This is a genomic window from Pelomicrobium sp. P1, assembly GCF_052805615.1.
Map to the genome: position 1 here is coordinate 166,198 of NZ_JBRBEM010000002.1, position 44,976 is coordinate 211,173.

Annotated in this window: 43 protein-coding genes and 1 other RNA gene (1 of these 44 only partly in view); 14 read left to right on the plus strand and 30 right to left on the minus strand. The window is 66.9% G+C overall.

What is annotated here, in order from left to right; all coding sequences use genetic code 11:
• The 6 genes from ACUVYZ_RS02965 to ACUVYZ_RS02990 form a co-directional block, all read left to right on the plus strand.
• Positions 1-303 carry the 3' portion of a cell division protein ZapA gene (locus ACUVYZ_RS02965; RefSeq protein ID WP_439932952.1) on the plus strand. 12 nt of this gene lie to the left of the window's left edge, so 303 of the gene's 315 nt are visible here — the last part of the coding sequence; the start codon falls outside the window, past its left edge; the stop codon is at positions 301-303.
• A gap of 36 nt (positions 304-339) precedes the next feature.
• Positions 340-521: non-coding RNA, 6S RNA (gene ssrS, locus ACUVYZ_RS02970), on the plus strand.
• Between the two features lie 208 nt (positions 522-729).
• Positions 730-1,200, plus strand: coding sequence for an EVE domain-containing protein (locus tag ACUVYZ_RS02975; RefSeq protein ID WP_439932953.1), 471 nt, complete (start codon positions 730-732; stop codon positions 1,198-1,200).
• A gap of 35 nt (positions 1,201-1,235) precedes the next feature.
• Positions 1,236-1,919, plus strand: coding sequence for a glutathione S-transferase (locus tag ACUVYZ_RS02980; protein WP_439932954.1), 684 nt, complete (start codon positions 1,236-1,238; stop codon positions 1,917-1,919).
• Positions 1,916-2,251 carry a hypothetical protein gene (locus ACUVYZ_RS02985; protein ID WP_439932955.1) on the plus strand — a complete coding sequence of 112 codons (336 nt, stop codon included), beginning with the start codon at positions 1,916-1,918 and terminating at the stop codon, positions 2,249-2,251. The genes ACUVYZ_RS02980 and ACUVYZ_RS02985 overlap by 4 nt, the downstream gene beginning before the upstream one ends.
• 166 nt (positions 2,252-2,417) lie before the next feature.
• On the plus strand, positions 2,418-3,212 hold the full coding sequence (locus ACUVYZ_RS02990; protein WP_439932956.1) for a sulfite exporter TauE/SafE family protein: 795 nt from the start codon (positions 2,418-2,420) through the stop codon (positions 3,210-3,212).
• Positions 3,213-3,295: 83 nt separating this feature from the next.
• Here ACUVYZ_RS02990 and ACUVYZ_RS02995 read toward each other — a convergent pair whose 3' ends face one another.
• The 15 genes from ACUVYZ_RS02995 to ACUVYZ_RS03065 form a co-directional block, all read right to left on the minus strand.
• The gene (locus ACUVYZ_RS02995; protein WP_439932957.1) at positions 3,296-3,466 is read right to left on the minus strand and encodes a hypothetical protein; all 171 of its coding nucleotides are present in this window, start codon (positions 3,464-3,466) and stop codon (positions 3,296-3,298) included.
• Positions 3,467-3,684: 218 nt separating this feature from the next.
• A complete protein-coding gene (locus tag ACUVYZ_RS03000; protein WP_439932958.1) occupies positions 3,685-5,199 on the minus strand; it encodes a malonate--CoA ligase in 1,515 nt (504 codons plus the stop codon).
• Positions 5,196-6,527: a carboxyl transferase domain-containing protein gene (locus tag ACUVYZ_RS03005; RefSeq protein ID WP_439932959.1), complete on the minus strand. Its 1,332-nt coding sequence runs from the start codon at positions 6,525-6,527 to the stop codon at positions 5,196-5,198. The genes ACUVYZ_RS03000 and ACUVYZ_RS03005 overlap by 4 nt, the downstream gene beginning before the upstream one ends.
• Positions 6,528-6,567: 40 nt before the next feature.
• On the minus strand, positions 6,568-6,915 hold the full coding sequence (locus ACUVYZ_RS03010; protein ID WP_439932960.1) for an AzlD domain-containing protein: 348 nt from the start codon (positions 6,913-6,915) through the stop codon (positions 6,568-6,570).
• A complete protein-coding gene (locus ACUVYZ_RS03015; protein WP_439932961.1) occupies positions 6,908-7,630 on the minus strand; it encodes an AzlC family ABC transporter permease in 723 nt (240 codons plus the stop codon). Before ACUVYZ_RS03015 ends, ACUVYZ_RS03010 begins: the two co-directional genes overlap by 8 nt.
• Before the next feature lie 17 nt (positions 7,631-7,647).
• Positions 7,648-8,541, minus strand: coding sequence for an ABC transporter permease (locus tag ACUVYZ_RS03020; protein WP_439932962.1), 894 nt, complete (start codon positions 8,539-8,541; stop codon positions 7,648-7,650).
• A gap of 4 nt (positions 8,542-8,545) precedes the next feature.
• On the minus strand, positions 8,546-9,499 hold the full coding sequence (locus ACUVYZ_RS03025; RefSeq protein WP_439932963.1) for an ABC transporter permease: 954 nt from the start codon (positions 9,497-9,499) through the stop codon (positions 8,546-8,548).
• 80 nt (positions 9,500-9,579) lie between these two features.
• On the minus strand, positions 9,580-11,157 hold the full coding sequence (locus ACUVYZ_RS03030) for an ABC transporter substrate-binding protein (protein WP_439932964.1): 1,578 nt from the start codon (positions 11,155-11,157) through the stop codon (positions 9,580-9,582).
• Between the two features lie 108 nt (positions 11,158-11,265).
• Entirely contained in the window at positions 11,266-13,344 is a 2,079-nt protein-coding gene (locus ACUVYZ_RS03035; protein WP_439932965.1) for an ABC transporter ATP-binding protein, read from the minus strand.
• A gap of 212 nt (positions 13,345-13,556) precedes the next feature.
• A complete protein-coding gene (locus tag ACUVYZ_RS03040) occupies positions 13,557-14,789 on the minus strand; it encodes a CaiB/BaiF CoA transferase family protein (RefSeq protein ID WP_439932966.1) in 1,233 nt (410 codons plus the stop codon).
• Between the two features lie 47 nt (positions 14,790-14,836).
• The gene (locus tag ACUVYZ_RS03045) at positions 14,837-15,616 is read right to left on the minus strand and encodes an enoyl-CoA hydratase/isomerase family protein (protein WP_439932967.1); all 780 of its coding nucleotides are present in this window, start codon (positions 15,614-15,616) and stop codon (positions 14,837-14,839) included.
• 12 nt (positions 15,617-15,628) lie between these two features.
• A complete protein-coding gene (locus tag ACUVYZ_RS03050) occupies positions 15,629-16,909 on the minus strand; it encodes a TRAP transporter large permease (RefSeq protein ID WP_439932968.1) in 1,281 nt (426 codons plus the stop codon).
• On the minus strand, positions 16,909-17,421 hold the full coding sequence (locus ACUVYZ_RS03055; protein ID WP_439932969.1) for a TRAP transporter small permease: 513 nt from the start codon (positions 17,419-17,421) through the stop codon (positions 16,909-16,911). Before ACUVYZ_RS03055 ends, ACUVYZ_RS03050 begins: the two co-directional genes overlap by 1 nt.
• Before the next feature lie 65 nt (positions 17,422-17,486).
• Positions 17,487-18,470: a TRAP transporter substrate-binding protein gene (locus ACUVYZ_RS03060; RefSeq protein ID WP_439932970.1), complete on the minus strand. Its 984-nt coding sequence runs from the start codon at positions 18,468-18,470 to the stop codon at positions 17,487-17,489.
• Between the two features lie 79 nt (positions 18,471-18,549).
• Positions 18,550-19,755 carry a pyridoxal-phosphate-dependent aminotransferase family protein gene (locus ACUVYZ_RS03065; RefSeq protein ID WP_439932971.1) on the minus strand — a complete coding sequence of 402 codons (1,206 nt, stop codon included), beginning with the start codon at positions 19,753-19,755 and terminating at the stop codon, positions 18,550-18,552.
• A 249-nt stretch (positions 19,756-20,004) separates the two neighbouring features.
• On the opposite strand from ACUVYZ_RS03065, the gene ACUVYZ_RS03070 reads away from it, so the two are divergent.
• The 7 genes from ACUVYZ_RS03070 to ACUVYZ_RS03100 all read left to right on the plus strand — a co-directional run bounded on the left by ACUVYZ_RS03070 (position 20,005) and on the right by ACUVYZ_RS03100 (position 27,764).
• Positions 20,005-20,718, plus strand: a complete 714-nt coding sequence (locus tag ACUVYZ_RS03070) for a GntR family transcriptional regulator (RefSeq protein ID WP_439932972.1) — start codon at positions 20,005-20,007, stop codon at positions 20,716-20,718.
• A complete protein-coding gene (locus tag ACUVYZ_RS03075) occupies positions 20,715-23,717 on the plus strand; it encodes an FAD-binding and (Fe-S)-binding domain-containing protein (RefSeq protein ID WP_439932973.1) in 3,003 nt (1,000 codons plus the stop codon). Before ACUVYZ_RS03070 ends, ACUVYZ_RS03075 begins: the two co-directional genes overlap by 4 nt.
• A 125-nt stretch (positions 23,718-23,842) precedes the next feature.
• A complete protein-coding gene (locus ACUVYZ_RS03080) occupies positions 23,843-24,064 on the plus strand; it encodes a type II toxin-antitoxin system HicB family antitoxin (protein WP_439932974.1) in 222 nt (73 codons plus the stop codon).
• A gap of 40 nt (positions 24,065-24,104) precedes the next feature.
• The gene (locus ACUVYZ_RS03085) at positions 24,105-24,275 is read left to right on the plus strand and encodes a type II toxin-antitoxin system HicA family toxin (RefSeq protein WP_439933094.1); all 171 of its coding nucleotides are present in this window, start codon (positions 24,105-24,107) and stop codon (positions 24,273-24,275) included.
• Positions 24,276-24,439: 164 nt separating this feature from the next.
• Complete coding sequence (locus ACUVYZ_RS03090; protein ID WP_439932975.1) at positions 24,440-25,315, plus strand: hypothetical protein; 876 nt, start codon at positions 24,440-24,442, stop codon at positions 25,313-25,315.
• Positions 25,279-26,040, plus strand: coding sequence for a DUF3530 family protein (locus tag ACUVYZ_RS03095; protein WP_439932976.1), 762 nt, complete (start codon positions 25,279-25,281; stop codon positions 26,038-26,040). Before ACUVYZ_RS03090 ends, ACUVYZ_RS03095 begins: the two co-directional genes overlap by 37 nt.
• A 47-nt stretch (positions 26,041-26,087) precedes the next feature.
• Complete coding sequence (locus ACUVYZ_RS03100) at positions 26,088-27,764, plus strand: diguanylate cyclase (RefSeq protein WP_439932977.1); 1,677 nt, start codon at positions 26,088-26,090, stop codon at positions 27,762-27,764.
• Between the two features lie 16 nt (positions 27,765-27,780).
• Here ACUVYZ_RS03100 and ACUVYZ_RS03105 read toward each other — a convergent pair whose 3' ends face one another.
• From ACUVYZ_RS03105 to ACUVYZ_RS03155, 11 genes are all read right to left on the minus strand, one after another.
• Positions 27,781-28,752 (minus strand): L-threonylcarbamoyladenylate synthase, encoded by a 972-nt coding sequence (locus ACUVYZ_RS03105; RefSeq protein ID WP_439932978.1) that lies wholly within the window; start codon positions 28,750-28,752, stop codon positions 27,781-27,783.
• A 56-nt stretch (positions 28,753-28,808) separates the two neighbouring features.
• The gene (locus ACUVYZ_RS03110) at positions 28,809-29,699 is read right to left on the minus strand and encodes a phosphoribosylaminoimidazolesuccinocarboxamide synthase (protein WP_439932979.1); all 891 of its coding nucleotides are present in this window, start codon (positions 29,697-29,699) and stop codon (positions 28,809-28,811) included.
• 21 nt (positions 29,700-29,720) lie between these two features.
• A complete protein-coding gene (locus ACUVYZ_RS03115; RefSeq protein ID WP_439932980.1) occupies positions 29,721-30,878 on the minus strand; it encodes a 5-(carboxyamino)imidazole ribonucleotide synthase in 1,158 nt (385 codons plus the stop codon).
• Complete coding sequence (gene purE, locus ACUVYZ_RS03120) at positions 30,875-31,366, minus strand: 5-(carboxyamino)imidazole ribonucleotide mutase (protein ID WP_439932981.1); 492 nt, start codon at positions 31,364-31,366, stop codon at positions 30,875-30,877. The genes ACUVYZ_RS03115 and purE overlap by 4 nt, the downstream gene beginning before the upstream one ends.
• A gap of 193 nt (positions 31,367-31,559) precedes the next feature.
• Positions 31,560-32,573, minus strand: a complete 1,014-nt coding sequence (locus tag ACUVYZ_RS03125) for a class 1 fructose-bisphosphatase (protein WP_439933095.1) — start codon at positions 32,571-32,573, stop codon at positions 31,560-31,562.
• A gap of 45 nt (positions 32,574-32,618) precedes the next feature.
• Positions 32,619-33,797 (minus strand): ketose-bisphosphate aldolase, encoded by a 1,179-nt coding sequence (locus ACUVYZ_RS03130; protein ID WP_439932982.1) that lies wholly within the window; start codon positions 33,795-33,797, stop codon positions 32,619-32,621.
• A gap of 260 nt (positions 33,798-34,057) precedes the next feature.
• Positions 34,058-34,849, minus strand: a complete 792-nt coding sequence (locus ACUVYZ_RS03135) for an HAD family hydrolase (protein ID WP_439932983.1) — start codon at positions 34,847-34,849, stop codon at positions 34,058-34,060.
• 37 nt (positions 34,850-34,886) lie between these two features.
• On the minus strand, positions 34,887-35,810 hold the full coding sequence (gene cbbX / locus ACUVYZ_RS03140) for a CbbX protein (RefSeq protein WP_439932984.1): 924 nt from the start codon (positions 35,808-35,810) through the stop codon (positions 34,887-34,889).
• A gap of 30 nt (positions 35,811-35,840) precedes the next feature.
• Positions 35,841-36,395, minus strand: coding sequence for a DJ-1 family glyoxalase III (locus ACUVYZ_RS03145; RefSeq protein WP_147798461.1), 555 nt, complete (start codon positions 36,393-36,395; stop codon positions 35,841-35,843).
• A 72-nt stretch (positions 36,396-36,467) separates the two neighbouring features.
• Entirely contained in the window at positions 36,468-36,887 is a 420-nt protein-coding gene (locus ACUVYZ_RS03150; RefSeq protein ID WP_439932985.1) for a ribulose bisphosphate carboxylase small subunit, read from the minus strand.
• Positions 36,888-36,901: 14 nt separating this feature from the next.
• On the minus strand, positions 36,902-38,353 hold the full coding sequence (locus ACUVYZ_RS03155) for a form I ribulose bisphosphate carboxylase large subunit (RefSeq protein WP_439932986.1): 1,452 nt from the start codon (positions 38,351-38,353) through the stop codon (positions 36,902-36,904).
• 129 nt (positions 38,354-38,482) lie between these two features.
• Between ACUVYZ_RS03155 and ACUVYZ_RS03160 the strand changes: the two genes are divergently transcribed.
• Entirely contained in the window at positions 38,483-39,412 is a 930-nt protein-coding gene (locus ACUVYZ_RS03160) for a LysR family transcriptional regulator (protein WP_439932987.1), read from the plus strand.
• 123 nt (positions 39,413-39,535) lie between these two features.
• Here ACUVYZ_RS03160 and fba read toward each other — a convergent pair whose 3' ends face one another.
• The 4 genes from fba to gap all read right to left on the minus strand — a co-directional run bounded on the left by fba (position 39,536) and on the right by gap (position 44,574).
• Complete coding sequence (gene fba, locus ACUVYZ_RS03165) at positions 39,536-40,600, minus strand: class II fructose-bisphosphate aldolase (protein ID WP_439932988.1); 1,065 nt, start codon at positions 40,598-40,600, stop codon at positions 39,536-39,538.
• 34 nt (positions 40,601-40,634) lie between these two features.
• On the minus strand, positions 40,635-42,113 hold the full coding sequence (gene pyk / locus ACUVYZ_RS03170; RefSeq protein ID WP_439932989.1) for a pyruvate kinase: 1,479 nt from the start codon (positions 42,111-42,113) through the stop codon (positions 40,635-40,637).
• Between the two features lie 72 nt (positions 42,114-42,185).
• Positions 42,186-43,367, minus strand: coding sequence for a phosphoglycerate kinase (locus tag ACUVYZ_RS03175; RefSeq protein WP_439932990.1), 1,182 nt, complete (start codon positions 43,365-43,367; stop codon positions 42,186-42,188).
• 196 nt (positions 43,368-43,563) lie between these two features.
• A complete protein-coding gene (gene gap / locus ACUVYZ_RS03180; protein WP_439932991.1) occupies positions 43,564-44,574 on the minus strand; it encodes a type I glyceraldehyde-3-phosphate dehydrogenase in 1,011 nt (336 codons plus the stop codon).
• Positions 44,575-44,976: the final 402 nt, after the last annotated feature.

Genomic DNA, 44,976 nt, shown 5'->3' on the forward strand with positions numbered 1-44,976 from the left:
GAGCTGAAACCCCTGGACGTGACCATCATGGGCCGGGAATTTCGCATCGCCTGCAAGGAGGAGGAGCGGCAACAACTGCTGGAGGCCGTCGCCTTTCTCGAAAAACGCATGCGGGAGGTGAAAGAGACCGGCAAGGTGGTGGGCACCGAACGCATCGCCCTCATCGCTGCGCTGCAAATCGCCCACGAATTCCTCTCCACCCGGGTCTCGGGCAAGTTTGACTTGGGGGAGATTCGTCGTAGAATAAACGCGATGCAGGAGACGCTCGACCGCGCGCTCTCCGAGCAGGATGAGTTGTTCTAGCCCTGAACCCTTTTGATGGGCTGGAACGCCGCCGAATGTCCCCTGCGGTGTTCGTCGATCGGGCCAATATTCTTGGAACCTACTTGTTGCGATCTGGTTGCGGACTCAAGTAGCGTTGGTGTGCGCGTCCCAAGCGGAAGCGCCTGAGACGCTCGGAAAGCGACCACCTTGAACCTCAGGGTTCAGGATGAAGGCCGGACGGCATTGGCGGGGGGCTCCTGTTTGATGCGGGCGAAAGCCCGCGGCGCGAAGGGGGTTGCGGGAAACCGGAACCCCCTTTGTTTTTCTACTGAGCGTTTGCAGTGGATGATCAGCCGGCAGAGGAGCGACGGCCTGACGATCGGGGCCGCGAATCTGATGGGTGATCTCCAGGCGGACCCGGCTTCTTCATCCTCCCGGGCCCATCGTGGAACATCCAGGCGAGCCATGCGCTACTGGCTCATGAAGTCCGAGCCGGACGAGTTCAGCATCGACGACCTCGCCTCGGCGCCGCGCCGCATCACCCCCTGGAGCGGGGTGCGCAACTACCAGGCGCGCAACTTCATGCGGGATCTCATGGAGGTGGGGGATCTCGCCTTTTTCTATCACTCGAGCTGCCCCGAGCCGGGGATCGCCGGAATCGTGGAGGTGGCCTCTGCCGCCTACCCCGACGCCACCCAGTTCGACCCCGCAAGCCCCTACTACGACCCGAAGGCGACGCCGCAAAAGCCCCGCTGGTTCAACGTGGACGTGAAATTCAAGCGCAAGACCCGCTTCCTGCCCCTCAAAGAGCTCAAGGGGCATCCCGAGCTCGCCTCCATGCTGGTCCTCAAACCCGGCAACCGGTTGTCCATTACGCCGGTCACCCCCCGGGAGTGGAGCTTCATCACCCGGCGCCTGCTCGGGATGGCAACGTAAAGGATATGTATTTGTCATAACATGTGGAGGCGGCGGTGATCGTGCTCTACCATGCCTGGTCATCGATGGACGCCCAGAGCGTGCGCCTCGCGCTGCGCTACAAAGACGCGGCGCATCAGGCGATACCCCTGGGCGACGAGCACGACGGCCTGTTCTTCGAGCTTGGCGTTGCAATCGGGCCGTTGCTGTTGAGGCTCGATGACCAGCGTGTATGCACCGACCCTACCGCCGCCCTGGAAGGGCTGGACGCCTGGGCCGGCGGCCCTCCCTTGTTCGACGGGCTGGTCAATCCGGAAGCCTGGAATGTGCTCCACGCTTGGCTCGAGCGCAGCGGACCGCTCCTCGCCCGGCTCACCGCGGCCGTGCTGCCGGCCTTCGCCGACATGGGCGCGAGCCCCGCACAGCTCGCCCGGGCGGCGGCCGAGGTGGAGCGGCGCTTCGGGATGGGCATGGAGGCTTTGGCGAGCGACCGCTACGAGGGCTACCGGCAGCTCGAACGGGTGGCCGACCTGCGCGGGCTGGCGCGCCATCTCGCCCGCCACCGCTACTTCACCGCGGGCACCCTCACCGCGGCCGACCTGGTCCTGGCGTGCCGGCTTTTTCCGCTACAATTGCTGGACGGGGTGACGCTGCCCATCGATCTCCTGTACTACATCGACCGGGTGGAGAAAGCCTGCGGCGCGAGCCCCCGGGAGGGACTCCTGTTCAAAACCCCATGACCTTCGCCGAGCTGCTGGCTTACCTGAACGCCCATACGCCCGACGGCCTCCTGGACGGAACGCCCGAGGAGACCATAGCCAAGGCCCGCGCCGGGTCCCATCGCGATCCGGTGGCAGGCGCCATCGTGGCGAGCCTCTTCGAGGGCAGCGGCCTGCAGGCCGCCGGCGACCCCATTGCCCGGGAGCGGGCGGTGGCCGCCTTGGGGCCGCTGCGTCTCGCCTACATGAAGGACGACGCGCCCGTGGAGGGCCTGCGCATGGTGGAGCGCGTTGTGCACGCCATCGACCAGGCGTTCGACGAAGAGGCGCTGCGCCTGAAAGGCAAGGCGTGAGTCGCGAATCCCCGCCCCGTAGGGTGTGTTGAGCGAAGCCTGCCTGCGCCGCGCGGGTCGCGGCAGGCAGGCGAAACGCACCGATCGACCGCGAGGGAAGCGAGGCGCCAACGCGTACCCGACTCGCTCCGTCAAATATCCGGTTTGATACGGAGCCGTCTCGACCATGGAATGGTGGCTCGCATACCTGGCTCTCGGCGGCTTCGTCGGTTTCTTCGCCGGCATGCTGGGCATCGGCGGGGGCATGACCATGGTGCCCTTCCTGGTATTCCTTTTCGAGGCCCAGGGTTTTCCGGCGGAGCACATCCTGCACCTGTCCTTGGGCACGGCCATCGCCAGCATCCTGTTCACCGCCGTCTCCAGCGTGCGCGCCCACCACGCGCGCAACGCGGTGCACTGGAACGTCGCGAAAGCCATGGCCCCCGGCATCCTCATCGGCACCTTCGGCGGTGCCCTAGTGGCCGGCGCCCTGTCCACGCGTCCCCTGGCGGTCTTTTTCGCCCTCTTCGTTTACGCGGCCGCCACCCAGCTCCTGCTGGGCATCAAGCCGAAGCCCACGCGCCAGTTGCCGGGACGGGCTGTGCTGTTCTTCCTCGGCGCGGCCATCGGAGCGATCTCGAGCTGGGTGGCGGCGGGCGGCGCGGTGATGACCGTCCCGCTGCTCACCTTCTGCAACGTGCCCCTGCTCACGGCCATCGGCACTTCGTCGGCCCTGGGCTTTCCCATCGCCGCGGCGGGAACGGCGGGCTACGTGCTCATCGGGCTGGGGAACGAGAATCTGCCATCCTTGACCGTGGGCTTCGTCTACCTGCCGGCGCTGGCGGGGCTGGTGATCGCCAGCATGGCGACCGCCCCTTTGGGTGCCCGGGCCGCCCACCGCATGCCGGTCACCCTGCTGCGGCGCATCTTCGCCCTGCTGCTCTACGCCTTGGCCACCCGCATGCTCATCAGCCTGCTCTGAGCGCCAGCGCACAAGGCACGTCTTGGCACACCCTTTACCCGCGCTGTCGGCGCGTTTCGGCTGCGCTTAACGCGTATATGACCTCAAGCGGTCTTGGAGAACCTCTCCCGCAACACGTTCTTCTGCGCTTTGCCCATGGTGTAGAGGGGCGCGGCCGCGACACGGAAGCCGCGGAGCGGTCGGGAGCGGGGGATCGGCCGGGCCACGGAAGAGCGCAGCTTGGGAGCGGGCACGGCCGAAGGCGCCCGGAACACCTTAACCTCCTGCCGCTCCTCGCGCCCCTCTCCGCTCCATGGCTTCGCCCTCCGAGAGCCGGGCGACGGGCCGCAAAGCTGCCCCGCCTCAGTCGGACTTAGAGAACATCTCTCGCAATACGCTTTTCTCCACTTTGCCCATGGTGTGGAGGGGCGCGGCCGCGACACGGAAGCCGCGGAGCGGTCGGGAGCGGGAGCGGGCGCGAGGCTGCCCCGCCTCAGTCGGACTTAGAGAACATCTCTCGCAATACGCTTTTTTGCACTTTGCCCATGGCATTGCGGGGCAGCCCCTCCACGAAGTACACCCGCTTGGGCACCTTGTAGCCGGCGAGCTTGCTTTTGACGTGCTGGATGATGGCTTCCTCAGTGAGCCCCGCGCCGTCCCGGTCCCGCACCACCACCGCGGTGACCGCTTCGCCGAAATCCGGGTGGGGAACGCCGATCACCGCGGATTCCAGCACGCCGGGAATCTCGTCGATCGCGAGCTCCACCTCCTTGGGATACACGTTGTAGCCGCCCGTGATCACCAGGTCCTTGGCGCGCCCCACGATGGAAAGGTAACCATCGTGGCTGAACACGCCCACGTCGCCGGTGCGGAAGAATCCGTCGGCGGTGAACTCCTCCCGGGTCTTGTCCGGCAGGCGCCAGTAGCCCAGGAACACGTTGGGCCCCTTGACCTGGATGCCGCCGATTTCCCCCGTCGGCAGGGGCCGGTCCTGCTCGTCGGCCACGCGCACGCTCACGCCCGGCAGGGGAAAGCCCACCGTGCCGGGTCGCCGCTCGCCGTCGTAAGGGTTGGAAGTGATCATGCCCGCCTCCGACATGCCGTAGCGCTCCAGGATCGCGTGGCCCGTGCGCTCGCCGAAGGCCCGGTGGGTTTCGGCGAGCAGGGGCGCGGAGCCGGAGACGAAGAGCCGCATGCCCCGGCAGGCCTCCCGCGTGAGCCCCGGTTCGTGGAGCAGCCGGGTGTAAAAGGTGGGCACACCCATGAGCACGGTGGCCCGGGAGAAATCCTCGAGCACCGCCTTGGGGTCGAATCGGCGGTGAAACCGCATGCAGGCGCCCGCCAGGAGCGCGCAGTGCACCGCCACGAACAGGCCGTGCACGTGGAACAGGGGCAGGGCATGGATGAGCACGTCGCTGCTCGAAAAGCGCCAGTAGTCGCGCAGGGTGAGCCCGTTGGAAGAAAGGTTGCGGTGGGAAAGCATGGCGCCCTTGGCCCGGCCCGTGGTGCCCGAGGTGTAGATGATGCAGGCGAGATCGTCCTCCATCGCCTCCACCGTATCGAAGTCCGCGGGCAGGCCCGCGGCGGCGTCCATGAGGGTGCCCCGGCCATGCTCGTCCAGGGTCAGCACGTGGCGCGTTCCTGCCCGGTCCGCCAGGGGTTCGATCCACGCCTTCGCCTGGGGCCGGCACACCACCAGGGCCGGCTCGGCGTCGCTCAGGAAATAGCCGATCTCGTGCGCCTGATAGGCGGTGTTGAGGGGCAGATACACCATGCCAGCACGCACCGCGGCGAGGTAGAGGAATAGCGCCTGGGGAGACTTTTCCACCTGGGCGGCCACCCGGTCGCCCGGCTTGAGCCCCAGGCTCGCGAGCAGGTTCGCCAGGCGAGCGGTTTCCCGCTCCAGGTCTTCGTAAGTGTAGGACGCGCCCTCCCGGTCGATGAGGGCCGGCATGGCGGCCGTCCGGGGAAAGCAGCCGGCGATCACGCTGTAAATGTTGGCGTTCATGGCAGGGATCGATCGAAAAGGGCCCGGCCCGCCCGGGCGAACTCGTCCGCCGGAAGCACCCGGTCCACCACGCCCAGCTCGAGCAGCCGCTCGGGGCCGCGGTCCTCCGCTTCCGCCGCGCCCAGCACCTGGGCCACCGCCTGGGGCGGCAGCTCCATGATGGACGCATGGGGCAGGGCCCACACCCGGTCGGCGGGGCAGGCAAGGCTCACGTAGATGCCCCCCGCCGCCGTCCCCGTCACCAGCAGCGTGAGGGGACAGAGCCCCTTGACATGATGCAGCACCTGGGCGAGGTGGGTAAGGTACGCGGACAGGATGACCCGCTCGTCGGCGCTGCGGGCTGCGTGCCCGGGCGCGTCCATAAGCAGCACCAGGGGAAGTTTCGGATGGGCGTGGCCGAAGGCGAGGGCCCCTTCCCCCAGGAGCCAGGCCCTGCGGGCGCCCACCGGCTCACCCCCCAGGAGCCCCAGGACGCCGACCGGACCCGCTTCCGTGGCGGCCGTGCCCCAGAGCACTCCCTCCCGGAATCCGGCTCGACAGCCCCGGGGAAACAGGGCGTCCAGGGTCCGGCCCAGCGCCCTCGGCACCGGGTCCGCCGGGGACGGGGGAACGGGCTCGAGCCCGAACGCCGAGAGTCGGGCCTTCAAGTCGGCGTGTCGCTGGGCGAGGGAAGGCGGTCCCCGTTCCTCGATCTCCCCCAGCCAGCGCAGGGCTGCCGCCCGGAAGGCGTCCGCCGAGTCGGCCACCAGGTGCTCTTCTTCCCTGTGGCGGCACCGGGATTTTCCGCCCATGAGGTCCCGGACCGCGTTTCGGTCCCGAGCATTCAACTGGTCCCGGCCTCCCAGGGCTTCGATGATGGCCGGACCCGACATGGCGAGCAGGGTGCGTTCGCTATAGATCCGCCGCTCGCAGGCGAAGGCGAGCATGCTGGCGCCGCCGAAGGCGTGGCGCGGCAGCAACGCCAGCAGCCGCCCGCCCCTCGCCGCAAACTCCAGCACCCGGCGGTACAGGCGGCGAAACGCGCCCAAGGCTTGCAGCCCTTCGGTGAGGCGGGCCCCGGCCGAGTCGATCACCAGCAGCAGGGGCCAACCCTCCCGCTGGCAAAGCTCGCAGGCTTCCATCAGCCGCTCGGCCTCCCGCCGGCCGATGGAGCCGCCGGCGTCGGCGGCGTCGAAGGCGGCCAGCACCGCCGGCTCGCCGCCCACACACGCGGGGCCCGCCAGCACCGCCGAGTCGATCCCGGGCAGAGGCGCGAAACTGCCCGGGTCCACCAGGGCGTCGATGCGCTCCCTGGGTCCCATCGCCGAGAACGTGGTCCTGCCTTCCATTCCCCTTGCCCCAAGTCCCGTGGGCGCGGCGGATGCCGGTTCAGGCCATGGCCTGCCTGGCCCAATGGAGGATCACCAGCGCCGTTCCGCCGGTCACGACGCCGTAGAAGAGGTTGCGCCCGCCGAAGAAGAAGACCGCCGAGGCGGCGGCGCAGGCGAGGAGCCGGTCGGCGAGCATAGTCTGCTCCAGGGTGCCGCCGGGCATCAGGAGGATGCGAGCAATCAGCCCGGCGATCATGGCGTAGGCCACGCACCCCACCCAGACGAAAACGGGACTCTCGGTGCGTAGCCCCCCGGAGAGCGTGACCCCCAGCCCCCGCCAGAGATAGGTGGCCAGACCGCAGAGCAGCGCCACCAGCCACGCCGGCATCCCGCCCAGCTCAGCCACGCCGCTCCCCCGTGCGCAGGGCGAGATAGGCCAAGGTGCCCCCCGCGACGCCCCCGGCCAGCACGCTCCAGCCCGGGACCACCAGGTGCGCGGCGGGTCCCGCCAGGGCGCCGCACACCATGGCCAGCACGGTCGCCCGCGTGCGGGCATCACCCGTCAGGATGAGCAGGAAGTAGACGGGGCTCAGGAACACGAAGCCCAGTTTCACCAGGGGCGGCAGTCCGTCGGCGAGCAGGTAGCCGAGGGCGGTGCACAGGAAGCTTGTCCCCCAGTTGGTGAGGGCGAACCCGACGAAATAGGCGAGCCGGGCGTCCGGAGGGAGTTCGGGGCAGCGCCGCATAGCCGCCGCCCATCCGGTCATGGCCACCAGATGGGCGGCCAGATAGAAAGCCACCCGCGAATGCCGCGGAGCGCGCAGCAGCGGCATCAAGGCCACGGTCATGGGCAGGAAACGGGCGCTGGTGAGCATGACCGTGGAGACGACGGCGAGGAGCGGAGCGCCGATGGCGTGCATCTCCACCAGCACCACCTGACCGGGCAGCGCCCAGATGGCGGCGGTGGAAAGGAGCGCGGCGAAGAGGGAGAAGTCGTGCCCGGCCGCCAGGGCGCCGAAGCCCAGGTAGCCGGCGCCGAGGACGGCGGAAGGCACGCCGAAGGACTCCCGCGCCCCGTCGCGGAAGGCCGCAGCGGCGGACGAGGGGGCGATGGTGCTCAACGCAAGCTCCCTTCCGGTTACAGCTTGATCTTGGGATCGAGCCAGTCCCGCAGGGAGTCGCCGAACAGGTTGAAGGCGAAGACCGCCAGGCTGATGGCCACCCCGGGGAAGACGATCATCCACGGGGCCTCCCGGTAGAAGTCGGCCGCCGAGCCGGAGAGCATCAGGCCCCACGCCGGCGTGGGCTCCGTGACGCCGAGCCCGAGAAAGGATAGGGACGCCTCCAGCAGGATCGCCTGGCCGACGAAGGCGGTGAGCATGATGAGGAAGGGGGCCACCACGTTGGGCACGATGTGGCGGAAGATGATGCGGGTGTGGGAAAAGCCCGCCGCGCGGGCGGCGTCGATGTAGGGCAGCTCCCGGATCGCCAGGGCGGAGGAGCGCACCACCCGCGCCACCTTGGGCACCATGGGCAGCCCGATGGCGAAGATCAGGTTGAGATCGATGCCGAACACGATGTTCTTGCCTAGGATCGCCACCACCGCCAGCGCCAGCACGATGATTGGGAAGGAGAGGAGTACGTCCATGAAGCGCTGGATGATCATATCGGCCTTGCCGCCGAAGTAGGCGGAGACGACGCCGATGACGGCCCCCACCATAGACCCCCAAAAGGAGGAGAGAAAGCCGACGGCGAGGGCCGTTTGCGCCCCGTAGATGATGCGCGACAGCACGTCGCGGCCGAAGTTGTCAGTGCCCAGCCAGTGCTCCCACGACGGGGGCGCCAGCAGGTTGGCGTAATCCACCGCCAGCGGATCGTGGGGCGCCACCCAGGGGGCGAATGCGGCGGCGAAGACCATGGCCAGAATAACGACGAGGCCGAACGCGCCCATCGGCTGGTAGACGACGAAGGCGAGCAGCGGGTGGCGCTGCTTGGGCACGCGGTAGGTGACGGCAGGGGCGACGTCGCTCATTTTCTCACCGGTACCGAATGCGGGGATCGAGCACCGCGTAGAGCAGGTCGATCGCGAAGTTGATCAGGATGAAGAAAGCGGCCACCAGCAGCACCAGCGCCTGCACCATAGTCATGTCACCCCGGGAGACCGCCTCTACGAACAGCTTGCCAATGCCGTTCAGGTTGAACACCTGCTCGGTGACCACCAGGCCACCGATCAGAAAGGCAAACTCCAGGCCGATCACCGTCACCACGGGCAGCATGGCGTTGCGCAGGGCGTGGCGCCGGATCACAAGGCGCTCGAACACCCCCTTGGCCCGGGCAGTGCGGATGTAGTCCTCCTGCAGTACCTCCAGGATGGTGGAGCGCATCATGCGGGTCGCCACCGCCGAGTAGCGGTAGCCCACCGCCAGCGCCGGCCAGATGAGCTGGGACAAATTGGCCTTCGGATCCTCGAAGAAGGAGGTGAAAGTGAGCGGCGGATGCCAGTGAAAAAAGGAGAGGAGAAACAGGATAATGATCATCCCAAGCCAAAAAGAGGGTACCGCCAGCCCGGCCACGGCGAAGACGCGGATCACGTGATCGATCCAGGAATCCTTGAACAGGGCCGAAAGCGTGCCGAGGGGGATGGCGATCAGCACCGCCAGAATGGTCGCCATGACGGCCACTTGCAGCGAGAGCTCCAGCCGGATGCCGATCTCGTAGGTGACCGGCTTGCCGGTCCACATGGAATAGCCCAGGTTGCCCTGCAACACGCCCCCCATCCACTTCATGAACTGGACGTGGATGGGCTGATCGAGTCCCAACCGGGCACGCTCCGCATCGATGACCTCCTGCGGGACGTGGCCGCCTTCGCCGCGCAGCATCACGTCCACCACGTCCCCGGGCATCATGCGCATCATCAGGAACACCAGGATGGCCACCCCCAGCAGCGTCGGGATCATCAGCAGGATGCGGTGGATGGTGTATTTGAGCATCTTCGGGTCAAGGGGTGGAGAAAGGCGGGCCGGCGGGGCGGGCGTTCCGCCGCCCGCCCCCGGCCGCCGCTAGGTCATGCTCACTCGTCCAGCCATACGCCGGCCAGGTCCTGGTTGAGGTAATGGCTTGGCGTGATGTGCCAGCCCTTCATCTTCTTGTGATGCACGATGATCCGGTGCCACCAAATGGTGGGGATGATGTAGGACTTGTCGAGCACGTACTGCTCCAGCTCCCGCAGGATCTTGTAGCGCTCCTTCTTGTCCAGCTCGCCCGACTGCTTGTCGTAGAGGTAGTCCACCTTGCGGTCCACGTAGCCCGAGTAGTTGATGGTGGAGCGGTCCGCGGACAGGTACTTGAGCAGTTGCAGGTTGGGCTCATCCATGAAATCGCAGTTGAAGTCCAGTGCCGCGTCGTAGTTGCCCTCCTGCTGCCGTGCAAGGTAGAGGCGGGTCTCAAGCTGCTCGTGCTCCACCTGGGCGCCCACCTGCCGCCACTGGTCGATGAGGAACACGCCCACCGGGGTGTAGGGCATGGGCACGTTGCGGTTGGTGAGCTTGAACTTGAGGCCTTCCGCGCCGGCCTCTTTGAGCAGCCGCTTCGCCTCCGCGCGGGACTTGTTGACGTCCTTCCAGAAGCCGGGATAGGCGACGAGTTCCTTCTCGCTCGCCGCCAGCTCGTAGCCGGGCCGCAGCAGCCCTCCCACGTGGCGCACCAGGGCGACCCGAGAAAGGGCCTCCGCCCCGCCCCAGCGGTCGATCGCCAGGGAAAGTGCCCGGCGTACCCGCTCGTCGTCGAACGGCTTCTTGTGGGTGTTGAAGCTCACTACCAAGGCGCACACCCAGGGGGATTCCTGCACCACCGCGTCCTTGCCCAAGGTCTGGACGATGCGGTCCCGGTCCGCCGGCGAGTGGCCGCGAAACTCGGCCAGCACCTCCCCCGCCGCCAGGGCGTTAACCATCGCCGCCCCCTTGATGAAGATCGCCCGGTAGCCGTCCAGATAGGGCTTGCCCTTGTCCCAGTAACCGTCGAAGCGCTTGCCCACCCAGTGGGAACCGGCCACGTGCTCGACGAAAGTGAACGGACCGGTGCCCAGGATGTTGCGCTCCGGAAACTTGGGGTCCTCCTTGAGCTTGGCGGCGCTGTAGATGCAGTCCCAGGGGCTGGCGAAGTTGGACAGCATGGAGGCGTTGCGCTTCTTGAGCTTGAACACCACCGTGTGCGGGTCCGGGGTGAGGATAGTGTCGATGTCTTCATAGGCCGCCTGGCGCAGGGAACGCACCCCGGCCGGCGGCTGGCGGATGCGGTCGTAGGTCGCCTTCACGTCCTCCGAGGTGAAAGGGGACCCGTCGTGAAACTTGACCCCTTTCCTCAGCTTGAAAGTGTAAGTCAGGCCATCCTGGGAAACGGTCCAGGACTCCGCCAGATCGCCCACGATCTTGGGATAGTTGGGCGGATCGAACTTGAGCAGGGTGTTGTAATGAGGACGCACCGGGTGAATGAACGCGAATGAGGAGTTGGCGTGGCAATCGTAGTTAGGCGGCTCCGCAGTCACGGCGAACTTGAGCTCGCCGCCGCGCTTCGGCGCCTGGGCGTACGCGCCGCCGGCGGCGAGGACCGCCGCCACGGCTCCTGCGAGAAGGAACGCTGGTGCTCTCATGTTCTTTCCTCCTTGGTTGGTGGTTGGCGACTTTGTTCGCTTGCTCTTTCGCCCACCGCTCGCCACGGCATGGCCGGGGGTACGGCATTGTGGGTGTTGTCCGTTGCGCTACAGCTTGATGCAGGCGGCAAAATGGTTGTCCTTCACCTCCTTGAGCTCGGGCACGACCCGCCTGCACTCTTCGCCGGCGAGGGGGCAGCGGGTGTTGAACACGCAGCCGGTGGGCGGATTGAGCGGGCTCGGCACCTCGCCGCCGAGTAGCCGAGGGGAGCGACGGCGCTCCAGCGAGGGGTCGGGAATCGGCACCGCCTCGAGCAACGCCTTGGTATAGGGGTGTTGCGGCTCCCGGTAGAGCGCATCCCGGTCTGCCACTTCCATGATCCGCCCCAGGTACATGACCACGACCCGGTCGGAGATGTGGCGCACCACCGCCAGATCGTGGGCGATGAAGAGATACGTGAGCTTGAGCTTCTCCTGCAGCTCTTCCAGCAGATTGATGATTTGGGCCTGGATCGACACGTCCAGGGCCGACACCGGCTCGTCGCAGACGATGAACCGGGGTTCCAGCGCCAGCGCCCGGGCGATGCCCACCCGCTGGCGCTGGCCGCCGGAGAGCTGGTGCGGGTAGCGGTCGGCCATGTAGGCGAACAGCCCCACCTGCTGCAGCAGCTCCTCCACCTTTTCCTGGGCGGCCTTTCGATTCGGCTGCAGCCCGTGGACCTGCATGGGCTCGGCGATGATCTCGCCAATGGTCATGCGCGGGTTGAGCGAGGAGAAAGGGTCTTGGAAGATGATTTGGGCCCGGCGCCGGTAGCGCTTCAAGTCCTGGCCGCGGGCCCCGAGGACGTCCAGATCCTCGAACCGCACCTCGCCGGCGGTGGCCTCCTCCAGGCGGATCAGGGTCCGCCCCACGGTGGTCTTGCCGCAGCCGGACTCGCCCACCAGCCCCACCGTCTCCCCGGGAAAGATGTCGAAGGAGACGTCGTCCACCGCCTTCACCACCGCCTTGCGGGCGGAAATCAGCTGGAGCCCCGCCGAGACGTGGAAATAGGTCTTGAGGCGGCGCACCGACACCAAGGGTTCGCTCCGGTCCACCCGCTTCACCAGCGGTTCCTCCACCGCCGCGCTTACCAGGCCCAGCCCCGTGGGGCCTTTGCGGTCCATCTCCTCGGCCCGGAAGCAGGCCGCCCAATGGCCGGGGCCCACGTCCACCGGCGGCGGCAGCTCGTGCTCGCAGCGCTCGATCCTGGCCAAGCAGCGGGGGGCGAAGCGGCAGCCGGTAGGCGGGTGCATCAGGTTGGGGGGCATGCCCTCGATAGTCTCGAGCTTGCGCCCGCGGGGCTTGTCCAGCCGCGGCACCGAGCGCAATAGGCCTGCCGTGTACGGGTGGCAGGGTCGGGCGAAAATGTCCTCGGCGGCACCCTGCTCCACCATGCGCGCCGCGTACATCACGTTCACCCGGTCCGCGTAACGAGCGACGATGCCCAAGTTGTGGGTGATGATCACCAGGGCGATGCCAAGCTCGCGGGAGAGCTCCTTCATGAGCTCCAGGATCTGGGCCTGAATGGTGACGTCGAGGGCAGTGGTGGGCTCGTCGGCGATGATGAGCTTGGGGTTGCAGGCGAGACCGATGGCGATCATGGCCCGCTGGCGCATGCCACCGGAGAACTGGTGGGGATATTGGTCGAGCCGCCGCGCCGGGTCGGGAATCCCCACCATCTTCAGGAGATCCAGCGCCCGGGTGCGCGCTTGCTCTTCGTCCATCTTCAGGTGGATGAGGAGCGGCTCCATGATCTGGAAGCCGATGGTGAGCACCGGATTCAAGGACGTCATCGGCTCTTGGAAGATCATCGCGATGTCCCGGCCGCGTACTGCGCGCATCTCCTCCTCCGAGAGCCTGAGCAGGTCGCGGCCCTCGAACAAGATGCGTCCGCCCACGATATGGCCAGTAGGCTTGGCCAGCAGCCGCATCACCGCCAGGGCGGAGACCGACTTGCCGCACCCCGATTCCCCCACCAGGGCCACCACCTCGCCAGCGCGCACCTGATAGGAGATGCCCTCGACCGCACGCACCACCCCGCGGCTGGTGACGAAGTGCACGTGCAGATTCTGCACGTCCAGCAGCACGTCGCCCGCGTGCTGGGTGGCGCGGGCCTGCGAGTCGAGGATGGCGGTGGTCGCGTCCATGTCAGCCTCAGCTCAGACCGGAGCGCGCATATTGCAGCGCAAGGTGAAGATTCTCCTCGTCCGCGGGCAGCGCACTGTCGCGCTCTGTGTTTTTTTGGGTGAGCGGCAAGCAGTCATTGTGTTGAATACTCGAGGGACCGTCAATGCACCCAGTCAGCAGTGCTCCTCTCCTACCGATGGCAGGCTGGCGCCCCCTTCTGTGCCTTAGGTTTTTAAGGAACCACCGCCCCTTCCTCGTCGGCGGCGATCACCGCGCCTTCGTGCACCAACGCCTCGATCTCCACCTCCGAGTACCCATGCTCGCGCAACACTTCCCGCGTGTGCTCGCCGAGGACGGGGGCGCTGCGGGAAACCTCGCCCGGTGTGGCGGAAAGCTTGATCGGAAAGCCCAGGCTCTTCACTCTTCCGAGCCGCCGGTGCTCGGTCTCCACCACCATCTCCCGCGCCTGGGTCTGGGGATGAGAGAGCATCTCCGGAATGCTCAGGATCGGCCCCACCGGCAGCCCCGCCGGCTCGAGCAGTTGCAGCCACTCTTCGGTGGTGCGCTCGACGAAGCGGCGGGTGAGGGCCTCCGCCAGCGCCTCCCGGTGGGCCATGCGGTCGCGGTTGGTCTTGAAGCGGGGATCGTTCGCCAGCTCGGGGGCGTTCAGCACCGAGAGCAGCCGCTCCCAGTTGGCCTGGTTGGCCGCGCCGATGTTGATCCAGCCGTCCCGGGTCTTGAACGCCTGGTAGGGCGCGCTGGTGAGATTTCCCGAGCCCATGGGGGGCGCGGCCTGGCCGGTCGCCAGGAAGTAGGCGGTATGCCAGTAGGTCTGGGTGATCCCAGCCTCGAAGAGAGAGGTGTCCACCCGCTGACCCTCCCCGGTCTTCAAGCGATGGAGGTAGGCGGCGACGATCCCCAGCGCCGCCAGGATGCCGGCATTGATGTCGGTCACCGGGCCCCCGCACTTGACGGGCGGCCGCCCGGGCTCACCCGTGATGCTCATGAGCCCCGACACGCCCTGGGCGATGAGATCGAAGCCCGGCTTGCCGGCCCACGGGCCGGTGCGTCCGTAGCCCGAGATCTCGCAGTAGATGAGCCCCGGGTTGAGCGCCCGCAGCGTCTCGTAGCCGAAGCCCAGCTTTTCCATGGTGCCCATGCGGTAGTTCTCGGTCACCACGTCCGCGGTCGAGAGCAACCGCCGGAGCACCTGCTTGCCGCCCTCGGTCTTGAGATTGACGGCGACGCCGCGCTTGTTCCGGTTCATGATGATGAAGGCGGTGGATTCCCCGTTGATCTCGGGGATGCCGAAGCGGCGCGTGTCATCGCCGCCGGGCACTTTTTCCACCTTGATCACGTCCGCGCCCAGGTCGGCCAGCAGCATCCCGCACATGGGCCCGGACATGATGTGGGCGAGCTCGATGACCTTGAGTCCCGCGAGGGGACCCGGACGCTTTTCTGCCATGGCGCTTTCCTCGTGTGGCGAGAATCAACAACTCCTTGCGGCGGGCTCTAGCGGCCCTCGAACTCTGGCTTCACCTTGGCCAGGAATGCCCGGTAGCCGATCTTGAAGTCCTCCGTGTCGTAGCAGCGGAAGCCTTCGTCCAGCTCGGCCTCGGTCAGCTCCCCGCCCCGCTCCAGGCGGCGGATGAACTGCTTGTGCCAGCGCGCCACCAGGGGCGCGCCTTCGGCGATGCGCTGGGCCGTGGCGTAGGCTTCCGCCTCCACCTGGTCGTCGGGGACGACCCGGTGCACCAGGCCTTTTTCCTTCGCCTCCCGGGCGCCGAAGACCCGCCCCTCGAGCAGGAGCTCCAGCGTGGTGGCCCGGCCCACGAGCTTGAGCAGCGCGCCGATTTCGGCGTGGGCCATCACCAGTCCCAGCTTGTTGATGGGAACGCCGAAGCGGCTCGATTCCCCGCAGATGCGAATGTCGGCGAGGGCCGCGATCTCCAGCCCGCCGCCGACGCAAATCCCCTTGATCAGGGCCACGGTGGGAATGGGGCATTCCGCGAGCGCCGACAGCGCCCCGTGCAACACGCGCCCGTAGGCTTTGCCTTGCTGGAAATTCGAGCGTTCGGTCGCGAACTCGCCGATATCGTTGCCGGGCGAAAACGATTTGTCCCCGGCCCCGCGCAGCACGATGCAGCGCAAGCCCTCCTCGACCGAGAGCTGCCGCATCGCCTCCCCGAGGCGCTGCCACATGTCCTTGGTCATGGCGTTCAGCTTGTGGGGGCGGTTGAGCACCACCGTGGCGATGAAGCCGTCTCTTCGCACCAGAATCTCGTCCGGCATGGCTTACCTCGATCAACGATAGAACAGGTTAACCAGCGACAGGGGAATCGCCGGCACGTAGGTCACCAGGAGCAGCACCAGGAGCAGCACGCCGATGAAGGGGAGATTGGCCTTGGTCACGTCCCAGATGTTCTCCTTGGCGATGGAGCAGGCAGTCATCAACACGCTCGCCACGGGCGGGGTCTGCTGGCCGATGGCGAGATTCAGGGTCACCACCAGCCCGAAGTGCACCGGGTCGATGCCCACGGCGTTCACCACCGGCATGACGATGGGCACCACCAGGATGATGGCTGCCGCCGAGTGCAGGAACAAGCCCACCGCCAGGAAGAACAGGTTGAACAGGGCCAGGATCAGGTACTTGTCCGAGGTGAGCTCGGCGATGGCCTGGGCCAGCCGCTGGGGCACCTGCTCCTCGGTGAGGTACACCCCCAGCAGCGCCGAGGAGGCCACCAGCAGCATCACCACCGCCGTCTGCACGGCGCCGTCGACGATGGCCGCCCGAAGCTGGGGCCAGTCGATCTCCCGGTAGTACACGGCGATGGCGATGGCCGCCACCACCGCCAGCCCTGCCCCTTCGGTGGCGGTGACCAGGCCCCCGAAGATGCCTCCCAGGATGATCAAGGGCAGCAGGAAGGCGAGGGAGGCATCTTTGAAAGTGGCCCACAAGCGCTTCCACTGGAAGGCTTCCTCCACCGGCCAGCCGTACTTGCGGGCGTAGTAGTAGCAGAGTGCCATCATGAGCAGCCCCCCCAGAACGCCGGGGATAATGCCGGCTACGAAAAGCTGCACCACCGAGCTTCCAGACATGACCGCGTACAGGATCATGGGGATGGAAGGGGGGATGATAATGGCCAGGGAGGCGGAGGAAGAGGTGATGGCGGCGGTGAAGGGGCCGGGATAGCCCTTCTTTTTCATCGCCGGCATGAGCACCGAGCCGAGGGCCGCCACGTCGGCCACCGCCGAGCCCGAGATCTCGGCGAAGAAGAGGGAAGTGCCCACGTTCACCATGGCGAGTCCCCCGCGGATGAACCCCAGCAGCGCGGAGGCGAAGGCGATGAGCCGCCGGGAGATGCCCGAGGTGTTCATGATCGCACCCGCCAGGATGAAGAGCGGTATGGCGATCAAGGGGAAGTTGGTGGCCCCGTTGTACATGACGATGGCCAGATTGGGCAGGGACTCCACCCCTTGGCTCACCACGATGGCGACGGTGGCGGCGATGCCCAGGGCCACGGCGATGGGCACGTTGATCAGCACCAGGGCGAGGATGCCTAGGACGAGGAGCGCGGTCGCCATCAGGGATTGGCCTCCGCCCGCGCCACCGGGCCCCCGCCCTCCAGCGCCGCCCGCAGGGCGTCGGGCACCACCAGGAGCTCCGCGATCACGAAGAGCGCCGCGCCAATGGGGATCACCGACTGGGTGTACATCACCGACACCTGGGGCAGGCTCACCAAGTAGTCGGTGGCGAGCACGTCCAGCACGGAGGCGCCTACGTAGGCCATGAGCACGAAGAAGCCGATCACCAGGGCCTCGGCGGCGAGCGTCACCGACACCCGGAGGGAAACCGGCATGGCCTCCACCAGGCCGGGAAAGCCGATGTGGGCGCGCTTGAGCGCCGCCAGGGCAGCGCCGTAATAGGTGAGCCAGGCGAGCAGCACCGAGGCGATCTCGTCATACCACACCAGGGACATGCCGGCCTTGCGGTAGATCACCCCCAGGGTGACGATCGCCGCCAGGGCCAGCATCAGCACGATGACAATGAAATTGAGCAGCCGCTCCAGAGCCCGCCGGAGCCTGTGCAGCGTCATGGGTCTCCTCCTCGTGTATTCGTCGGGGGCGGGGTTTCCGATCCCCGCCCCTCGCGGGACGCTCCTCAGCGCTTGCCGAGCGCGATGGCCCGGTCGATCATTTCCTTGGCGCCCGCCACTTCCTTGCCGAACTCCTCGTAGACCGGCTTGCTGGCGGCGATGAAGGCGTCCTTGTCGGGGGTGTTCACCTGCATGCCGGCGGCTTTGAGCTTCTCCAGCAGCTCGGTGTCGAAGCGCTCAGCAGTCTGGTAGACGAAAGCCTGGGTCTCCTTGGCCGTCTCCTCCAGGACCTTGCGCACCTCGGCCGGCAGCTGGTTCCATTTCTTGAGCCCGACAGTCACGTAAGCCGGCGTGTAGACGTGGCCGGTGAGCGAGAGGTATTTCTGCACCTCCTGGAACTTGGCGCTGTAAATCTGGGCAAAGGGGTTCTCCTGGCCGTCCATGACGCCGGTCTGCAACGCGGTGAACACCTCGGAGAACTTCATCGGGCTAGGGTTGGCGCCGTAGGCCTGGAACATCTTCACCCGCCACTTGCCTTCCGGTACCCGCAGCTTGATGCCCTGCAGGTCTTCCGGCTTCTGGATGGGACGCTTGTTGTTGGTGACATGGCGATAGCCGTTTTCCCACACGGCGATGATCTTGAGCCCCTTCTTCTCCGCGAGCGGTGCGAGTTTCGGCCAGACCACTTCCTTCTCGATCCGCTTCATGTGCTCCCGGTCTTTCACCAGGTACGGCATCTCGAAGATGCCGAAAGCGTCCACCTCCGAGGACATCACGGTGGAGGGAAGGGCGAAATCCACCGTCCCCAGCTTGAGCTTCTGCAGCAGCTCCTTGTCGCCGCCGAGCTGGCTGGAGCCGTAGACCACCACCTTGTATTTGTCGGCGAGCTTCGCGTTGGCGCGCTGGGCGAACTCCTCGGCGGAAAGGGCGAAAAGGGAGCCCGGCTCGCCCACGTGGCCGAACTTGAGCTCCACCGGCTCCGCCCGCGCAGGCGTGGGAGCCAGGGCGGCGAAGGCGAACAAAACGATCAGCAGCCGTAAGAACTTCATGGTCTTCCTCCTCTCTCTCGGTCGTCATTCCCACCACGCCCAGGCGGGCGCGGGCTCACTGCACGAATTCGGGGTACGGTTATGCGGCGCTGCGCGCGTCCCGCTTGACGGTCCCCGCCGCCTGCTGCGCCAGGTAATCCATGGCTGTCTGCACGCCGCCTTTCCGGTGAGGCACGCCCGCCAGCTCGAGCCCCATCTCCACGCCGGAGAGGGTGCCCGCTAGCATGAGATCGTTGAAACTGCCCAGGTGGCCGATGCGAAACACCTTGCCTTGGAGCTTGCCCAGGCCGCTGCCCAGGGACATGTCGAAGGCCTCCAGGATTACCTGGCGCAGATGGTCCGCGCTATGCCCCTCGGGTACCAGGACCGCGGTAAGGGAGCTGCTGTATTCCGACGGATTCAAGCACAGCACCTCCAGGCCCCAGGCCCGCACGGCGCGCCGGGTCGCTTCCGCGTGCCGGTCGTGGCGGGCGAACACGTTGTCCAGCCCTTCCTCCAGCAACATGGCAATGGCCTCCCGCAGGCCATAGAGCAGATTGGTGGCCGGCGTGTAGGGGAAATAGCCGGTCTTGTTGGCCTCCAGCATTTCCTCCCAGCCCCAGAACGACTTGGGCAGGCGGGCGTGGCGGGACGCGGCCAGGGCCTTTTCGCTGACGGCGTTGAACGACAGGCCCGGCGGCAACATCAGACCCTTCTGGGAGCCCGCCACGGTCACGTCCACCCCCCATTCGTCCATGCGGTAGTCGATGGAGGCGAGGGAGGAGATGGTATCCACCATGAAGAGGGCAGGATGGCCCGTCCGGTCGATGGCTCTGCGGATTTCGCCGATGCGGCTGGTCACCCCCGTGGAGGTCTCGTTGTGCACCACGCACACCGCCTTGATGCTGCGAGCCTTGTCCTCAGCGAGCTTCGCTTCCACCAAGGTGGGGTCCACCCCGTGACGCCAGTCGCCGGGGACGAACTCGGCCTGCAAGCCCAAGCGGGTCGCCATGCGGTGCCACAGGGTGGCGAAATGGCCGGTCTCGAACATGAGAACCCGGTCCCCCGGCGACAGGGTATTCACCAAGGCCGCCTCCCACGCGCCGGTGCCCGATGCCGGGTAGATGATCACCGGGTTGCGGGTCTTGAAGATGTGGCGAATTTCGGAGAGGACTTCGCGGCCCAGGCGCCCAAACTCGGGCCCACGGTGATCGATGGTGGGCCGATCGATGGCGCGCAGCACCCGATCGGGGACATTGGTGGGCCCCGGAATCTGCAGAAAATGGCGACCACTGGGATAACGCATGGCGATGCTCTCGACGATGGGGTGAGCGAAGCCTGCCCTGACATCTTCCGGCAACGACCCTTGCGGCAGGCGTTTTTTAAAACTTTAGCCTACTTCGAGCCTTTTTGTATACAAAATTTTCTTTGCAAAGGCGGTATTCCATAAGTAATTGCCTCTACAAGTATTTCTCTTTTCTGCCTTTGCCTTTTCTCCAACGGCATTGTATTATGCATGCAAACTCTCTTGTTTCAGCTTCGGATCCCCCGCCCCATGAGCGCCCAGGTCACCCCCTTTCCCAGCCTCGACAAAGCCATCCACCGCCGGCCCCTGCACCACGAGGTGGCAGCCCGGCTGCGGGACATGATCATCCAGGGGGAGCTCGCCCCGGGGGCGCGCCTCAACGAGCGGGTGTTGTGCCAGCAGCTCGGCATTTCCCGCACGCCCCTGCGGGAAGCGCTCAAGGTGCTCGCCACGGAGGGGCTGGTGGAGCTGCTGCCCAACCGGGGGGCGGTGGTCACCCAACTCACCCTGCGCGCGGTGCGGGAGATCTTCGAAGTCATGGGCGCCTTGGAGCGTCTCGCCGGAGAGCTCGCGTGCCGCAACGCCACCGACGCCGACATCGCCGAGATCCGGGCGCTCCATTACCAGATGATGGCCCATTACGCCCGCGGCGACCTGGCGGGCTATTTCCGCTACAACCAGCAGATCCACATCAAACTGGTGGAGTGCACCGGCAACGCCACCCTGGCAGCCACCTACCGCAACTTGAACGCCCACGTGCGCCGCGCCCGCTACATGGCCAACCTGTCCCGGGAGCGGTGGGACAAGGCGGTGCAGGAGCACGAGGAGATCCTGGACGCCCTGGTAAAACGGGACAGCGCCCGGCTGCAGGGCCTGCTCCAGGATCACCTGGGGAACAAGATGTTGGTAGTGCTGGAGGCCTTGACCGCTCCGTCCGCTCCCGCTCAGGCGGCCACGCCGTGAACGATCCCGCCTTTCCGCCCACCCGCTCCCCCGCGGCCCAACGCAGCGTCCTGGCCGAGCGTCTCGCGCGGGAGATCGAAGGGGAGGTGCTGTTCGACGCCTTCTCCCGGGGCCGCTACTCCACCGACGCCTCCATCTACCAGATCGAGCCGGTGGGCGTGGTGGTACCCAAAAGCGAGGACGACGTCGCCCGAGCCCTGGCCGTCGCCGCGGACCTGGGCGTGCCCCTGCTCCCCCGGGGCGCCGGCACCTCCCAGTGCGGCCAGACCGTGGGGGAGGCCCTGGTCATCGACCACAGCAAGTACCTGCGGGAGATCGTCGCATTCGATCCCGAGGCGCGCACCGTCACCGTGCAGCCGGGCATCGTGTTGGATCGCCTGAACGCCTTCCTGCGTCCCCACGGGCTGTGGTACCCGGTGGACGTGTCCACCGCCGCCCAGGCTACGTTGGGCGGCATGGCGGGCAACAACAGTTGCGGAGCCCGTTCGCTCGCCTACGGCAACATGGTGCACAACGTGCTGGAGGTGGAGGCGCTGCTCGCGAGCGGCGAACGCCTGACCTTCGGCCCGGTGCCGGAGGCGGGAAAGCCCGTGCCCGGGCCACCTGTCTACCGGCGCTTGGTGGAAACCGTGCGCGCCCTGTACCGGCGCGAGCGCGAAGAGATCGCCGCCAGGGTGCCCAAGGTGATGCGCCGGGTGGCCGGCTACAACCTGGACCTGGCCGCCGACGCGGGACCCTTCAACATGGCCCATCTGCTGGTGGGGTCGGAGGGGACGCTGGCCTGCTTCCAGCGGTTGAAGCTCAAACTCTCCCCCCTGCCCCCCCACAAGACCCTGGGGGTGGTGCACTTCGCCAGCTTCTATAAGGCCATGGAGTCGACCCAGTACATCGTCAGGCTCGAGCCGGCGGCGGTGGAGTTGGTGGACCGCACCATGATCGAGCTTTCTCGGGAGATCGCCCAGTTCCGCGACACGGTGGCGAAGTTCATCCGCGGCGAGCCCGAGGCGATCCTGCTGGTGGAGTTCGCGGGCGAGGACCGGGACGAGCAGCTCGCGAAGCTCAAGCGGTTAGGCGAGCTGATGGGCGACCTGGGCCTGCCCGGGAGCGTGGTGGAGGTGATCGACCCCGCGCTGCAGAAGGACGTGTGGGAGGTGCGCAAGGCCGGGCTCAACATCATGATGTCTATGAAGGGCGACGGCAAGCCGGTGTCCTTCATCGAAGACTGCGCCGTACCACTCGAGCACCTGGCCGACTACACCGAGCGCTTGACCCGGGTGTTCGAGAAGCACGGTACCCGGGGAACCTGGTACGCCCACGCCTCAGTAGGCTGTCTCCACGTGCGGCCGGTGCTCAACTTAAAGAGCGAAGAAGGCGCGCAGAAGATGCGGGCCATCGCCGAGGAAGCCTGCGCGCTGGTCAAGGAATACAAGGGCTCCTACTCCGGCGAACACGGCGACGGGCTGGTGCGCTCGGAGTGGATCGAGCCCATCTACGGCCCGCGGCTCGTCCGAGCGTTCGAAGAGGTGAAGCGGGCTTTCGATCCCCAAGGTCTCATGAATCCCGGCAAGATCGTGCACCCTCTGCGGATGGACGATCGGAGGCTGTTCCGCTTCAAGCCGGGCTACCGCACCCTGCCCCTGGACACGGCCCTCGACTGGTCCGAATACGAAGCGGGGCCCAGCCGCGGCCCCGGCGGCGGCTTTGCCGCGGCGGTGGAGATGTGCAACAACAACGGCCACTGCCGCAAGTTCGACGCGGGGGTGATGTGTCCCTCCTACCGGGTCACCCGGGACGAGCAGCACCTGACCCGGGGGCGTGCCAACACCCTGCGTCTTGCCCTCTCCGGCCAGCTCGGTCCCGATGCGTTCACTTCCCCGGCCATGTACGAGACGCTGGCACTGTGCATCTCGTGCAAGGGCTGCCGGCGGGAATGCCCCACGGGGGTGGACATGGCGCGGATGAAGATCGAGTTCCTGTACCACTACCACCAACAGCATCCGCGCAGCCTCAAAGAGCGGCTCGTGGCGCACCTGCCGCGCTACGCCCCCTGGGCGGCGCGGCTCGCGCCGCTCGCGAACCTGCGCGATCGGGTGCCGGCGCTGGCGCGCTTGAGCGAGCGGCTGCTCGGCTTCTCCGCCCGCCGCTCATGGCCTCAGTGGCACCGCGACTTCTTCCGCGGCCCGCGGGAGGTGCCCGCGGACGGGGTCGCAGTGCCTGCGCCCGAAGGGCGGAGGTGCGACCCGGAAGCGGGCGAGGTGGTGTTGTTGCCCGACACCTTCAACACCTACTTCGAGCCGGAGAACCTGCGCGCGGCCCTGCGGGTGCTCGCCGCCGCCGGCTACCGGGTCGCCGTGGCGGCGCCGGCGCACGGGGGGCGGCCCCTCTGTTGCGGGCGCACCTATCTCGCCTCGGGCATGGTGGAAGAAGCCCGCGCGGAGGCGCAGCGATTGATCGCAGCGCTTCAGCCCTTCGTCGCGCGGGGCGTCCCGGTCGTGGGCCTGGAGCCTTCGTGCCTCCTCACCTTGCGGGACGAGCTGCCGGCCATGCTCCCCGGGCTCGAGGCGCAAGCCCTCTCCCGCCGGGCGCTCCTGTTCGAGGAGTTTCTCGTGGAGGCGCGGGATGCGGGCCGGCTCGAGCTTTCCCTTGGCTCCCTGCAGGCCTCCCGAGTCCTGGTGCACGGCCACTGCCACCAGAAGGCCTTCGGGGCGTTCTCCTCGGTGGTGCAGGCGCTGCGGATGATCCCGGGACTGCAAGTCGAAACCATCGAGTCCTCCTGCTGCGGCATGGCCGGCGCCTTCGGCTTCGACGCGGCCTACTATGACGTGTCCATGAAGATGGCGGAGCTGTCGCTGCTGCCCGCGGTGCGCGCCGCCGGGCCCGAGGCGCTCCTGGTCGCCGACGGCACGAGCTGTCGCCACCAGATCCGGGACGGCGCGGGGCGCACCGCGCTGCATGCCGCGCGGGTGCTGGAGCAGGCGCTGCTCGCTCCTCAGCCCTAGAACCCTCCTCTCAATGATATGCGCAACAGTAAGGGCGGTCTCGCTTGCCCTAGCCAGCAAGCATGGCTAGACTCTGAGCTGCCTAAATCACGCCGCGCGCCGCATTCATAAACGGAGCAGAGGCTATGGAAAAACAACTTACTGCAATCATCGAGCGGGAAGGAGACGGCTATGTGGCGCTCTGCCCGGAACTGGATATCGCGAGTCAAGGCGACACCATTGAACAGGCGCGTGACAATCTGCGGGAGGCCCTTGAGCTCTTCTTCCAGTCCGCATCACCTGAGGAGATCGCCCAGCGATTTCATGAGGAGGTGTTCGTGACGCGAGTGGGCGTGGCCATTGGGTAAGCTGCGCATTCTTTCGGGCAAAGAGGTTTAGGTTTGTGCCATTCTCACTCGTTACGGGTTTGTTGAAGTGCGCCGGCGCGGCAGCCACATTGTCATGCAGAAAAGGCTGGCAAACACCACGATTACGGTTTCTGAACTTCGCATAGGCACCCTTCAGTCGATCATTCGGCAATCCGGCGTTCCGCGCAACGAATTCGAGCTTCGGTCATGAGGGCTAGGCGGCGGGGTTCGTTGCAGGGAAGGTAACGGGCGCACTTCTCTAAAAAACGCCCGTAGGGCGTGAAGTAGGTTCCAAGGCTCTCTCCTTCGCCGCGGGCGTACAAGTCCCCGGTTCTCGGCTATCATTCCGGCCAGGACGGTGGAGAGAAAACAACCATGGGTCTTCTGATCCATGCCCACATCGAGGTGACCGGGGACCCAGGGGCACTCAAGCGCTTCCGGGACCGCCTGGCGGGGCTGCTGGCCGAGGAAGGCATCGAAGGCGACATCCAGGAGCATTCCGGTGCGGACCGGTTGCGCTACGACCTCAAGGTGAGCGGCGGCCTCCCCTTTCCTCCCTTCGTCGCCGCCTCCCAGGAATCGCCCGACTTGCGCATCGCCGTGGAATGGTTCTCCGCCGCCGAGGCCACCCGCGGCAGCGCTGTCATCCAGGCCGGCAAGCTCCTGGAGCACACGGCGGGCCCGGCCGGCGGCGTGCCCCTCGTGGACGACCAGCCCCTCTACGTGCGCGTGGATCCCGGCGGGGCGCTGGTCCTCGCCCTCGCCCTGCTACCTTTGTCCCCGGACGCCTACCTCGGCTACGCTGTCACCGCGGACCGGGATGCCTTCTTTCGCCTCACGCGCCAAGGCGAGACGGCCCGGCTCCAGGCCACGGCGGGCGCCGAGCACCGGTGGAGCGAGGCCTGGACCATCGACCTCGGAAAAGAGCGCTACGAACACGAGACCCTCGATCCTTCCCTGCCCATCGAGGAACGGGAGCATCAGGCCTTGACTGCCCTGGCAGACGGCTTCGTGGCCCAATGGATCTGGTTTCGCGACTCCCCCGAAGAAGAAACGGTGCTGGAGAAAGAGCGCTATGCCCGGCTCAGCTATCCGGTGCGGGAGGCGAACGTGAAGAGCGGAAAGCTGCGCCTGCTGGAGGCGCGGCCGGGCGGGGTCCAGGTGGCGGACACCCTGGGCCCGGAACTCGGATGGATAGAGGAGGTGCTGAGCCAATGCTGGCTGGAAAACGGATCGGCGCCTGGGCGCTGATCGCCTGGTTCGCCGCGTCCGCCGCCTGGGGCGCCGCGGACTACGCCCGGGAGAAGAAGTGGGCCGACGAAATCCTGCCCGGGATCGTGGTGGGAGAGCCCGTGACCCTGACCGACGCCGGCGGACGCCGCTTCCTCGGCCTCTACACCGAAGCGAAGAACGCCAAAGGGGCGGTGGTGGTGGTCCACGGCATGGGGGTGCACCCCGATTGGGGGCTGGTGGGCGTGCTGCGCAGCCAGCTCGTCGACGCGGGCTATACCACCCTCTCGATCCAGATGCCGGTGCTGGCGGCGGAGGCCAGGCCCGAGGAGTACGAGAAGGTTTTTCCGGAGGCGGCCGAGCGGCTGGCGGCGGCGGTGGCCCACCTCAAGACGAAGGGCTACCGGAAAATCGCCCTCGTCTCCCACAGCCTGGGGGCGCGCATGAGCGGCTATTACCTGGTGAACCACGCGGACCCCCCGGTCGCCGCCTGGGTAGCCATCGGTCATTCCGGCCGGTTCAAGGAGCCGCAGAACTTGAAGATCCCGGTGCTGGATCTCTATGGGGAAGCAGACTTTCCCCAGGTGCTGGAGGCGGCGCCCCAGCGGGCGGCGGCCCTCAAGCGCCTTCCCGGCTCCGCCCAGGTGGCGGTGCAAGGGGCGGACCACTTCTTCAACGGCCAGGAAGGCGCCCTGGTCGCCCAGGTGCGCGCCTTTCTCGACCGGGCCTTGGCCGGTCCCCGTTAAGGCGGGCGACGGGACCGCGTCCGATGCGCCCAGGCGTTTCCCGAGGCGTGGCCCTCGGCTTCCTGGTGGTGCTCGCGATCCTGGTCGGGGGCGCCGTGGTCACCTTCGGCAATTCCGGCCGGCTGCTCCGCACCGGCGAATCGGTCACCCACACTCTGGTGTCCCTCGACCTGCTCAAGAACCTGCAAGCCGACCTGCTCGACGCCGAGACCGGGCAGCGGGGCTACCTGCTCACGGGCGAAGAGCGCTACCTGGAGCCCTACCATCGCGCTCTCCAGCGGCTGGAAGCGCCCCTGATCCGCTTGCGCGAGGAGATGGCCAACGACCCCGAGCAGTTGGAGCGCCTGGGGCGGCTCGAGGGGCTGGTGCGGGAAAAGATCCAGGAGCTGGAAGCGACCGTGGCGCTGCGCAAGGAGCAAGGCTTCGAAGCGGCGGTCCAGGTGGTGCGCACCGACCAGGGCAAGCGGCTCATGGACGAGATCCGGGCAGAGCTGACGGAGCTAGTCCGTCGCGAAGAGGAAGTGCTCGTGCGCTACGCCCATCGCCTGGAGCGGGATGCGTACCTCACCCTGGCCTCCTTCTCGGTGGCTTCGCTCCTGTCCGTGGTGCTGCTCGCCCTCACTTATCTGGGGGTGGCGCGGGAAATCAAGGTCCGGCGGGAGAGCGAAGCGGCGCTGCAGCGCTTGAACCGGGAGATGGCGCAGAACATCGCCAAGCTACAGGCCCGGACCGGTGAGATGCTGTCCCTCTCGGAGATGGGAAGCTACCTCCAGGCCTGCCTGTCGGCAGAGGACGCCGCAGCGGCCGCGGCCCGCTTCGCGGAAAAACTCTTTCCCGCGGGCGGCGGCGTCCTGTATCTCATGCATCCGTCGCGCAACTACCTGGAAGCGACCGCCCAGTGGGGCGGCCTCGAATGCCGGGAACCCACTCTGTCGCCAGAAGCGTGCTGGGGATTGCGGCGCGGCCAGCTCCACTTCACCGACAGCGCCGAGGCCGGGCTCGCATGCCCCCACGTCGAGGCCCGGCCCGAGGACCCGTTCTACTCCATCTGCGCTCCCCTGATCGCCCACGGGGATCTCTTGGGCCTCCTGCACCTGCGCTACCGCCGGTCCGAGGCAGAAAAGGGGGAGGAAGTCTTCTCGTCCTACCAGCGCATGCTGGTCAACACCGTGGCGGAGCAGGTGTGGCTCGCCATCGCCAACCTGAGGCTGCGGGACTCCCTGCAGCAGCAATCCATCCGGGATCCCCTCACCGGGCTCTACAACCGGCGCTTCCTGGAGGAAGTGCTGGAGCGGGAGCTCGCCCGAGCGCGGCGCCGGCAGGTGCCCCTCGCCCTCGTGATGGCGGACGTGGACCGTTTCAAAGGCTTCAACGATTCCTTCGGCCATGAAGCGGGGGACATGGTGTTGCAGAGCCTTGCCCGGCTGCTGAAATCCAGCCTTCGGGAAAGCGACGTGGTATGCCGCTACGGGGGCGAGGAATTCGTCTTGATCCTGCCCGAGACCACTGCGTCCAACGCTCGGGAGCGGGCCGAGGCGCTGCGCAGCGCGGTGCACGGTTTGCAACTACGCTACCGGGAGCAGCCCCTGGGACCCATCACCGTCTCCTTCGGCGTGGCGGCCTTTCCGGAGCACGGGGGCAATTCGAAAGCCCTGCTGGCGGCGGCGGACGCGGCGCTCTACGAAGCCAAACGCAGCGGCCGCGACCGGGTGGTGGCGGCGTAAGCCGACGCGAAGTTCCTCAAGCCGCCTGGGGCGGGGAGCCCGCGGCGGCCCGGGTAAGGCGGTCCAGCACCGCGTCCCATTCGGGCGCCGGCGGGGGCTTTTCCACCAGGATCACGCTGCAGCCCGCCCGGTCGAGCTGGCGCAGGTGGGCGTAGAGTTCCCGGGCGAATCCGGCCGGGTCCTCCGGGGCCTTGACCCAGACTAGGTGGGGGGCGTCCGGGGGCGGATCGGAGCGGGCCAGTACCGCCACCCGCTCGGTGGCCGACGTGCGCGTCGGGAGCCCCACCAGGGCCGACGAGTCCACTAGGGCGAGGGGGGTGGTGGGAGCATAGTGGGCGGGGAGCCGTCCGGGCGCCCGCGGCGACCCCGGCCCCGGCGCCTCCACGGTCATCCCGAGGGTCTCTTCCAGGGCTTCCCGGGTGACGTGACCGGGGCGCAACAAAGTGGGCCGCTCGCTGGAGCAATCCACGATGGTGGACTCGATGCCCACCGGGCAGGCGCCGCCGTCCAGGATGAGGTCCACCGCCCCGTCCAGCTCCGCCTCCACGTGCTGGGCGGTGGTGGGACTCAAGCGGCCGAAGCGGTTGGCCGAGGGGGCGGCGATGCCGCCGCCGAAAGCCTTGAGCAGCGCCTGGGCCACGGGGTGGGCGGGCACCCGCAGGCCCACGGTGTCCTGGCCCCCCGTCACCGCGTCGGGAACGCCGGGGCCGCGCCGCAGGATGAGGGTCAAAGGACCGGGCCAGAAGCGTTCCGCGAGCCGTCGCGCTCCCGCGGAAATCTCCACCGCCCAGGCGTCGAGCTGGGCCGCCTGCCCCAGGTGCACGATGACCGGATGGGTCTGGGGACGGCCCTTGGCGGCGAAGATCTTCCCCACTGCGTCCGGGTTGCGGGCGTCCGCCCCCAGGCCGTACACGGTCTCTGTGGGAAAGGCGACCAGTCCCCCCGCCCGCAGGATGTCCACCGCCCTGGCGATTTCCCGCTCCAGCATGGCCCCGAGTTTACCGCGGAAGGGTGGCGGGAAGATCCTTCTCGACGCATTTACCCTCAATCCGTCAACCGTCTGAGGGCCTCCTGGTACTTCTCGGCGGTCTTGGCCAGGATCTCGGGAGGCAGGGCCGGCGCCGGGGCCTTCTTGTCCCAGGGCTGGGCCTCCAGCCAGTCGCGCACGAACTGCTTGTCGAAGCTGGGAGGGCTTCCGCCCGGCCGGTACTGGTCTCGGGGCCAGAAGCGGGAGGAATCCGGAGTGAGGACTTCGTCGATCAGATGGAGTTCGTCGGCCCGGTCCAACCCGAACTCGAACTTGGTGTCGGCGATGATGATGCCCCGGGTTTCCGCGTAGCGGGCCGCCTCGGTGTAAAGGCGCAGCGCCACGGCACGCACCTGCTCCGCCCGCTCGCGCCCTACCAGGCGCGCCATTTCGTCGAAGCCGATGTTTTCGTCATGGGCTCCGGCCGGCGCCTTGGTGGCCGGGGTGAACAGAGGCTCGGGCAGTTTTTCCGCTTCCTGGAGCCCGGCGGGGAGCGGGATGCCGCACACCCGGCCCGTCGCCCGGTAATCCTTCCAGCCGGAACCGGCCAGGTAGCCCCGCACCACCGCCTCGATGGGCAGGGGCTTGAAGCGCCGCACCACGAAGGCCCGGCCCTCCACCTGGGGGCGTTCCTCGGGGGCGACCACCGAAGCCGGGTCGATGCCCGTCAGATGATGGGGAATGATGGGGGAGAGCTTCTCGAACCAGAACTTGGACAAAGCGGTGAGCACCCGCCCTTTGCCGGGCACGGGGGTGGGCAGCACCACGTCGAAGGCGGACAGCCGGTCGGTCTGAATCACCAACAGCTTGTCCTCCCCCACCGCGTAGAGGTCCCGCACCTTGCCCCGGTGCAGGAAGGGCAGGCTCCTGATCCTGGACTCGAAAAGCGGGGGGGCAGGCTCATACATGGTTCGTTTTCCTGGGGAAATTCAGGCCCGGGCCGCCTGGGCCGGGACGCAGGCCTGCTCGAGCCGCTCCTTGATGGCCAGCGCCGTGGAAAGCGCTGCTTCGACCGAATCCGCGAGCACCGTGTAATGGCCCATTTTGCGCCGCGGCCGCGCCTCACGCTTGCCGTACAGGTGGAGCTTTGCCCGCGGGTGCTCGAGCACCAGACGCCAGTCGGGCTCGCCGTGGGCCCACAGGTCGCCGAGCAGGTTCACCATCACCGCGGGGCAGTGCAGCCCCGGGTCCCCCAAGGGCAGTCCCGCCAGCACCCGCACTTGCTGCTCGAACTGGGAAGTGACGCAGGCGTCCAGGGTGTAATGGCCGCTATTGTGGGGTCGCGGAGCGATTTCGTTGACCAGCAGCCGTCCGTCCCCCAGCACAAACATCTCCACGCACAGCACCCCGCGATAGTCCAAGGCCTGGGCGACGGCGACCGCGACGCTCCTTGCCTGTTCCGCGAGCGTCTCCGGCACCCGGGCCGGTACGATCGAGACGTCGAGAATGCCGTGACGGTGCTGGTTCTCCGTCACCGTAAAGGTCACCACTTGGCCGGCGAAATCCCGGGCCACCACCACCGACACTTCCGTCGCCAGGGGCAGGCGCCTCTCCAGCACGCAGGGCTCGCCCCCCAGGTTGCGCCAGGCTTCCAGGGCTTCCGCCGGGCTCCCCACGGACGCCTGACCCTTGCCGTCGTAGCCGAAGCGGCTCACCTTGAGGATGCCGGGATAGAGGCCGGCCGCGCCGGGGCTCGCCAGCTCGGCGCCCTCCCGCACCACGACGAAGGGGGCCACCGGAAAGCCCGCCCCGGAGAGGAATTCCTTTTCGTGGATCCGGTCCTGGGCCACCGCCACGCTCTCGGCGGTAGGGCTCACCACGCAGTGCCGGGCAAGGAAGCTCAAGGCTTCCGCGGGCACGTTCTCGAACTCGGTGGTGGCGGCGGCGCAGGAGCGGGCGAGCCGGGCGAGCCCCGCGGGATCGGCGTAATCGGCGCGAATGTGCTCGTCGGCCACATCCCCCGCCGGGCTGTGCAATCCGGGATCCAGCACCGCCACCCGGTAGCCCATCCTCTGGGCCGCCATGGTAAACATGCGGCCCAGTTGTCCCCCGCCGAGCAGCCCCAGCGTCGCACCTGGTGGAATCATGGTACCGGCAGTTTCATCTGACGCACCGCTTCCTTCAGCTGCTCCCGATGCTGGGCGAGCCGCATCTTCACGCTCTCGTCGCGGGTGGCGACGATGGCAGCAGCGAACAACCCCGCGTTGGCCGCGCCCGCCTCGCCAATGGCGAAGGTGGCGACCGGCACGCCCCTGGGCATCTGCACGATGGAAAGCAGCGAATCCAGCCCCTGGAGGTGCCGGGAAGGCACCGGCACCCCGAGCACGGGCAGGGTGGTCTTGGCGGCGAGCATACCGGGCAGATGGGCTGCCCCGCCCGCGCCGGCAATGAGGCACACGAGCCCGCGCTCGGCTGCGGTGGCCGCGTAGTCAAACATGTCGTCCGGGGTCCGATGGGCGGAGACGACCCGCGCCTCGAAGGGCACGCCCAGCGCTTCCAGCATCCGGGCGGCGTGCTGCATCACCTCCCAGTCGCTCTGGCTGCCCATCACCACCCCGACCAAGGGTCGATCCATCGCCGCTGGCCTGGAAAAAGGCGACATTATACCCGCCGCCGCCCCCCAGGGAGAGCAAGATCATGCCCCAAGGGACGCGGAACAAGCGCAAAAGCAAAGGCCGCGGCGAAAACGCTCTTCGCCCTCGCCGGGATTGTTTCCCCTGCGCCTGCAGCGCCCCCGGCGGCGAGTCACGGAGATCGCCTGGCGCCCCTCAGGCGAACGCCGGTTCCCGGTGGTAGCCGACGATGCGCGCCACCTCGTTCTTCGAGCCCAGGATCACCGGCACCCGCTGGTGCAACTCGGTGGGCCGCAGGTCCAGGATACGCTCATAGCCGGTGGAGGCCAGACCCCCGGCCTGCTCGACGATGAAGGCCATGGGATTGGCCTCGTACAGCAGCCTCAGACGTCCGGGCTTCGACGGGTCCTTGGTGTCGCGGGGGTACATGAACACGCCGCCCCGCATGAGGATCCGGTGCACGTCAGCCACCATGGAGGCGATCCAGCGCATGTTGAAGTTGACGCCCCGGGGCCCGGTGGTGCCGGCCAGACATTCGTCGACGTAGCGCTTGACCGGCGGCTCCCAGAACCGTTCGTTGGAGGCGTTGATGGCGAACTCCCGGGTATCGGCGGGGATGGTGATCTTGGGATGGGTCAGGATGAACTCGCCCACTTCCCGGTCCAGGGTGAACCCGTTCACGCCGTGACCGCTGGTCAGCACCATCATGGTGGCCGGTCCGTAGATGGCGTAGCCGGCGCACACCTGCCGGACGCCGGGCTGGAGGAAGTGTTCAAGCCGTAGCTCGACCGCCCCCGGGGGGAGCCTCAGGATGGAAAAGATCGTCCCCACCGACACGTTGACGTCGATATTGCTGGATCCGTCCAAGGGATCGAACACCAGCAAGTACTTGCCGCGCGGATAGCGCGCCGGAATGGGGTAGATCTCCTCCAGCTCCTCGGAGGCCATCGCCGCCAGATGCCCGGCCCACTCGTTGGAGCGCAGCATCACCTCGTTGGCGATCACGTCCAGCTTCTTCTGGGTCTCCCCTTGCGCGTTCTGCACGCCCGCCTCGCCCAACGCGCCCACCAAGGCCCCTTTGTTCACCGCGTTGGCGATCACCTTACAAGCGGTGACGATATCGTTCAGCAGCCCGGTGAAGTCTCCCGAGCCGCCGACCTGGCGTTGCTCCTCGATCATGAACTGGGTGAGGGTGGTCTTCTCGTTCAACATGGCATGCTCCGTGGATTGGCGTGGAATCCGCGCCCGCGCCCCTCAAGGCTCCAGCTCGAAGTCGATGGTGAGCCGATCGGCGGCGTGGGGCCGGAAACGCCGGTCGGCGTAGGCCACGTGCTCCGGATGCCGGGCATAAGTGTCGACCACCGCGCGCGAGGCAAACCGCACCAGCCAGACCCGTTGGTAGCGGGCGTGCGGGGTGAGCGCCCGGCCCGCGTCCACGCGCCGCACGCCCGGCACCCGCGCGAGCCGTTCCCGTCCCTCGGCGATCCAACCCTCCATTTCCTCGGGCGACAGGTCGTTCGGATTGAAGACGACCACGTGCGCCACCTCCCGCCAGGGGCGGCAGGCGGCGAGCGCCGCTTCAGCGCGCCCGGCACTGCCGAACACGGTGTTCACCCGTGCCACCTCTGCCTGGACGGCCCGGCGCACGCCGGCGATGAGCCGGGTATAACCCGCCTTGGGGTCCTGCGCTGCCGCTTCCCGGACCGCCGCCGCGGCGGCGTCCGAAAGAGCCGTGTAGTAATTGATCTTGGCCACGCCGTTTTCGATGAGCCGTCGGAACTCGCCGTCTTCCAGGCCGGTCCCGCCATGGATGACCAGCGGAATCCCCAGGGCCGAGTTGATGCGGGCCAGGCGCTCGAAATCGAGCCGGGGCCGACCCCGCAGACGGCCGTGGACGGTGCCGACCGAAACCGCGAGGCAATCCACACCGGTCTGTTCGACGAACAGGCGCGCTTCTTCCGGGGAAGTGTAGACCGGCTCGCCCGGATGTTTTTCCGCGTCTTCGCCTTCGACGCCGGCCACGTAGCCGAGCTCCCCCTCCACCGGCACGCCGCAGGCGTGGGCAAATTCCACGACTTCGCGGGTGCGGGCCACGTTGTCGGCGAACGGCAAGTGTGAGGCGTCCACCATCACCGCATTGGCCCCCAGCCGGATCGCCCGCTCGACCGATTCCAGGCCCGAGCCGTGGTCCAGATGGATGGCCACCGGCACCGCGGCCCGGCGGGCCGCCGCCACTACCGCCGGCATCAAGGTATCGAAGTCATAGTGCTCGAAGTGGGATTCGGCCAGGGACAGGATCACCGGGGCACGGGTGGCTTCGGCCCCCGAGAGCGCCGCTTCCAGGAACTCGAGACCCACCAGATCGAAGGCGCCCACCGCGTAGCGGTGGCGGTAGGCGTGGGCAAGCAGGTCTGAGAAGTGGACGAGGGGCATGGACTCAACTCCTCGCAGAAAACGCAGCCGGCGCCTTTCCACCCGTCCGTACCGTGGATCGTCCAAAAGAAAAGACCCTTCCGCGGAAGCGGTAAGGGTCTAAGTCCAACGGACGTGCGCAGTGGTACAACGAACCGTCAGAGTGGAGGAAAGCCGTCCCCTGCGCCCAGAGCGCTGGCTTCATCTCCCAGAGCGCGCGGGTAAGCCATTTGTCACTATAGCGGCGCCAGCGTCCCGACAACAAATCGATCTTCTTATCGTTACGATAAGACATCTTTACCGCCGCCCTTCAGCGCCTCGGCGTGCCAGGCCCGCAGCAAGCCGGGATCCGCCCAGCGTTTGCCATGGGCGCTGCCGCGCAGCACCCGGAAGGGCCGTTCCGGCTCGCCGAAGCCGCTGACGACCGCCACCGCGCCAACGAAGTCCTGGCCCAGCGTGTAGTCGTTGACCACGATCAGGGTCGCGAGCCCCGCCTGCAGGCTCGAGCGCAGCCCGTTCTCGGAATCTTCCACCGCCAGGCACGCCTGGGGGCTCAGCCCGAGCCGGTCCAGCACCCAGGCATAGATGTCGGGCGCTGGCTTCTTGGCCCCCACCACGTCCCCAGCGCCGATCACCTCGAACCAGGCCGGGCCCGCCGGCCCCAGGTTCGCTTCCAGGAGGGCCTGGACGTTGTCCGGCGTCGTGGTGGTGGCGATGGCGAGGCGCAGTCCCTCGGCCCGCAACGCTTCCAGCAGCGGTCTCACGCCAGGGCGGAAGGCAATGCGCCCTTGCGCCACCAGATCCGTATAGATGCGGGTCTTGCGCCGGTGCAGCGCTTGCACCAGCTCCGCGAAGTCGGCACGCCGGGCCGTCCCGGGATCGAAGCGCTCGGCGTAGTGGCGTATGCGCTCCTTGCCGCCGGTGACCGACAGTAGCCGGCCGTAGAGCACCGCGTCCCAGTGCCAGGCGAGCCCCGCCTCGGCGAAAGCGGCGTTGAACGCCACCCGGTGCCCGTCCCGCTCGGTGTCGGCCAGGGTGCCGTCCACGTCGAAGATGACCGCCTCCAGTGCCATGGCGATTCGGGCTGAAACGGGCCGCCGGGCGCCGCGCTCACTGTTCGGAGGCAGGCGCGTCCTCGCGGAAGATCCGGCTCTGCAGCAGGTCCGTCGGCTCGATGGTCATGATCTGCTCCCGCGTCAGAGGCTTGCCGCGGCTGGCGAACAGGCGGTTCGCCTGCCGCAGCCGCGCCCGGTCCAGGGCATTGCGGATGGAGCGGGCGTTGGCGAAATGGGGCAATCCCATGCGCCGCCGGATATAGTCCTTGAACACCTCTTCGGCCTCGGGACTCAAGCGGTAGTTCTGTTGCGCCAGCATGAGCTTGCCGATCGCCAACAGCTCCTCGGGCGCGTAGTCCGGAAAATCGATGTGGTGGGCGATGCGGGAGCGCATGCCCGGATTGCTCTGGAAGAAACGATCCATCTTGTCCTTATAGCCGGCGAGGATCACTACCAGGTCGTCGCGCTGGTTCTCCATCACCTGGAGCAGGATCTCGATGGCCTCCTGGCCGTAGTCGCGCTCGTTCTCGGGGCGGTAGAGGTAGTAGGCCTCGTCGATGAACAGGACCCCGCCCATGGCTTTTTTCAGCACTTCCTTGGTCTTGGGGGCGGTATGGCCGATGTACTGGCCCACCAGGTCATCCCGCGTCACCGCCACCAGGTGGCCCTGGCGCACGTAGCCGAGACGGTGCAGGATGTCGGCCATGCGCAGCGCCACGGTGGTCTTTCCGGTGCCCGGATTGCCGGTGAAGGACATGTGCAGCGTAGGGGTCTCGGAGGTCAGATGGAGCTTGCGCCGCACCCGGTCCACCAGCAGCAGGGCCGCGATCTCGCGGATGCGCGTCTTCACCGGCGCGAGCCCCACCAGCTCCCGGTCGAGCTGGTCGAGGACCTCCTGGACGTTGGAGGCCCGGAATTCCGCCTCCAGGTCCACGGCGGCCTCGGGAGCGGCGGGGTAAGGCAGGGGTTCGCTGCTCATCAACGTGCCTCCGTGAGGGTCATGGCGTGTTCAGGCGGGTAGCACCAACCCGCTCTCGACCTCGTTCCGCTTGTCGCGACCGGCGAGCTTCTCGACCAGCGCAAGCGCGAATGGGATGGACGTGCCCGGACCGCGCGAAGTGATCACGGTACCGTCTTCGACCACCGCCTCCTCGCGGTAACGCACGCGGTCGATGGCGACCTGGTCCTTGAACTTCGGGTTGCTCGTCGCCTGCTTGCCGTCGAGGTGGCCGTAGGCCGCGAGGATCGACGGCGCGGCGCAGATCGCGGCGAGGTAACGGCCCTTCGATCGGAACCGCTCGAGCAGCTCGCGGACGCGGGCGTCCTCGCGCAGGTGCGCGACACCCGGCATGCCGCCAGGCAGCACGATCATGTCGAAGTCCTCGTTCATGACCGCATCGAGCGTCTCGTCCGGATGGAGCACGGTGTGGCGCGAGCCCTTCACCGGCCCCGCGCCCAGACCCGCAACCACGACCTGGATCCCGGCGCGACGCAGGATGTCGATCACTGCGACCGCTTCCAGCTCCTCGAAGCCATCCGCCAAAGGGATCAGAACACGTGCCATGCCTCGTTCACCTCGTTTGACTGCGCGTGACGCACGGCCAAGGGCGGCGGGCACCATGCCCGCCGCTTTGGGTTAGCGGTAGCGCTCGCCCTTGGCCTTGTCGGTGGCGTAGGAATGGATGGTGTAGCGGATCGTACGCCCTTGGGCCTCCTGGCGCCAAAGATGGAAACCCGGTTCCTCCTTGGGCCGCTGCACGATGAAGGACAGGCGCGGCGTCTCCCAGCCCCGGGTGGAGTCGTAGGCCGTCACCCGGATGTAGTGGTCGGGGTAGGCCTTGCGGCAGGCGTTGACCTCGTACATGATGCCCGCAGGGTCCTTGAGGTCGAACATGGGGATGCCCCACATCTCCCAGTAGGTATTGCGCGGGTGGGGGTCATCAGTGAATTCCACGTTGATCGCCCAGCCCTGCCTGAGGGAATACTCGATCTGTTTCTTGATCTGCTCGTCGGTAAGGTCGGGCAGGAAGGAAAAAGTGCCTTGGGTCAGTCTCATGGCTGCTCCTCGATTCAGGCGACGGGGGTCTCCAACGGCACGAAGTCCGGCGTGTCTGTGGAGGCGTAGTTGAAGGTGATGTCCTTCCACACGTCTAGCGCGGCCCGCAGGGGCTGGCACCATTTGGCCGCCTGCTCCAGGATCTGGGGGCCTTCTTCCCAGATGTTGCGGCCTTCGTTGCGCGCCAGCACCATGGCCTCCAGCGCCACCCGGTTCGCGGTGGCTCCGGCGGCGATGCCCATGGGATGGCCGATGGTGCCGCCGCCGAACTGCAGCACCACGTCCTCCCCCAGGTAGGTGAGGAGCTGGTGCATCTGCCCGGCGTGGATGCCGCCGGAGGCGACCGGCATCACCTTGCGCAAGCCCGCCCAGTCCTGCTCGAAGAAGATGCCGCGGGGCAGATCCACCGTGTTGCGGGGCTCGCGCAGCACGTTGTAGATGCCCTGCACGGTGTTGGGGTCGCCTTCCAGCTTGCCCACCACGGTGCCGGCGTGGATATGGTCCACACCGGCCATGCGCATCCACTTGGCGATCACGCGGAAAGAGATGCCGTGGTTCTTTTGGCGCGTGTAGGTGCCATGACCGGCTCGGTGCAGGTGCAGGATCATATCGTTCTTGCGCGCCCACTTGGCCATGGACTGGATGGCGGTGTAGCCGATCACCAGGTCGATCATGATGATGACCGAACCCAGCTCCTTGGCGAATTCCGCCCGCTCGTACATGTCCTCCATGGTGGCCGCGGTGACGTTCAGATAGTGGCCTTTCACCTCGCCGGTCTCGGCCGCGGCCCGGTTGACCGCCTCCATGCAGTAGAGGAAGCGGTCGCGCCAGTGCATGAACGGCTGGGAGTTGATATTTTCGTCGTCCTTGGTGAAGTCCAGGCCCCCGCGCAGCGCTTCGTACACCACCCGTCCGTAGTTGCGCCCCGACAACCCCAGCTTGGGCTTGACGGTGGCGCCGAGCAGGGGTCGGCCGAACTTGTCTAGCCGCTCCCGCTCCACTACGATCCCGGTGGGCGGCCCATCGAAGGTCTTAACGTAAGCGACGGGGATGCGCATGTCCTCCAACCGCAAGGCCTTCACCGCCTTGAACCCGAACACGTTGCCGATGATGGAAGCGGTCAGGTTGGCGATGGAGCCCGGCTCGAAAAGGTCCAGGTCATAGGCGATATAGGCAAAATATTCGCCCGGGCGGTTGGGCACGGGATCGACCCGGTAGGCCTTGGCCCGGTACATCTCGCAAGCCGTGAGCCGGTCGGTCCACACCACGGTCCAGGTGGCGGTGGAGGACTCGCCCGCCACCGCCGCAGCGGCCTCTTCCGGCTCGACTCCTTCCTGGGGCGTGACGCGGAACAGGGCGATAACGTCGGTGTCCTTGGGCTGGTAATCGGGCTCCCAGTAGCCCATGACCTTGTAGGGGATGACCCCCGCTTTGTAGCGTTCCTTCGGATCTGTGATAGTGCCCATGGTCGGTCTCCCTCTCGGGCTGAACGTGAAAGATGGAAAAAGTGTAGCCCTGGCAAACTATAAGCGAAACTTGTATTTTTTAATTGTAATGATAAGCTGAAGCTTAGTTTCCACGAGGCGGAGCTCGCCATGCTGCATGTGACCCTGCGCCAATTGCGGGTGTTCGAATCGGTCGCCCGGCACCTGTCCTTTTCCCGAGCGGCGGAGGAACTGTTTCTTTCCCAGCCGGCGGTGTCCATGCAGATCAAGCAGCTCGAAAACCAGGTGGGGCTACCCCTCTTCGAGCAAATCGGCAAGAAGATCTACCTCACTGAAGCAGGCAAGGAGATCTACCACTACAGCCGGGCCGTCGCCCAGCAGCTCTCGGACATGGAGCACGCACTGAACGAGTTGAAGGGCCTGGAGCGCGGGCGCCTGGCCATCGCGGTGGTGTCCACGGCCAATTTCTTCGCGCCCCAGCTCCTCGCCCGCTTCGTGCAGCAGCACCCCGGCGTCCAGGTGAGTCTCTCCGTGGTGAACCGGGAGACGGTGCTGCGGCAACTGGCGGAGAACGAGATCGATCTGGCCATCATGGGACTGCCGCCGGAAGGGCTAGACGTGCGCTGGCAGCCGTTCATGGAAAACCCCCTGGTGGTAATCGCGCCCCCCAGCCATCCCCTCACCAAGGAAAAGCGCATCCCCATGAAGCGGCTCGCCGAGGAGGTGTTCGTCATCCGCGAGCCCGGCTCGGGTACCCGGGGCGCTATGGAGCGCTTTTTCGCCGAGCACCGGGTGCAGCTCAAGACCAGCATGCAAATGGGCACCAACGAGGCGATCAAGCAAGCGGTGCAGGCCGGGATGGGGCTGGGTGTGGTGTCCTACCACACCATCGAGCTGGAGCTGGAGACCAAGCGGCTCAAGGTGCTGGACGTGGTGGGCTTTCCGATCCGGCGCAACTGGTACCTGGTGCACCGGCAGCAGAAGCGCCTGTCCAAGGTGGCCGAGGCGTTCCGCGAGTTCCTGCTCAAGCAGGCCGAGCGCCTAATGCAGAGCAAGGCGCCGGAGAAGGTCCACGCCTGAAGGGTGCCAGCGAGCGGCGATTTCCGTCGCCCTGGAGCAGCCGTTCGGGCAACAGGTGGGTGAAGGCGGCCGGGCGGCCGCCTTTCCGGTGCAAAAATCACCCCATGGAGCGGGAGCGAGGCTTCAGCGCACCACCTGCTTCAACTCACCTTTGGCGTACATCCGGGCCATGGCATCCAGGGGAATCGGGTCGATGCGGGAGGCCTGGCCCGCGGTGCCGAAGGCCTCGAAGCGCGCTTTGCAGATCTCCTTCGCCGCGAGCATCGCTTCCTTAAGGAACTTGCGGATGTCGAACTCGCTCTTGTTCTTGGCCAGGGAGCGACGCATGGCGCCGGTCATGGCAAGACGGATGTCGGTGTCGATGTTCACCTTGCGCACCCCATGGCGGATGCCTTCCTGGATTTCCTCCACCGGCACGCCGTAGGTTTCCTTCATCTCGCCGCCGTACTCCCGGATCACCTGCAGCCACTCCTGGGGCACGCTGCTGGAGCCATGCATCACCAGGTGGGTATTGGGGATGCGGCGGTGGATCTCCTTGATCCGGTCCATGGCCAGGATGTCGCCGGTGGGAGGCCGCGAGAACTTGTAGGCCCCATGGGAGGTGCCGATGGCCACCGCCAGGGCGTCCACCTGGGTCTCCCGCACGAACTCGGCCGCCTGCTCCGGGTCGGTGAGGAGCATGTCGTGGGTGAGGGCCCCTTCCGCGCCCGACCCGTCTTCCTTGCCGGCGGTCATGGTCTCCAGCGACCCCAGGCAGCCGAGCTCGCCCTCCACCGATACGCCCACCCAGTGGGCCATTTCCACCACCCGGCGCGTGACCTCCACGTTGTACTCGTAGGAGGCGGGCGTCTTCATGTCCTCCTTGAGGGAGCCGTCCATCATGACGCTGGTAAATCCCGAGCGGATCGAGGCCTGGCACACGGCGGGGCTCGCACCGTGGTCCTGGTGCAGCACCACCGGGATGTGGGGATACTGCTCCACCGCGGCCAGCACCATGTGGCGCAGGAATGCCTCCCCCGCGTACTTACGGGCCCCGGCGGAAGCCTGCATGATCACGGGGCTGTCGGTCTCGTCGGCGGCCTGCATGATGGCCTGGATCTGCTCCAGGTTGTTGATGTTGAACGCCGGCACGCCGTAGCCGTGTTCCGCGGCGTGGTCGAGAAGCTGGCGCAGTGCGATCAGAGCCATGGCAACCTCCTATTGTGTGGGAAACGAGATGCCCTCAGGCCTTCCTGCGCCGCGGCCTCGCCGCGGCCTGGGTAAGGCCCTGGGTGATTCGATACTCGCCCACGCGCACGACCTTTAGCGTATTGGTATGTCCGGCGAGGCCCACCGCCTCGCCGATGGTCAAAACGATCAAATCGCCTTCCCGCACCGCGCCGCGCCGCAGCAGTTCGTCCTCCGCCGCCCGCAGGGTCTCCTCCCGGTCGTGGGAGGGGGGATTGAAGCGGATCGGATGCACGCCCGAGAACAGGGCCATCTTGCGCCTGGTCTCCACCACGGGAGTCAGGCCGTAGATCGGCACCCCCGAGTTCATGCGGGACATCCACAGAGCGGTAGAGCCGGACTGGGTGAGCGCCCCGATAGCCTTGGCCTTGAGGTGATAGGCGGTGAAGAGGGCCGCCATGGCGATGGACTGGTCGATGCGGGTGAACACCTGGTCCATGAAGTCCCGGTCCAGGTGGATTTCCATCTGTTTTTCCGCCTCGACGCACACCCGGCTCATGGTTTCCACCGTCTCCACCGGATACTGGCCCACGGCCGTCTCGGCGGAGAGCATCACCGCATCCGTGCCGTCCAACACGGCGTTGGCCACGTCGGACACCTCGGCCCGGGTGGGCACGGGGTTGGAGACCATGGACTCCATCATCTGGGTGGCGGTGATCGCCAGGCGGTTGCGGGCACGGGCCATTTTGATCATGCGCTTCTGCAGCGCCGGCACCACCGCGTCGCCGATTTCCACCGCGAGATCCCCCCGCGCCACCATGATGGCGTCGGATTCGTCCAGGATCTCGGGCAGAGCGTCGATCGCCTCGGCCCGCTCGATCTTGGCCACCAGGAGGGACTTGCCGCCCGCTTCGTGCAGTAGCTCCCGGGCCGCCCGCATGTCCTGGCCCGACCGGGGGAACGAGACCGCCAGGTAATCGGCCTTGAGCGCCACCGCGGTCTTCAAGTCCTCCACATCCTTCTCTGTAAGCGCCGGCGCCGTGAGACCACCGCCGCGGCGGTTGATGCCCTTGTTGTTGGACAGCACCCCCCCAGCGATCACCCGGGTGTAGATTTCGGGGCCCTTGACCCTCTCCACTTCGAGCACGATGCGCCCGTCGTCCAAAAGCAGGATCGCGCCCTTGGACACATCGTTGGGAAGCTCCTTGTAGTCGAGCCCGACCCGCTCTTCGTTGCCCAGCTTGCACTCGGCGTCCAGAATGAAAGTCTGGCCCGGCACCAGGGTGACTTTGCCCCGCTCGAACTTGCCGATGCGGATCTTGGGGCCCTGCAGATCCGCGAGGATGGCCACGGTGCGGCCGGCGCTGCGGGCAAGGGAGCGCACCAGCTCGGCGCGCTTGACGTGCTCCTCCACGGTACCGTGGGAAAAGTTCATGCGCACCACATCCACCCCCGCATCGATCATGCGCTCCAGCACTTTGGGATCGCTCGAAGCAGGTCCCAACGTGGCGACAATCTTGGTGCGGCGTAGCATATGCGGTTCCATCGGATGGGTTGGAAGCCTTAAAGTTTACTCCCATAGCCCATATGATGGAACCGCGTTTCATTATCCGGAAGCGCGTTGCTCGAGAATTTCGACCGCCGGCAGCTTCTTTCCCTCAAGAAACTCCAGGAACGCTCCGCCCCCTGTGGAAATATAGGAGATCTTGTCCCCGACCCCGTATTTGGCGATGGCCGCCAGGGTGTCCCCGCCTCCGGCGATGGAAAAGGCCGAAGACCCGGCGATGGCCAGGGCCAGCCGTCGGGTGCCTTCCCCAAACGGGTCGTACTCGAAAACCCCCAGGGGGCCGTTCCACACCACCGTGCCCGCCTGGCGGACGAAGGCCTCCAGGGCGGTCGCGGACTGGGGCCCGATATCCAGGATCAGGTCGTCGTCGGCCACGTCCTTCGTGGCCTTAAGCTCTGCTTTTGCTTTCGGCGATAGCTCTTTGGCGCACACCACGTCGATAGGGATGGGCACCCCGCCGCCCCGCTCCTCCATAAGCCGCATGATTTCCCTGGCTTCATCCACCAGCTCAGGTTCCGCCAAGGATTTGCCGATTTTCCCCCCAGCCGCCAGGATGAAGGTGTTGGCGATGCCGCCCCCTACGATGAGCTGGTCCACCCGCAGCGCCAGGTTCTTGAGGATGGTGAGCTTGGTGGAGACCTTGGAGCCGCCCACGATGGCCACCAGGGGCCGCCTCGGGTTCTCCAAGGCCTTGCCCAGGGCCTCCAGTTCCGCCGCCAGGAGGGGCCCAGCGCAGGCCACCCGGGCGTACTTGGCGATCCCATGGGTGGTGGCCTCGGCCCGGTGGGCCGTGCCGAAGGCGTCGTTCACGTAGACGTCGCACAGGGCCGCCATCTTCTGGGCGAGGGCGTCGTCGTTTTTCTTCTCGCCTTTGTTGACGCGGCAGTTCTCCAGCATCACCACCTCGCCGGGCTTCACTTCTATCCCGTCCACCCAGTCCCGGATCAGGGGGATCTTCCGTCCCAGCAGCGCCGAGAGGCGCTCGGCCACCGGGGCGAGGGAGTCCTCGGGCTTGAGCTCCCCTTCGGTGGGACGCCCGAGATGGGAGGTCACCATCACCGCCGCCCCTTGCTCCAGGGCGTAGCGGATGGCGGGCAGAGACGCGCGGATGCGGGTGTCGTCGGTGATGCGGCCCGCGTCGTCCATGGGGACGTTCAGGTCGGCGCGGATGAACACCCGCTTGCCCCGGAGATCCACATCGGTCATCTTCAGCACCGCCATGGCGCGCCTCCCGCAACGAGGGTGGATCGCCCTCCGAACCCGCTCATCTCGCGTTCATCCAGGCCACGGTGGTATCCAGCATCCGGTTGGAGAAGCCCTGGGCGGTTGTGGCTCCGGCCGCTCGCCTTCCCTCGCTTCACGGCGCTTCGCGCCGTGAGCCTTCGCCCCAACGCCCGGGGCTTGCCTGCGCACCCGCTCACTTGGCGCTCATCCATGCGACCGTGGTGTCCAGCATCCGGTTGGAGAAGCCCCACTCGTTGTCATACCAGGCCAGGGCTTTGACGAAGGTGCCGCCTGTCACCTTGGTGAGGGTCGCATCGTAGATGCTGGAGGCCGGGTCGTGGTTGAAGTCCATGGACACTAGAGGCTCGTCGCAGACCTTGAGGATGCCCTTGAGCTCGTTCTGGGCCGCAACCTTCATCGCCTGGTCGATCTCCTCCTTGCTGGTGGGCCGCGCCACCACGCAGGAAAGGTCCACCAGAGAGACGTTGACCGTGGGCACGCGAATGGCGAATCCGTCCAGCTTGCCGGCGAGCTCCGGCAGCACCAGGCCCACGGCGGCGGCGGCGCCGGTCTTGGTGGGGATCTGGGACATAGTGGCCGAGCGGGCGCGCCGCAGGTCCTTGTGGTACACGTCGATCAGCACCTGGTCGTTGGTGTAAGAGTGGATGGTGGTCATCAGGCCATGGACCACGCCGATTTTCTCGTGCAGCACCTTCGCGAGCGGCGCCAGGCAGTTGGTGGTGCAGGAGGCGTTAGAGATCACGGTGTGGCTCGCCTTGAGCACGCTGTGGTTCACACCGTAGACCACCGTGGCGTCCACGTCCTTTTCCCCGGGCGCGGAGATGATGACCTTCTTCGCCCCCGCGGCGAGATGAGCGGAGGCCTTCTCCTTGCTGGTGAAAAGCCCGGTGCATTCGTGCACCACATCCACGTTCAACTCCTTCCAGGGCAGGTCTGCGGGGTTCCTCACGGAGAGCACGCGGATCCGGTCCCCGTTCACCACCATGGCGTCCCCGTCCACCTTGACCTCGCCCGGGAACTTGCCGTGCACCGTGTCATAGCGGGTGAGGTGAGCGTTGGTCTTGGCGTCGCCCAGGTCGTTCACCGCCACGATCTGGATGTCTTTGCGGCCGGACTCGTACAGGGCGCGCAGGATGTTGCGGCCGATGCGGCCGTAGCCGTTGATGGCGACTCGGATAGGCATGGAGATTCTCCCCTGGCTGAAGCGAAAATTTTTATTTTAACGCAGCAAGGCGCCAGCTACGCCGGCGCCCCTTAGCCTTCGGCAAAATGTTCGAAGACCCATCTATCGCCGTCCCGGCCCTCTCTCCCATGGGGAGAGATGGGACTGAGGTGAGCCTGCGCTGAAACTCAAGCGCCGCGCCCGCGCGATCGCACCCGGCACCGCCTTCGCTCATAGCACCGACTTCACAGCCTTCACCACGTTTTAGCTCCGGCCTCACCTTGGCCTCCCGGCAAAGGTGAGCCTGCGCTGAAACTCAAGCGCCGCGCCCGCGCGATCGCACCCGGCACCGCCTTCGCTCATAGCACCGACTTCACAGCCTTCACCACGTTTTAGCTCCGGCCTCACCTTGGCCTCCCGGCA

Excerpts from the sequence above, each read along its gene's own strand:
- ACUVYZ_RS03020 (WP_439932962.1), bottom strand. The coding sequence starts at position 8,541 with ATGAGCGACGTCGCCCCTGCCGTCACCTACCGCGTGCCCAAGCAGCGC.
- ACUVYZ_RS03090 (WP_439932975.1), top strand. The coding sequence starts at position 24,440 with ATGGGTCTTCTGATCCATGCCCACATCGAGGTGACCGGGGACCCAGGG.
- ACUVYZ_RS03050 (WP_439932968.1), bottom strand. The coding sequence starts at position 16,909 with ATGGCGACCGCGCTCCTCGTCCTAGGCATCCTCGCCCTGGTGCTGATC.
- ACUVYZ_RS03175 (WP_439932990.1), bottom strand. The coding sequence starts at position 43,367 with ATGGCGGTGCTGAAGATGACCGATGTGGATCTCCGGGGCAAGCGGGTG.
- ACUVYZ_RS03160 (WP_439932987.1), top strand. The coding sequence starts at position 38,483 with ATGCTGCATGTGACCCTGCGCCAATTGCGGGTGTTCGAATCGGTCGCC.
- ACUVYZ_RS03040 (WP_439932966.1), bottom strand. The coding sequence starts at position 14,789 with ATGGCAGAAAAGCGTCCGGGTCCCCTCGCGGGACTCAAGGTCATCGAG.
- ACUVYZ_RS03130 (WP_439932982.1), bottom strand. The coding sequence starts at position 33,797 with ATGCCCCTCGTCCACTTCTCAGACCTGCTTGCCCACGCCTACCGCCAC.
- ACUVYZ_RS02990 (WP_439932956.1), top strand. The coding sequence starts at position 2,418 with ATGGAATGGTGGCTCGCATACCTGGCTCTCGGCGGCTTCGTCGGTTTC.
- ACUVYZ_RS02985 (WP_439932955.1), top strand. The coding sequence starts at position 1,916 with ATGACCTTCGCCGAGCTGCTGGCTTACCTGAACGCCCATACGCCCGAC.
- ACUVYZ_RS03105 (WP_439932978.1), bottom strand. The coding sequence starts at position 28,752 with ATGCTGGAGCGGGAAATCGCCAGGGCGGTGGACATCCTGCGGGCGGGG.
- ACUVYZ_RS03110 (WP_439932979.1), bottom strand. The coding sequence starts at position 29,699 with ATGTATGAGCCTGCCCCCCCGCTTTTCGAGTCCAGGATCAGGAGCCTG.
- ACUVYZ_RS03080 (WP_439932974.1), top strand. The coding sequence starts at position 23,843 with ATGGAAAAACAACTTACTGCAATCATCGAGCGGGAAGGAGACGGCTAT.
- pyk (WP_439932989.1), bottom strand. The coding sequence starts at position 42,113 with ATGCTACGCCGCACCAAGATTGTCGCCACGTTGGGACCTGCTTCGAGC.
- ACUVYZ_RS03055 (WP_439932969.1), bottom strand. The coding sequence starts at position 17,421 with ATGACGCTGCACAGGCTCCGGCGGGCTCTGGAGCGGCTGCTCAATTTC.
- cbbX (WP_439932984.1), bottom strand. The coding sequence starts at position 35,810 with ATGAGCAGCGAACCCCTGCCTTACCCCGCCGCTCCCGAGGCCGCCGTG.
- ACUVYZ_RS03150 (WP_439932985.1), bottom strand. The coding sequence starts at position 36,887 with ATGAGACTGACCCAAGGCACTTTTTCCTTCCTGCCCGACCTTACCGAC.
- ACUVYZ_RS03095 (WP_439932976.1), top strand. The coding sequence starts at position 25,279 with ATGCTGGCTGGAAAACGGATCGGCGCCTGGGCGCTGATCGCCTGGTTC.
- ACUVYZ_RS03045 (WP_439932967.1), bottom strand. The coding sequence starts at position 15,616 with ATGCCGGACGAGATTCTGGTGCGAAGAGACGGCTTCATCGCCACGGTG.
- ACUVYZ_RS03005 (WP_439932959.1), bottom strand. The coding sequence starts at position 6,527 with ATGGAAGGCAGGACCACGTTCTCGGCGATGGGACCCAGGGAGCGCATC.
- fba (WP_439932988.1), bottom strand. The coding sequence starts at position 40,600 with ATGGCTCTGATCGCACTGCGCCAGCTTCTCGACCACGCCGCGGAACAC.
- ACUVYZ_RS03000 (WP_439932958.1), bottom strand. The coding sequence starts at position 5,199 with ATGAACGCCAACATTTACAGCGTGATCGCCGGCTGCTTTCCCCGGACG.
- ACUVYZ_RS03135 (WP_439932983.1), bottom strand. The coding sequence starts at position 34,849 with ATGGCACTGGAGGCGGTCATCTTCGACGTGGACGGCACCCTGGCCGAC.
- ACUVYZ_RS03155 (WP_439932986.1), bottom strand. The coding sequence starts at position 38,353 with ATGGGCACTATCACAGATCCGAAGGAACGCTACAAAGCGGGGGTCATC.
- gap (WP_439932991.1), bottom strand. The coding sequence starts at position 44,574 with ATGCCTATCCGAGTCGCCATCAACGGCTACGGCCGCATCGGCCGCAAC.
- ACUVYZ_RS03030 (WP_439932964.1), bottom strand. The coding sequence starts at position 11,157 with ATGAGAGCACCAGCGTTCCTTCTCGCAGGAGCCGTGGCGGCGGTCCTC.
- ACUVYZ_RS03025 (WP_439932963.1), bottom strand. The coding sequence starts at position 9,499 with ATGCTCAAATACACCATCCACCGCATCCTGCTGATGATCCCGACGCTG.
- ACUVYZ_RS03060 (WP_439932970.1), bottom strand. The coding sequence starts at position 18,470 with ATGAAGTTCTTACGGCTGCTGATCGTTTTGTTCGCCTTCGCCGCCCTG.
- purE (WP_439932981.1), bottom strand. The coding sequence starts at position 31,366 with ATGGATCGACCCTTGGTCGGGGTGGTGATGGGCAGCCAGAGCGACTGG.
- ACUVYZ_RS03035 (WP_439932965.1), bottom strand. The coding sequence starts at position 13,344 with ATGGACGCGACCACCGCCATCCTCGACTCGCAGGCCCGCGCCACCCAG.
- ACUVYZ_RS03115 (WP_439932980.1), bottom strand. The coding sequence starts at position 30,878 with ATGATTCCACCAGGTGCGACGCTGGGGCTGCTCGGCGGGGGACAACTG.
- ACUVYZ_RS03145 (WP_147798461.1), bottom strand. The coding sequence starts at position 36,395 with ATGGCACGTGTTCTGATCCCTTTGGCGGATGGCTTCGAGGAGCTGGAA.
- ACUVYZ_RS02975 (WP_439932953.1), top strand. The coding sequence starts at position 730 with ATGCGCTACTGGCTCATGAAGTCCGAGCCGGACGAGTTCAGCATCGAC.
- ACUVYZ_RS03065 (WP_439932971.1), bottom strand. The coding sequence starts at position 19,755 with ATGCGTTATCCCAGTGGTCGCCATTTTCTGCAGATTCCGGGGCCCACC.
- ACUVYZ_RS03070 (WP_439932972.1), top strand. The coding sequence starts at position 20,005 with ATGAGCGCCCAGGTCACCCCCTTTCCCAGCCTCGACAAAGCCATCCAC.